43 protein-coding genes, 2 tRNA genes and 1 pseudogene are annotated in these 47,953 nt (G+C 48.0%); 30 read left to right on the top strand and 16 right to left on the bottom strand.

Annotated features, from left to right (window positions below):
* Positions 1-8 precede the first annotated feature (8 nt).
* Positions 9-266, bottom strand: a complete 258-nt coding sequence (locus B3K42_RS10225; RefSeq protein ID WP_292598611.1) for a hypothetical protein — start codon at positions 264-266, stop codon at positions 9-11.
* 348 nt (positions 267-614) lie between these two features.
* Between B3K42_RS10225 and B3K42_RS10230 the strand changes: the two genes are divergently transcribed.
* Positions 615-2,099 (top strand): formylglycine-generating enzyme family protein, encoded by a 1,485-nt coding sequence (locus tag B3K42_RS10230; RefSeq protein ID WP_292598613.1) that lies wholly within the window; start codon positions 615-617, stop codon positions 2,097-2,099.
* Positions 2,100-2,598: 499 nt separating this feature from the next.
* Here the strand turns inward: B3K42_RS10230 and B3K42_RS10235 are convergent.
* Together B3K42_RS10235 and mnmA are read right to left on the bottom strand one after the other, a co-directional pair.
* Positions 2,599-2,674 (bottom strand) — tRNA-Pro (locus B3K42_RS10235).
* 14 nt (positions 2,675-2,688) lie between these two features.
* Entirely contained in the window at positions 2,689-3,810 is a 1,122-nt protein-coding gene (gene mnmA, locus B3K42_RS10240) for a tRNA 2-thiouridine(34) synthase MnmA (RefSeq protein WP_292598615.1), read from the bottom strand.
* Between the two features lie 156 nt (positions 3,811-3,966).
* Between mnmA and B3K42_RS10245 the strand changes: the two genes are divergently transcribed.
* The 5 genes from B3K42_RS10245 to hutH all read left to right on the top strand — a co-directional run bounded on the left by B3K42_RS10245 (position 3,967) and on the right by hutH (position 8,404).
* Positions 3,967-4,689, top strand: coding sequence for a basic amino acid ABC transporter substrate-binding protein (locus B3K42_RS10245; protein ID WP_110990257.1), 723 nt, complete (start codon positions 3,967-3,969; stop codon positions 4,687-4,689).
* Positions 4,690-4,738: 49 nt separating this feature from the next.
* Positions 4,739-5,386, top strand: a complete 648-nt coding sequence (locus B3K42_RS10250) for an amino acid ABC transporter permease (RefSeq protein WP_110990256.1) — start codon at positions 4,739-4,741, stop codon at positions 5,384-5,386.
* Positions 5,383-6,135 (top strand): amino acid ABC transporter ATP-binding protein, encoded by a 753-nt coding sequence (locus B3K42_RS10255; protein ID WP_292598617.1) that lies wholly within the window; start codon positions 5,383-5,385, stop codon positions 6,133-6,135. The genes B3K42_RS10250 and B3K42_RS10255 overlap by 4 nt, the downstream gene beginning before the upstream one ends.
* A gap of 14 nt (positions 6,136-6,149) precedes the next feature.
* On the top strand, positions 6,150-6,812 hold the full coding sequence (locus B3K42_RS10260; protein WP_110990255.1) for an amino acid ABC transporter permease: 663 nt from the start codon (positions 6,150-6,152) through the stop codon (positions 6,810-6,812).
* A 98-nt stretch (positions 6,813-6,910) separates the two neighbouring features.
* Complete coding sequence (gene hutH, locus B3K42_RS10265; RefSeq protein WP_292598619.1) at positions 6,911-8,404, top strand: histidine ammonia-lyase; 1,494 nt, start codon at positions 6,911-6,913, stop codon at positions 8,402-8,404.
* A 131-nt stretch (positions 8,405-8,535) separates the two neighbouring features.
* Here hutH and B3K42_RS10270 read toward each other — a convergent pair.
* Positions 8,536-8,623 (bottom strand) — tRNA-Leu (locus B3K42_RS10270).
* Between the two features lie 49 nt (positions 8,624-8,672).
* Here B3K42_RS10270 and B3K42_RS10275 point away from each other — a divergent pair.
* Both B3K42_RS10275 and B3K42_RS10280 read left to right on the top strand, forming a co-directional pair.
* Positions 8,673-9,416: a type 1 glutamine amidotransferase gene (locus B3K42_RS10275; protein WP_292598621.1), complete on the top strand. Its 744-nt coding sequence runs from the start codon at positions 8,673-8,675 to the stop codon at positions 9,414-9,416.
* Positions 9,417-9,629: 213 nt separating this feature from the next.
* Positions 9,630-10,031: a GNAT family N-acetyltransferase gene (locus B3K42_RS10280; RefSeq protein WP_292598623.1), complete on the top strand. Its 402-nt coding sequence runs from the start codon at positions 9,630-9,632 to the stop codon at positions 10,029-10,031.
* 115 nt (positions 10,032-10,146) lie between these two features.
* On the opposite strand, the gene B3K42_RS10285 is transcribed toward B3K42_RS10280, so the two are convergent.
* The 3 genes from B3K42_RS10285 to tdh all read right to left on the bottom strand — a co-directional run bounded on the left by B3K42_RS10285 (position 10,147) and on the right by tdh (position 13,427).
* Positions 10,147-11,106 carry a calcium/sodium antiporter gene (locus tag B3K42_RS10285; protein ID WP_292598624.1) on the bottom strand — a complete coding sequence of 320 codons (960 nt, stop codon included), beginning with the start codon at positions 11,104-11,106 and terminating at the stop codon, positions 10,147-10,149.
* A gap of 81 nt (positions 11,107-11,187) precedes the next feature.
* Entirely contained in the window at positions 11,188-12,372 is a 1,185-nt protein-coding gene (locus B3K42_RS10290; protein WP_292598626.1) for a glycine C-acetyltransferase, read from the bottom strand.
* A 23-nt stretch (positions 12,373-12,395) separates the two neighbouring features.
* On the bottom strand, positions 12,396-13,427 hold the full coding sequence (gene tdh / locus B3K42_RS10295) for an L-threonine 3-dehydrogenase (protein ID WP_349680972.1): 1,032 nt from the start codon (positions 13,425-13,427) through the stop codon (positions 12,396-12,398).
* A 731-nt stretch (positions 13,428-14,158) separates the two neighbouring features.
* Between tdh and B3K42_RS10300 the strand changes: the two genes are divergently transcribed.
* The 5 genes from B3K42_RS10300 (at position 14,159) to B3K42_RS10320 (ending at position 18,784) form a co-directional block, all read left to right on the top strand.
* Positions 14,159-15,286 carry an ABC transporter substrate-binding protein gene (locus B3K42_RS10300; RefSeq protein ID WP_292598630.1) on the top strand — a complete coding sequence of 376 codons (1,128 nt, stop codon included), beginning with the start codon at positions 14,159-14,161 and terminating at the stop codon, positions 15,284-15,286.
* A gap of 101 nt (positions 15,287-15,387) precedes the next feature.
* A complete protein-coding gene (locus tag B3K42_RS10305) occupies positions 15,388-16,275 on the top strand; it encodes a branched-chain amino acid ABC transporter permease (protein ID WP_110990253.1) in 888 nt (295 codons plus the stop codon).
* Between the two features lie 5 nt (positions 16,276-16,280).
* Positions 16,281-17,327: a branched-chain amino acid ABC transporter permease gene (locus B3K42_RS10310; RefSeq protein WP_110990252.1), complete on the top strand. Its 1,047-nt coding sequence runs from the start codon at positions 16,281-16,283 to the stop codon at positions 17,325-17,327.
* The gene (locus tag B3K42_RS10315; RefSeq protein ID WP_110990251.1) at positions 17,314-18,087 is read left to right on the top strand and encodes an ABC transporter ATP-binding protein; all 774 of its coding nucleotides are present in this window, start codon (positions 17,314-17,316) and stop codon (positions 18,085-18,087) included. The genes B3K42_RS10310 and B3K42_RS10315 overlap by 14 nt, the downstream gene beginning before the upstream one ends.
* Entirely contained in the window at positions 18,080-18,784 is a 705-nt protein-coding gene (locus B3K42_RS10320; protein ID WP_110990250.1) for an ABC transporter ATP-binding protein, read from the top strand. Before B3K42_RS10315 ends, B3K42_RS10320 begins: the two co-directional genes overlap by 8 nt.
* Positions 18,785-19,241: 457 nt before the next feature.
* Here B3K42_RS10320 and B3K42_RS10325 read toward each other — a convergent pair whose 3' ends face one another.
* Genes B3K42_RS10325 through obgE form a run of 3 tightly spaced genes read right to left on the bottom strand, consistent with a single transcriptional unit; the run spans position 19,242 to position 22,048 of the window.
* Positions 19,242-20,180, bottom strand: a complete 939-nt coding sequence (locus B3K42_RS10325; RefSeq protein WP_110990249.1) for a tRNA dihydrouridine synthase — start codon at positions 20,178-20,180, stop codon at positions 19,242-19,244.
* The gene (gene nadD / locus B3K42_RS10330; RefSeq protein ID WP_181419042.1) at positions 20,173-20,745 is read right to left on the bottom strand and encodes a nicotinate (nicotinamide) nucleotide adenylyltransferase; all 573 of its coding nucleotides are present in this window, start codon (positions 20,743-20,745) and stop codon (positions 20,173-20,175) included. The genes B3K42_RS10325 and nadD overlap by 8 nt, the downstream gene beginning before the upstream one ends.
* Positions 20,729-22,048, bottom strand: coding sequence for a GTPase ObgE (obgE, locus tag B3K42_RS10335; RefSeq protein WP_110990247.1), 1,320 nt, complete (start codon positions 22,046-22,048; stop codon positions 20,729-20,731). Before obgE ends, nadD begins: the two co-directional genes overlap by 17 nt.
* A 66-nt stretch (positions 22,049-22,114) precedes the next feature.
* Here obgE and B3K42_RS10340 point away from each other — a divergent pair, with 66 nt between their 5' ends.
* From B3K42_RS10340 to B3K42_RS10415, 16 genes are all read left to right on the top strand, one after another.
* Positions 22,115-22,354, top strand: coding sequence for a DUF370 domain-containing protein (locus B3K42_RS10340; RefSeq protein ID WP_110990246.1), 240 nt, complete (start codon positions 22,115-22,117; stop codon positions 22,352-22,354).
* Positions 22,355-22,362: 8 nt separating this feature from the next.
* The gene (gene clpP, locus B3K42_RS10345) at positions 22,363-22,980 is read left to right on the top strand and encodes an ATP-dependent Clp endopeptidase proteolytic subunit ClpP (RefSeq protein WP_110990245.1); all 618 of its coding nucleotides are present in this window, start codon (positions 22,363-22,365) and stop codon (positions 22,978-22,980) included.
* A gap of 70 nt (positions 22,981-23,050) precedes the next feature.
* Complete coding sequence (mutS, locus tag B3K42_RS10350; RefSeq protein ID WP_110990254.1) at positions 23,051-25,504, top strand: DNA mismatch repair protein MutS; 2,454 nt, start codon at positions 23,051-23,053, stop codon at positions 25,502-25,504.
* Positions 25,505-25,539: 35 nt separating this feature from the next.
* Entirely contained in the window at positions 25,540-26,616 is a 1,077-nt protein-coding gene (locus B3K42_RS10355) for a M24 family metallopeptidase (RefSeq protein ID WP_110990244.1), read from the top strand.
* A 21-nt stretch (positions 26,617-26,637) separates the two neighbouring features.
* Positions 26,638-27,195 carry an elongation factor P gene (gene efp, locus B3K42_RS10360; RefSeq protein ID WP_110990243.1) on the top strand — a complete coding sequence of 186 codons (558 nt, stop codon included), beginning with the start codon at positions 26,638-26,640 and terminating at the stop codon, positions 27,193-27,195.
* 19 nt (positions 27,196-27,214) lie between these two features.
* Positions 27,215-27,679, top strand: a complete 465-nt coding sequence (locus B3K42_RS10365) for an Asp23/Gls24 family envelope stress response protein (RefSeq protein WP_110990242.1) — start codon at positions 27,215-27,217, stop codon at positions 27,677-27,679.
* A 4-nt stretch (positions 27,680-27,683) separates the two neighbouring features.
* Positions 27,684-28,130, top strand: a complete 447-nt coding sequence (gene nusB / locus B3K42_RS10370) for a transcription antitermination factor NusB (RefSeq protein ID WP_110990241.1) — start codon at positions 27,684-27,686, stop codon at positions 28,128-28,130.
* A 12-nt stretch (positions 28,131-28,142) separates the two neighbouring features.
* On the top strand, positions 28,143-29,810 hold the full coding sequence (locus B3K42_RS10375; RefSeq protein ID WP_110990240.1) for a formate--tetrahydrofolate ligase: 1,668 nt from the start codon (positions 28,143-28,145) through the stop codon (positions 29,808-29,810).
* 10 nt (positions 29,811-29,820) lie between these two features.
* Positions 29,821-30,642 (top strand): bifunctional 5,10-methylenetetrahydrofolate dehydrogenase/5,10-methenyltetrahydrofolate cyclohydrolase, encoded by an 822-nt coding sequence (locus B3K42_RS10380; protein ID WP_110990239.1) that lies wholly within the window; start codon positions 29,821-29,823, stop codon positions 30,640-30,642.
* A 3-nt stretch (positions 30,643-30,645) separates the two neighbouring features.
* Positions 30,646-32,526, top strand: coding sequence for a 1-deoxy-D-xylulose-5-phosphate synthase (gene dxs / locus B3K42_RS10385; protein WP_110990238.1), 1,881 nt, complete (start codon positions 30,646-30,648; stop codon positions 32,524-32,526).
* The gene (locus tag B3K42_RS10390) at positions 32,501-32,848 is read left to right on the top strand and encodes an Asp23/Gls24 family envelope stress response protein (RefSeq protein WP_110990237.1); all 348 of its coding nucleotides are present in this window, start codon (positions 32,501-32,503) and stop codon (positions 32,846-32,848) included. Before dxs ends, B3K42_RS10390 begins: the two co-directional genes overlap by 26 nt.
* 15 nt (positions 32,849-32,863) lie before the next feature.
* Positions 32,864-34,528, top strand: a complete 1,665-nt coding sequence (locus B3K42_RS10395) for a DAK2 domain-containing protein (protein ID WP_110990236.1) — start codon at positions 32,864-32,866, stop codon at positions 34,526-34,528.
* A 22-nt stretch (positions 34,529-34,550) separates the two neighbouring features.
* Positions 34,551-35,405, top strand: a complete 855-nt coding sequence (locus B3K42_RS10400) for a glycine--tRNA ligase subunit alpha (RefSeq protein WP_110990235.1) — start codon at positions 34,551-34,553, stop codon at positions 35,403-35,405.
* Complete coding sequence (glyS, locus tag B3K42_RS10405; RefSeq protein WP_110990234.1) at positions 35,398-37,434, top strand: glycine--tRNA ligase subunit beta; 2,037 nt, start codon at positions 35,398-35,400, stop codon at positions 37,432-37,434. Before B3K42_RS10400 ends, glyS begins: the two co-directional genes overlap by 8 nt.
* A 7-nt stretch (positions 37,435-37,441) precedes the next feature.
* On the top strand, positions 37,442-38,338 hold the full coding sequence (gene era, locus B3K42_RS10410) for a GTPase Era (protein WP_181419041.1): 897 nt from the start codon (positions 37,442-37,444) through the stop codon (positions 38,336-38,338).
* Between the two features lie 17 nt (positions 38,339-38,355).
* A complete protein-coding gene (locus B3K42_RS10415) occupies positions 38,356-39,663 on the top strand; it encodes an MFS transporter (RefSeq protein WP_110990232.1) in 1,308 nt (435 codons plus the stop codon).
* 203 nt (positions 39,664-39,866) lie between these two features.
* Here B3K42_RS10415 and B3K42_RS10420 read toward each other — a convergent pair whose 3' ends face one another.
* Positions 39,867-40,559 (bottom strand): N-acetylmuramoyl-L-alanine amidase, encoded by a 693-nt coding sequence (locus B3K42_RS10420; protein WP_110990231.1) that lies wholly within the window; start codon positions 40,557-40,559, stop codon positions 39,867-39,869.
* Between the two features lie 821 nt (positions 40,560-41,380).
* On the opposite strand from B3K42_RS10420, the gene B3K42_RS10425 reads away from it, so the two are divergent.
* A complete protein-coding gene (locus tag B3K42_RS10425; RefSeq protein WP_258367207.1) occupies positions 41,381-42,133 on the top strand; it encodes an ABC transporter substrate-binding protein in 753 nt (250 codons plus the stop codon).
* Between the two features lie 201 nt (positions 42,134-42,334).
* Here the strand turns inward: B3K42_RS10425 and B3K42_RS10430 are convergent, their stop codons facing one another.
* The 5 genes and pseudogenes from B3K42_RS10430 to B3K42_RS10450 all read right to left on the bottom strand — a co-directional run.
* The gene (locus B3K42_RS10430; protein WP_110990230.1) at positions 42,335-42,667 is read right to left on the bottom strand and encodes a DUF2188 domain-containing protein; all 333 of its coding nucleotides are present in this window, start codon (positions 42,665-42,667) and stop codon (positions 42,335-42,337) included.
* Positions 42,668-42,722: 55 nt separating this feature from the next.
* The gene (locus B3K42_RS10435) at positions 42,723-44,453 is read right to left on the bottom strand and encodes an acyl-CoA dehydratase activase (RefSeq protein ID WP_110990229.1); all 1,731 of its coding nucleotides are present in this window, start codon (positions 44,451-44,453) and stop codon (positions 42,723-42,725) included.
* Positions 44,450-45,709: a 2-hydroxyacyl-CoA dehydratase subunit D gene (locus B3K42_RS10440; RefSeq protein ID WP_110990228.1), complete on the bottom strand. Its 1,260-nt coding sequence runs from the start codon at positions 45,707-45,709 to the stop codon at positions 44,450-44,452. Before B3K42_RS10440 ends, B3K42_RS10435 begins: the two co-directional genes overlap by 4 nt.
* A gap of 153 nt (positions 45,710-45,862) precedes the next feature.
* A complete protein-coding gene (locus tag B3K42_RS10445) occupies positions 45,863-47,395 on the bottom strand; it encodes a B12-binding domain-containing radical SAM protein (RefSeq protein ID WP_110990227.1) in 1,533 nt (510 codons plus the stop codon).
* 365 nt (positions 47,396-47,760) lie between these two features.
* Positions 47,761-47,953, bottom strand: a pseudogene (locus B3K42_RS10450) (group II intron reverse transcriptase/maturase); the annotation flags it as partial.

Here is a 47,953-nt window from a genome sequence, read left to right on the forward strand (position 1 = left end):
TTCCTTATTTACATGATAAGGTCACCAATCTCGTCCAATACTTTGCTGAAAGTGTAGAACTTCTCACTGTAACTTGTTTTCTCGAGAGCCACTTTCCATTCGAAAATTTTCTCCTTGTCTGCGGATTTGAACACTGCGAGTTCTTTAGAATCAAGCCACTCGTTGATCGCCTGAATCATGATCTCATACTTATTTACTTCAGTTGCACCTGACGAGAAAAGAAGAGCTGTTGTAAGTAAGCACAGAAGAAGCGTAAACCTTCTCATTATTTCTCCCCCTCATTCTCGTTTCTTTCCCAGAAATATCAATATGATACCGCATGTTACAATTCAGACAAAACTCAGACAGCTATTCGCGCTTCATATGTATGATTTGCCTCGGAGCGATGTGACGTTGATGAATTTGCATTTTCTGGCGAAATACGTGCAATCATATTGCTGGAAACCGCCTTACCACAAGACTCGATTATGCGTGAGCGTCTCTATTCCTTGTTTTGATGTCAATGTAACAAGTGGTATATTGATCGTTTGAGCGCATTGTACAGCTTGCCGTATATTGCCTGAGTCTTCACGTGCTTACTCTGAGTGCGAGGCCTCGCTTATGGAGGTGTGGGAATGAACAAATCGGTATGGCTTATACTCTGCGTTATATTGCTGGCAACGCTGGGACTGGCAAACACAGAACCGGTTATGCCCGCGATAGAGACTGTTCTGGACACAGAAAGACCGAAAGACGTGGACATACTGTTGCTGAGAAACGGAGACAAACTGACGGGCACTGTCGTTAACGAGAACTTCTCTATAAGAACCTTCTATGCCCATATAGTCATAGAGAGCAAATACATAGCCGGGATAAACCTCGAAGGCGGGGCGAACAACATAGAATCCATAATCACTGTGAACAACAACCGCTTCTCAGGGTTCATAGACGACGCTTTCATAAGCTTCAAGCTGACAAACGGGCCTCAGCTGGAGATAAGGCGAGAGAAGATACTGAAGATGGTCTTCAGGCAGAGGCCTCAGGAGACGGGGGGAATGAAGTGGAGGCAGTTTATGCAGCTTAAGAATGGAGACTACTTCCACGGGCAGATACTGACGAAGGACATAACGATCTCCACAACTTACGCAAAGATACCGCTCGATTTTGCTACAACCGAATCAATAACTCTCATAGGGGACGCCAATCCGCTCACCACGGTAAAGATGACGAACGGGGACACAGTGCAGGGGATACTCGAAACGGAAGACATAGAAATCGAGCTTGACGTTGGATCGGTGATAGAGGTTTATCAGGATAGGATAGACAGGATATTCTTCAAGGAGGGCTACGTACCAGATAACATACCCTCGATAGTAATGAGCAGTGCGGCGGCGAAGGGAAATTTCATACTTGTTGAGAAGGGCAGTTTCACTATGGGAGACACGTGGGGTGGAGGAGACAGTGATGAAAAACCGACCCACAAGGTGACGTTCACCTACAACTTTTACATAGGCAAGTATGAGGTAACGTTTGATCAATACGATGCTTTCTGTGAGGCCACCGGCAAGAGTAAACCCAGCGATAGCGGGTGGGGAAGAGAAAATAGGTCAGTTATAAATGTGACCTGGTGGGACGCCATTGACTACTGCAACTGGCTGAGTGACAAGGAAAAACTCCCCAAAGCCTATGACAGCAACGGGAATCTGCTGGATAAAGACGGAAGGATAACAACCGACCTATCTAAGGTGGTCGGATACAGACTGCCGACGGAAGCAGAGTGGGAATACGCAGCGAGAGGAGGAAACAAGAGTAAGGGGTATAAGTATTCTGGGAGTAACAGTGTGGATGATGTGGCCTGGTATGATCCTAATTCTGGAGGAATGACACAAGAAGTTGGTTGGAAGGCTTCTAACGAGCTGGGAATCTACGATATGTCTGGAAATTACTCCAGTTCTGCACAGACGGATCCGTATGATAACAGTGATTCCTTCCCAATGGTACGTGGCGGCAGCTGGCAAAGCGATGCGAAGTTCACGCGGGTAGCGTTTCGCTTCTACTTATACCCGCCGGGTTACTCGTCCAGCGGCCTCGGTTTCCGTATTGCAAGGATGGTGCCCTGATTACACTTTAGCCTTTTTACGTTTTTATCCTGCGCTGCGGCTTCGAGCGCCGGGCACGAAGTAGCCCGCAAGCGCGAGGAGACGCAGGAGGTACCGGAGGTTATATGGCCTTCAGGATAATAACGGTTCCATTCGACAACAAAACGGGATTGCTTCTGGATAATCATCTCAGCAAGCTTCGCAGAATTCGACCTGGAAAAAGAAATCGTTTAAGACGTATCCGACATTCTGAAAAAATACTAGACAAACTTACCTCAAAGATCGAAGAAAAATCTTCGGATGTGAAACAAAAATAATCCGCCTATCACTCTGCTCACAATTGCCCTAATCGAGACTTCTTATATCAGAACACAAACACGTACCCCACAAGAAAACTTTCAACTAAGGCCCGAAATTCGGGCAAATTCGGGTTCAAGTCCGGCTGTTAACATAAAAACTAACCCGATTCCAAGATTACCTTGAAATCGGGCTTAGATATATGTGTCAGTGGATAAACAGGTGGTCAGGAAGCGGGGACTTGAACCCCGGACCTCTGGTTCCCGAAACCAGCGTTCTACCAACTGAACTACTTCCTGTCCCGAAAATTCTATCACGTGTCGTCTCCACTTTCAAGAACGGAATTCCCTTCTATGAAGGCACTGCCAACCACGCGATCCTCCATATAGAACACGGCCAGCTGGCCGGCGGTTACTGCCCACACTTTTTCCGGGAAGTGCACTCTAAGCCTGTTGCCGGCCAGAACGCTGACGCTGGCAGGAACAGCTCTCATCGAGCTTCTTATCATACAAAGGCATTCAAATCCGTCACCTGGATCAATGTACCAGTTTGGATCCTTCGCTGTCAGCGAATCCGATGTCAGACTCTCTCTCAGCGCCAGAACAAGCCTGTTCCTTTCGAGATCGAGTCTCTTGACGTAATAACGTTCCCCGCCGGAAACTCCGAGGCCCTTTCGCTGACCGATGGTGTATCCCGACAGTCCGGTATGTCTTCCCAATAGATTTCCGCTTTCATCCGTTATAGGTCCCGGCTTACCCTCAACTCCCCGCGACTTCAAAAAGCTTCTGTAGTCTCCGTCGTGAATGAAACAGATCTCCTGAGAGTCCTTCTTCGAATGCACGGGAAGATCAATCGCCAAAGCCTCTTGCCGGACTTCATCTTTCGTCATTTCACTCAGAGGAAAGAGAATGTTTTGTAGTTTGTGCTTACCGATTCTCGAAAGGAAGTACGACTGATCCTTCGCTCTGTCAAGTGCCCTTGCCAAAAAAATCTTTTCATCCAGGGAGACAAGTCTTGCGTAATGGCCTGTTGCTATCTTCTCAGCGCCGAAAGAGAACATCCGCTCGAGCAGCAGTCCAAATTTTATCGAATCGTTACATACGACGCATGGATTTGGCGTCTCCCCATTCATGTAGGAAGTGGCGAAGTAATAGAGTATCTTTCTAAACTCCTCGCACAAATCTACAATCTTCAGCTCTATGCGCAGATGGTCGGCAACAGCTTTTGCATCATCGACAGCCGCATTCGCGAACGGGTTGCCCTCAAGAACTATCATGTGATAACCAATTACGTCGTTTCCCTGTCTAATCAATCGAGCGGCCGCGACTGCGCTGTCGACACCACCGCTCAACGCAATACCTATTTTCATCTCCATCACCATCACTATCTTAACAGTTGTTTTTGGCTCAAGCGTTTCTAAAGGGTATAATGTCATTGGGAAATATCTCTTCGAGTCGCTGAATCGCATGGTCTGTTGGGCACCGGTAGCATTAACAGATGGATTGCTGCGGCCGGGTTTTGAAGAGAGGTTCTGGTAATGAAAGCATGTTGATATACAATTACTTCATCTTCAATCATAAGGAGGGGTATTATGAAGAAAACTTTGCTAGTGTTGCTCGCGCTGCTGATTTTCGTTGGCTCTGCATTTGGAGTTAAGTATGTGGTCGGCACAAGCGCAGATTTTCCACCATTTGAATATGTAGAGAACGGAGAGTTCGTGGGGTTCGACATTGATCTCATCAAAGCAATCGCCGAGGAGATGGGATTTGAGATCGAAATAAGAGATATGAGCTTCGATTCACTTATTGCGGCTCTGGTATCTGGTAATCTCGATCTCGTCGTCTCGGGAATGACGATTACTTCTGAAAGAGAAGAAGTGGTTTCTTTCTCGAAACCTTATTGGACAGCCGATCAGAGCGTAGTTGTGAGGGAAGACAGCGAAATGACCGTAACTGTTCTCTTCGGAAAGCATAACGTCGGTGTCCAGACGGGCACAACCGGAGATCTCTGGGTCGAGGAAAATCTTGTCGAGACAAAGATCCTTACGGGTAATTTCAAGAGATACGACACATACGTTCTTGCAATGACCGACCTGATCAACAAGAACATCGATGCGATTGTTCTCGACGCACCGGTAGCAGAGAGCTTTGCAAAGGTCAGACCGGTAAAGATCGTTGGAGTCATCAAGACTTACGAAGACTATGGTATTGCAGTAAACAAGGCGAATAAGGATCTACTCAATCTCATAAACGAAGGCATTTCGAGACTTGAAGAGTCCGGAAAGCTCAATGAACTGAACCTCAAGTACTTCTGATTGAAGGGCGGAGGTAGCCATAGATAAACTCGCATTAGTAGTTGATTCTTTGCCTGCTCTTCTGAAAGGAATGTGGGTAACACTTCAAATCACTTTTTTGACTCTGGGGTTGGGCCTTGTTCTGGCCCTCCCCATTTCTTTTGGCCAGGTCTACGGAAACAAGTGGATCAAGGCCTTCATTGCAGGCTATGAAAAGATCCTCAGAAGTATTCCGGAACTGGTAATTCTCTTTCTAATATTCTATGGGTTTCCTAAAATCGGAGTCAGATTCTCTCCATTTGTCGCGGTAGTACTGGGACTGGGCTTCAGATCCTCCGCCTATCAATCGCAGATCTTCAGGGGAGCCATAAACTCCGTCAGCTCGGCTCAAATGAGAGCTGCCAGATCACTGGGAATGACCAATCTGAAGGGGTTTATAAATGTAGTTCTTCCCCAGGCGGTAAGGATCGCCCTGCCGCCATGGACAAACGAGTTCACGATAGTCCTTAAAGACTCGTCACTGGCTTATGCGCTTGGAGTTACAGAGCTTCTTCGACAGGGTGGCTACATTATCGCCACCAAATATGAACCGATGCTTATCTATCTCACGGTAGCTGCCATGTACTTCATAGTGACAATTATTATAAACAAGGGTCTTGGAAGCGTTGAGAAGCGGCTTGCTATACCTGGATTCGACGTAAGGGAGACGGTAAGATGAGCGAAAACAGAGTCGTACTAAGAGTTGAGAACCTTAAGAAATCTTTCGGAGACAAAGAAGTTCTCAAAGGCGTTTCCTTCGATATGAATGAAGGCGAGACCAAAGTGATAATCGGTCCTAGCGGAACCGGCAAGAGCACTTTGCTCTCCTGCATAAACATGCTTGTGACTCCAGATGAAGGCAAGATCTGGTTAGAAAAGGAAGAAGTGACTTCGGCAAAGAACATAAACAGGATTCGCCAGGAGATAGGTTTTGTCTTCCAGGACTTCGGTCTCTTCAATCATCTTACAGCTCTCAGGAACGTCATGGTCGGCTTGACCAAGGTCAAGAAGGTGGAGAAAGAAAAAGCAAGAGAACTGGCGATGAAGGAACTCAAGAGAGTCGGGCTGGAGCGAGAAGCGAAGATGTATCCCGCACAGCTCTCGGGCGGCCAGAAGCAAAGAGTGGGTATCGCGCGTGCGCTCGCAATGCAGCCTAAGATAATCCTTTTTGACGAGCCTACGTCGGCACTCGACCCGGAACTGATCGGGGAAGTTCTCTCAGTTATGAAGAATCTTGCCGAAAGCGGGATGACGATGCTCGTTGTAACTCATGAAATGGGCTTCGCCAGAACCGTATCAGATGAGATCATCTTCATGGAGCACGGCCATATAGTTGAACAGAGCTCTCCTGAAGAGATGTTCAAGAATCCCAAGAATCCCAGAACCAAGGAATTTCTCTTCAAGCTCAACGAGCTCTACGGGGAGTGAATGAATTGGAGAGAATGTGGAAGATAGTTGCCGACAACTGGCCGAAACTACTTGAGGGCCTCGGCGTTACTCTTGAGATGACAATGATCTCCGTGGTGATTGGATTTGTGATCGGCGTGATTTTAGCCATTGCAAGAGTATATGGAAACAAGTTTTTCTACGGAATTTCGACCGCAGTCATTGAGGTGATAAGGGGTACGCCGCTCCTCGTTCAGCTCTTCATTCTGTACTATGGCCTTCCGTCGCTTGGAGTGAACCTGTCGCCCTTCACGGCCGCGATTATCGGCTTTGCTATTAACAGCGGCTGTTACCAGGCGGAGTACCTCAGGGGCTCAATACAGTCGATTGCCAGCAATCAGATGAAGGCCGCAAGATCTCTTGGAATGACGAAGAGACAGGCGATACTGCAGGTGATAATGCCTCAGGCCTTCAGAAGAGTCATCCCGGCATGGACAAATGAATTCATCTACCTGCTGAAATACACTTCATTGGCGTATATAGTCGGTGCGCCTGAACTGATGGCACAGGCGAAGTTCATCGCTTCGAGAAACTTCCAGTTCTTCGAAGTGTATCTCGTTGTTGCTATCATATATCTCGTAGTGGTTCTCTTCTTCACAAAGCTTTTCAGCATACTGGAGAAAAAAGTAGAGATTCCTGGTCTTGAATGGGTTAGATAGGCACGTTCTGCCGTCCATCGAGAGTCGCAGACTTGCCAGCTTAAGGTTTATACAATATAATCTTTACCGATAAAACGGACTCTCCCGGAGGTGGGTCAGTGCAAATCGACGGAGAACATTTGAGGCTATCGGATATCTTCGGTGTCGCGTTCGACAATGAGCCCTGTACTATTGAAGAAGGCGCGGCCAGGCTTCTAGACGAGAGGCGAAAATCCCTTGAGATCATCAGCAAAGAGAAAACGATATACGGAGTGAACACTGGATTCGGAATTCTTGCCGATCATCGAATCTCTCCCGACGATGTCGACGCCCTTCAGAAAAACATAGTGCTCTCTCACGCGGCGGGTGTAGGGGAGCCCGTCCAAAAAGAACTCGTCAGGGCCATAATGCTGGTCAGGGCTAATTCTCTCCTGAAAGGCTATTCAGGAGTGAGAAAGTGCGTCGTTCAGAGGATTCTCGACCTTCTCAACAATGGAATCACCCCTCTGGTCCCCGAGAAAGGCTCCGTCGGAGCCAGTGGAGACCTCGCTCCTCTGGCACACATCGCTATGACGTTGATAGGTGAAGGAGAGTGCTTTCTCGACGGAAAAGTCGTTTCCTCCTCTCAGGCTATGGAGAGAAAGAAACTTCAGCCTCTCGTACTGAAATCAAAGGAGGGCCTAAGCCTTCTCAACGGCACCGCGTTCATGGCCGGAATCGGCGCCTGTGCCACACACACTGTGACACAGCTCTTTGAACAGGCGATTCTCGTTGCGGCGATGTCTGTCGATGCCCTTATGGGAAGCACTTCGCCCTTCGATGCGAGAGTTCAGGAGGCAAGAAGACATCCCGGGCAGAATTACGTGGCCAGAAGACTTCGAGAGACGCTCAAAGGAAGCGAAATCAGGACCTCCCATCTGGACTGCGACCGCGTTCAGGACGCCTACACGCTCAGAACGATTCCCCAAGTGTACGGGGCGGTGAAAGACACAATCGATTATGTTAGGTCGGTCCTGAAAATAGAAGTTAATTCCGCAACGGACAATCCGCTGATATTCGAGAACGGAGACGCTATTTCCGGAGGCAACTTTCACGGAGAACCGGTCGCGTTGGCCGTGGATTTTCTCTCGATCGCCCTGACAGACATGGGCAACATGATCGAGAGGCGGATAGATAGACTTGTCAATCCGAAACTCAACGACCTTCCCGCCTTCCTGACCAACGGAGAAGAGGGTCTTAATTCCGGCTACATGCTATGGCAGTACACTGCGGCTGCACTCGCTTCCGAAAACAAGACTCTTGCACATCCCGCATCCGCAGACTCGATTCCCACTTCAGGCTTTCAGGAGGACCACGTGAGCATGGGAGCCTGGGGAGCAAGAAAGCTCTGGAAAATAGTAGACAACGTTGCGACTCTGATCTCCATAGAGGCGCTTCTTGCCTTCAGAGCGCTTTCTTTCAGACGCCCAAAAAGGTCCAGTGCGGTAATTGAAGGTTTGTTCAAAGATATCGAGGAGATCGTTCCCGATCATAAGGAAGATCGTTATTTCGGAAAGGAGTTTTCCGACGTAAGAAAACTTCTCTTCAGGAGAGCGGAACTGTCGAACCTCTAGAACATATTGTTTACTACACAGATCATCTGAAAGGCCGTAATTGGAGGAAGTACGATTTGACAAGCGAGTTTCTTGGTTCGAGTCGGGAGAAAGATAAAAAAGAGGACGTCGTTCGTCCTCTCTTGAATATCTGGTGCCGGGGGCGGGACTTGAACCCGCACAGGCGGTATGCCCACATGAACCTGAATCATGCGTGTCTGCCAATTTCACCACCCCGGCATCGCACAAATAGTAGTTTATCATTCGCTGTGAGAGGTGTCAAGAGTCGATGAAAGATAAAGCTGTAGTTTTGGCTGTTCGTGCGATACTTACTATTGTTGTAACCGTCTGCGTTGCAGGGCTGCTTATGGGTTCTGACGGGAAGGCTGGGACCATCGCGCTTTTCTTGAACGATCCCGCATACGAATTCAAGCTCTCGCCAATTGAACGTTCTCTGGCCGAACAGGGTATTAAATACACTATTTTCAACATTTTCAATGATGAACTCCCGGAAGACGAGACCGAATTCTCGGCAGTGATAATTGCCGGCGGCGATTCTATGCGGAACTATATAGACTGGAACGACAACGTGTACCGGGGTGGAGAGATAATTCTCAGAGGCGAGGTCCCAATACTGGGTATTTGTCTCGGTCATCAGATAATTTCCAGGGTATTCGGCTCAGTTCTCTACTACAGCGATGAACGCCGCTGGCACGAGGTGACTTTTCTGAAAGACGATGAAATCCTCTACGGTTTCGACAACGGCCTTCTTGTATGGGAGAACCATGCCTATGCAGTCGCCTCCATTCCCGATCAATTTGAACTCTTTGCCAGAGGAAATGTCACACCTATCCAGATGATGAAGCACAAAGATAAGCCAATTTACGGGGTTCAGTTTCATCCAGAAACACAGGGTGGCTTTCTCCGGAATCCGCCAGGCTGGCAGCTCATCAAGAATTTCGCGAAACTTGCCGGCGCCAGTGTCGTGGATCCCCCTTTGCCCGAAGATGGGCGCAAGGTCTTCCCTTACTGATCCGACTAGATTGCAGCAGTGATTAGAATTGGGCCATTCTGTTTTTCGCCTTTGCGAGAAGTAAGGGACTAACGATCAGAGGAAAACTTGGGGATAATCGAGCTTGATGCCGAATCGCTTTCCAAAAGGACCATAAAATAAACCTATTCGAGCGAGAATTACTACGATCTAGTTACTAAAAGGGATTCAAACCGATGGACAGTTGATCTCTTCTTGAAAGAATTCGCGGCCGCATTCGTCAAAGAGGGATCCTACAGTCTCCTCGGTCCTTTCAAAGATCATCCGATAACGTACGGAGCCTTCGAGAACTGCAAGGAACTGGGGCTGATTCTCTTCGAAAGAGAGTGGAACAACTCGCTTCGCATCTGGGATATTTTGGTCTGGGAGGAGTACCGGCAAATGGAAGTAGGAAAGAAATTGATGGATGCAGCAAGAGACTACGCAATCAGTGCTAACATGAGACGTCTCGTTCTCGAGAGTCAAAGCTGCAACTATCCGGCCATCTCCTTCTGCCTGAAATACGGATTTGAATTGCTCGGTTTCGATACGGCCTGTTATTCGAAAAGAGATATCGAAAAACATGAGCTCCGCCTTGAATTTCACTATTTTCTCTAGGCCAAATGCAGGCATTCAGGAAGTTTCTATTCTCCACATGCGCAGTTTGCAAAAGGACATCTCAACGGCTATTCACACACATAAAATGACCTTGATTCTATTTGCGCCAGAATTCCTAACCTCTAAGTATGCTTGAAACTAAGAAGGAGGCGTAGATTATCAGGAGCAGAGCACCCCTTGGCCTGTCCAGCTTCTTCTTTCTAAAGAGGAGCAACGGCAGGACTATCGCGAGAAGCAATGCAAAGATGATTTCCGCGGCAAGCGATCTCTGAGCCATGATAGGCGAGATGGTGGACGAAACTCCTAGAACCAGGAGCAGATTGAAGATGTTCGACCCTACCACATTCCCTATGGCAAGATCGCTGCGGTTCTTTCTTCCTGCCGAAATGGTAGTCACTAACTCCGGAAGAGACGTCCCGATCGCCACGATAGTTGTCCCAATCAGCATATCGCTCACGCCGAATATCCGGGCAATCGAAGAACCTCCGTCGACCACGAAATTTCCTCCGAGAATGACGGCTGCGGTCCCTCCGATTGTGGCTACCCAGGCAAGCACAGGACTCTTTTCGAGAATCTCGATATCTCGCTTTCCTTCTACCTCGACGATGTCCGAAATGTTCCTGTCCCTCTTAGCCATTGTGAACACGTACATCATGAAGATTACGAAGAAAGTAATCAGGACTATGCCGTCACTCCTGTTAAGGCCGTTGCCGTTTCCCAGTATCAACGCTCCACTGGCGAAGGTGATAAGAATAACGAAAGGTATTTCATAACTCATGGTAGTCTTGTTCACTCCAAGGGGAGTAAGCAAAGCGGTCGCACCGAGAATCAAACCAATATTCGCGATGTTTGACCCCAGAACATTTCCCAGAGCGATGTCAGAACCTTTGATCGCCGCCTGGATACTCACTGCGAGTTCCGGCGACGACGTGCCCAGAGCAACTATTGTGAGGCCAATGAGTAGTTCGGAGATCCCCAGATTCTTGGCTATCGCGACAGATCCCTCTATCAGATAATCGGCACCCTTTATGAGCAAAGCAAATCCAGCGGCCAGCATCAGCAACGAAACAAACAAGCGCTTCACCTCCACGAAAAGCAGCGGCCATTGCCGCTGCAACAACAAAGATTATATTCAATTGAAGTTAAAGCCGTGTTTTTACTTTATGACGCCAAGTTCCTTCCCGATCAATTCGAACTTGGAGACTGCAAAATCCAGATCCTTCCTCGAGTGAGAAGCGCATATCATGACTCTTATTCTGGCCTTTCCCTTGGGAACGGTTGGGAAGCCGATCGAGCTTGCAAATATGGACTCTTCAAAGAGCCTTTTTGAGAACGTCGAGGAAAGCTTCGCATCGTAAAGCATCACAGGAGTTATCGGAGTCTCTGTATGTCCCGTATCGAAACCGAGCGCCGTGAGCTGATCCTTAAAATAGCCTGCGTTGCTCCACAGCGTCTTGACCAGTTCGTCGGATGAAGAAAGCTTCCTTACGGCCGCGATAGCGGCTGCGGTTTCGGCCGGAGAGAGGGACGAACTGAAGAGGAATGGACGCGCCTTCTGCTTCAGATAATCGATAAGAGTCTTCTTGCCGGCGACAAAGCCTCCCACTATTCCAAAGGCCTTCGAAAGAGTTCCGACTTCGATATCTACGCTTCCATGCAATCCGAAGTGGTCGACTATTCCTCTCCCATGGTTTCCGAGAACACCTTCGCCATGAGCATCGTCCACCATCAGAATCGCGCCGTATTTGTTCGTCTTTTCGACAATCTCAGGCAGCGGAGCAAGATCACCGTCCATCGAAAAAACGCCGTCCGTTATTACCAGCTTTCTCCTGGCCCCATCGGACTCGGCCTTTCTCAGCTGAGTCTCCAGGTCGTTCACATCCTTATGCTTCCAGACATATCTCATGGCTTTTGTCAGCCTGACTCCATCAATTATGCTTGCATGGTTCAGTTCATCGGAGAGAATAGCATCCTCTTCAGTAACGATCGGAGCAATTACCGACTGGTTTGCATTGAAGCCCGACTGAACAACCAGCGTAGATTCGACTCTCTTGAACTTTGCCAGTTCCCTTTCGAGCTCGTTGTGCAATTCAAGCGTTCCCGCTATCGACCTAACGGCTCCAGGTCCAACCCCCCACTTTCTTATGCCGTCGATCGCCGCCTCCTTGAGCTCTTCGTCGAAACACAGCCCAAGGTAATTGTTTGAGCACATGTTAAGAACTTTCTTCCCCTCGATGTTCAGCCAGGCGCCCTGAGGCGATTCAAGTGTCCTTATCTTGACAAGCAGACCCTTCTCCTCGAGCTCCTCCATTTCCCGTTTAAGAACATCAAAATCAAACATCCAAACACCTCCGACAAGTCAATTCAGAATTCAAGGATTACCTTTCCGGAAATACCTCTCTTCATGACATCAAAACCCTCTTCGAATCTATCTGCGGGAAGAATGTGCGTGACTACAGGTGAAAGGTCGATTCTACTGTTCTTAAGCAACTGAGTCGCGACCTGCCAGGTCTCGAACATCTTTCTCCCCGTTATACCGTACATCGTTAGACCCTTGAAAGTGAACAGTCCGTTTATATCAAATGATAACTCACCGGGAAAGACTCCAAGAAGAGAAACGACGGCCCCGTTAGTAAGACTCTGAAGACCCTGACAGAAGGCGGTAGAGTTTCCCGACATCTCGAGAAGTACATCGGCTCCGTTGTCTTCCGTAAAGGCTCTCACTCTGGAAGGAAGATCCTCTTCGGTCGGATCGATCACTACATCGGCTCCCATCTTTCTTGCAAGATCCTTTCTGAACTCCTTGATCTCAGACACGATTACTTGCGCTGCTCCTGCAACTTTCGCTACCGCAACGGCCATCACACCAATCGGTCCAGCACCGGTGATCAACACGTTCTTTCCGGTAAGATCCGTAACAAGTGCCGTATGAATTGCATTTCCAAAAGGCTCCATTATCGAAGCATATTCCAGAGGTATCGAAGGGTCAACTTTCCACAAAACAACTTCGGGAACTCTCACATACTCTGCAAACACTCCGTCTCTGTGAACTCCGAGAATTTGCATGTTCTTGCATATGTGCATCTTGCCGGTCCTGCACTGAAGACATTTCTGGCACGGTATATGGGTCTCGGAAACCACCGAGTCTCCAATCGAAACCGAGGTGACTTCCTTTCCTGTCCTAACAACCTCTCCGGTGAATTCATGACCGCCTATCTGAGGCGGTCTAATTCTCTCCTGTGACCACCTGTCCCAATCGTAAATATGAATATCGGTCCCGCATATCGAAGCTCGTTTGACTTTGACCAGCACGTCATGGGGACCGAGCTCCCCTGGAACAGGAACTCTTTTTAGAGTCAAGCCCGGCGCGGGTCTTTCCTTAACTATTGCAACCATAGTTTCTGATTCCAATCAAATTCCCTCCTTCCATTTTATAACTCCACATTATAATTGTAAGTTGATCGTATTGTTTCACAAAACACACAGCCACCTGTCTATGGACAATTGTTGTTGATAGCGGCTCTCGAATTGACTGATACTTCTTATAGCGTACCGAACGGCTAGGTCCGACAAGAAGCACTTTCCACTGAAATGATCTGACGAGTCTCGGAGGATTTTGAAAACAGACGAGTATTCAAACGAACTCTTGCCGAAACCCCTTGAGATCATATGTCAACAATCTGCTAAAGAGATACTTAACACACTCTCTCAACTCTCCATCTTACCCGATCGATAGCAAAAACGTCAGTGATCTTTGACCGCCCGTCTTTGGTTTCCAGATAGATAGAAAGCGATTATCAGCTTTCTTTGCTCAAATCTCCTCATGAAGGCGTTTTTTGGGAAGAGGTTGTTGTTGATTCACATGGTATTATCATTTTGAGTAATGCGTTGTTTTGGTGTCTTTCAATCTTAATGAGTACTACAAGACTTTTCGCGTTCCTGAGAGGCTATTGGGTCTCAGTTGTTGATGAAGTCCATGCTGCAGTTCTGATTCTCACCCGTTTGATGTTCTCATTCTGCACAGTTGTCGCGGTGCTTTCGGTAAAGTCATTACTGTGCTTCGAGTATTTTTGCACATTCTGGGGTCACTTCGGTCGTGAACAATCACAATTGTGGAGGTGAGGGAAGTGAAAAGGATTCTAGGTCTAGCTTCTGTTCTGCTAATGGGATTTATACTGTTTGCAGTTGAACCGATCGTTATTGGAGTCTTTGAACCAATGACCGGACCCTACGCGGCCGGTGGTCAGCTTACCATGGAAGGTGTTAAGCTCGCAGCTGAACAAGTGACAGAGGTTCTTGGCCGACCGATAGAGTTGGTTCTCGTCGACAATAAGAGTGAAAAGGTAGAAGCTTCAAATGCCGTCTCCAGGTTGATTCAGTTCAACAAAGCATCTGTAATAATCGGCAGCTATGGAAGTGCTGTAGCCATACCTGGCAGCGAAGTTGCAAATGCTGCAGGAGTACCGATGATCGGATGTTCGCCTACCAACCCGCTGGTCACATTGGGAAAGCCCTATGCTTTCAGAGTTTGTTTCATCGACCCATTCCAGGGAAGCGTGATGGCTAAATTTGCTGTTGAAGAGCTCGGAGCAAAGACAGCTGTGATTATTCAAGATATCGCTTCAGACTATTCGGTAGGGCTCTCACATTACTTCCAGAATTCGTTCAAAGCATTTACCGGGGATAACAAATCGATAAGCGGTGTCATTTCTTATCAGACGGGGGACCAAGACTTCACCGCGCAGCTTGCATATGCTCAGGGGAAGAATCCCGATGTAATATTCATCCCTGCTGCTTCATATGGAGAGGCGGCACTAATCATTAAGCAAGCACGCGAACTTGGAATTGAATCTCAGTTCCTTGGCGGAGATACATGGGAAGTTCCTGAGTTTTTGCAGGTCGGTGGTGCCGCCGTTGAAGGCAGCTACTTCAGCACTCACTTCGACGTGTCGGTAGCCCCAACTCCGAAAGCAGCAGAATTCATAGAAGCATTCAAGGCAAAATATGGCGTCGAACCGAGCGCATTTTCGGCATTGGGGTACGATGCGTTTATGCTGGCTGTAGACGCGATTTCAAGGGCTGGTTCAGCCGTTCCTGAGGACATTAAGAACGCTTTGAGTGCGACCGTAGCTTTCGAAGGGGTTACAGGATACATAACAATTGACGAAAACGGAGATGCCGTTAAGGATGCGATTGTCAGAAAAGTGGAGAACGGAGCTTTCAAGTTTGTAAGTGTTGTAAAACCTGCCGAATAAACAAGAAAAGGGGCGTCGATCCGCAAAATCGTAGGTGCCGGACGCAGGCGAACGCCTGCGTCCTTATTAAGAACGATAGCTAAGATAAAGGTGGTGGCAGGATGAGCTCTAGCGTTTTTTTGCAGCACCTTGTTAACGGAATTTCGTTGGGTTTCATATTCGGGCTGATTGCGATAGGCTATACTCTCGTTTATGGAGTAGTCAAACTTGTGAACTTTGCTCATGGCGACGTATTCATGATGGCTACTTTCTTTGTCTACTACGGATTCAGTCTGTTTATGATGCCCTGGTGGCTAGCCGTTTTGTTCGGAATCGTAGTAACTATATTACTTGGAGTTGGCATCGAGCGCGTTGCATATAGACCTCTGAGAGATGCGCCGAGAATTTCTTCGCTCTGTGCAGCAATTGGCATGTCCTTCCTTCTCCAGAACATAGCGACGGTTGTTTTCGGAGGAAGGCAGAAATCATTCTATGTACCCCCATCGCTGACCAGGACATTTATCGTAGGAGGGGTCAGAATTCAGGCGATAACAATAACCACTATTGTGGTTTCAATAGTCGTGCTCCTTCTGCTCACCTTTTTGGTTAAGCGTACGAAAATGGGATTGGCGATGCGCGCCCTTTCTGTCGACTTCGATACGGCAAAACTAATGGGAATAAACGTTAATAGGACTATTGCATTCACATTTGCTATAGGCTCAGCACTCGCAGCGCTAAGTGCAATTCTCTGGGCGCTCAGATATCCACAAATATGGCCTTTCATGGGAGTTTTCCCTGGCTGGAGGGCCTTTACTGCGGCTATAATCGGAGGAATTGGAAGTATTGTGGGAGCTCTGGTCGGTGGATTCATGCTTGGTATGGTTACGATTATGCTTGTCGCCTTTTTTCCTGAGGCCGCAGGTTACAGAGACGCATTAATCTTTGTTCTTCTCGTCGTGATTCTTCTAGTAAAGCCAACAGGTCTATTCGGCGAGAAGACAAGTAGGTGAGTGTAATGGATCGCAAATTGAAGTTGGTCATGACCATTATTGGACTTCTTGTCTTCATCGTGTTGCTCTGGCTAGCCGAGAATTACATTGACGCATTTATCAAAAGAATTCTGAATGTTGCTGCCATCTACGTTATACTTGGAGTCAGTCTCAACCTGATAAACGGTTTTACTGGTCAGTTTTCTTTAGGTCACGCTGGTTTCATGGCGCTTGGTGCATACGCATCGGCTTTGCTGTACATGTCTCCATCTCTTAAAGCAATGAATTTCTTTATTCAACCGATAATATGGCCACTAAGTGAAATAGAGATTCCCTTCTTCTTCGCGTTGCTCATAGGGGGTGCTGTTGCTGCAATTGCGGGGTTTGCTGTCGGAGCCCCTTGTCTTCGGGTAGGGGGAGACTATCTCGCTATCGTAACTTACGGATTCGCGGAGATAATTCGCGTGATACTCAACAACCTTCAAGGTATCACCAATGGGCCTCTTGGATTGAAAGGACTTCCCACATATACAAACCTCTACTGGAGCTGGGGCTGGGCATTGTTCACCATCTTCTTCATAAAGAAACTAGTAGACAGCAGCTATGGACGTGCGCTGAAGTCAATAAGAGAGGACGAAGTTGCGGCTGAAGCTATGGGAGTCAATCTCTTCAAACACAAAACCCTGGCATTTGTAATAGGGGCTTTCTTCGCCGGCATTGGTGGTGGCCTGCTTGGTAGTCTACTCATGACAATCGATCCGAATTCATTCAACATCGCTTTAACCTTTCAAATTGTCATGATTGTCCTTCTTGGAGGACTCGGAAGCATAACTGGAAGTGTCGTTATGGGCATTTCGGTTGCCTTCTTGATGGAACTGCTCAGGTTCGTGGAATCACCTATGACGATCTTTGGTTTCACTATACCCGGTATCCCCGGCATGAGGATGCTAATCTTTGCGCTTATCCTCGTTATTACAGTAATCTTCTTCAGGAGAGGCCTTTTTGGCCACAAAGAGTTCTCATGGACATGGATATTCAGATCTAAGGGGAGGAATGCAAATGAGTCTGCTTAAGCTTGAGCAAGTAACTAAGAGATTCGGCGGACTTACTGCGGTTTCGGATTTCAATCTTGATCTTCAGGAAGGAGAGCTGGTAGGACTCATAGGGCCTAATGGAGCAGGAAAAACAACTGTGTTCAATCTTATTACGAATACGTATTATCTAAGCGAAGGAAAAATCCTTTTTGAAGGCAAAGACATAACGGGTTTGAAGACAGACAGAATCGCCGCAGAGGGTATTGTAAGAACATTTCAAAACATCCGGCTTTTCGGAGAGCTAACAGTCTTGGAAAATGTTCTTACGGCTTGCCACTTGCGACTGAGATCCTCGGTTTTCTCCGCGGTCTTCGGATTCCCGGGATATATGAGAGAAGAACTGGCGATGCACGAAAAGGCTAGATCTTTGCTCAAGACGCTTGGTCTGGAGAAGTATGAGAGAGATCAGGCTGGATCGCTTCCTTACGGGCTGCAGAGAAAACTCGAGATTGCAAGAGCTCTGGCAACTCAACCAAAAGTGTTGTTGCTGGACGAGCCTGCTGCAGGGATGAACCCAGAAGAAACACTTGCTCTGGGGGCACTGATTCTTAGAATTCGGAAGGAGTTCCAGCTGACGATACTGCTTATTGAACACGACATGAGCTTGGTTATGACGATATGCGAGCGTATCATTGTTCTAGATCACGGTGTTACAATTGCAAAGGGTCTTCCAGAGGAGATTCAGAACAATCCCGATGTAATAACTGCCTACCTTGGAACGGGTGATTTGTATGCTTAAGGTGGAAAAATTGAACGTCTTTTACGGTGGTATACATGCTCTGAAGGGAATCTCCTTCAGCGTTGAAGAAGGGAAGATAGTTGCGCTTATTGGGGCAAATGGAGCCGGAAAATCAACAACTCTTAGAAGCATTTGTGGTCTTAAAAAAGTGAAGGAAGGAGAGATACTTTTCAAATCGAAGAACATCACAAACAAGCCAACAAATGATATCGTGAAGGCTGGAATGACTCTGGTTCCTGAGGGCAGAAGAATCTTTCCTAACCTTACAGTAACTGAAAATCTTATGCTAGGGGCATTCCTGAGAAGAGACTCAGAAGAAATCGAGAAGGATCTTGACTGGGTTAACACCCTGTTTCCAAGATTGAAAGAGAGAAAAGACCAAAAGGGCGGAACTCTCTCAGGTGGAGAGCAGCAGATGCTTGCAATAGGAAGGGCACTGATGTCTAGACCGGATCTTCTTATGCTGGACGAACCATCATTGGGACTTGCTCCAGTAATTGTGGGTGAAGTGTTCAGGGTTATTCGAAAGGTTCATGAGGAGGGTAAGACGATTCTGTTGATAGAGCAGAATGCTCTCGCTGCGCTGAAACTGGCCGACTATGCTTATGTACTTGAAACAGGCCGAATAGTTATTCAGGGAAAAGGAGAAGACTTGCTTAGCGACGACCTGGTGAAAAAATCGTATCTTGGAGGATAGTTTTTAGATATGAACCATACGCTGCTTTCGCGGCCTGATTGATTGGATGATCCAAGAAATCAACGTGCGTTAACAACGGTGGAATTCCATATGCATAAGTATTCTTGGAACACCTCACTCGAATAATCTTCTCTAGAAAATCATCATGAAGTGTGAAACGACATGGTAACGATCAAGTAGCCCTTTATATCGATGTACTTCCTCGATAACTTTTCACAACCCAAGGTTCTCGCTGACTGCGATACATAGAGGACGCCCAAATTTGACCTTTCCAAGCTTGTGGCTGTGCAAGAGACGATAAGTTAAGTACCTTCGGTCTCCTTCTTCTGAAGATTAGCCTGAATTATTTGGGACAGGCAGCCCTATCCATTTCTTTGACTTAGTTATGGAGAGGGCAACAGAGTATAGAGAGCTTAGAAATTGTAATTCATATTCAGGTTTCTTCAACAAGAGTTCGTTATACCCAAGTCTTGTAATCTGGAATGAGATCTTCCAACAGCTCCTTTACTTCACAAAAAGAGTTACACTTCATGTATTCGTTTCTAAGCCTTGCGGCATGCCTGATGTTTCTCGTGTAACCCGCAAAAGATTTCCGGAGATCTCTAACTGCCTGGTCTTCACCCACCGCTTCGGAAAGTCTTGTAAAGTGCCTGAGAAAGTGACCAAGTCTTTCTTGAAGAGTGAGCTCGTCATACGAACCAAACTTGATGAGGTCTTTCGCCTGTCTGAAGATCCAGGGATTGCCGATGGCACCCCTGGCGACCACCACGCCATCGACAGAGTAGCGTCTTAACGCGTTCACGATCGCCTCTGGGCTGAACATATCTCCCGAACCGTAGGATAGTATGCCTTCCCCGTGAAGTAAACGCGCTATCCTGTCTATCTCCTCCCAGTTTGCAGATCCCGAATACGCTTGCGCGACTGTCCTGCCGTGCACAAAAACCGCCTCCGGCTTTGCCTTCATAATCGGATAGATAATCTTTTCTCTCTCGATGCAGTCAAAGCCCAGTCTGATCTTCACTGAGACAGGCACTTCAACGGTATTTTTCAAAGCGATGATCATTTCCGCAATCTTTTCCGGGGTTTTCAACAAGGCGCTTCCGGCGCCTCTTCGAGTTACTTTTCTCACGGGGCATCCGGCGTTTATGTCAATCCAGGTTGCCACATTCGAAAGTTTCGCCGCAGCTTTGGCCATCCTCGATACGTTCGAACCGAAAAGCTGAATCCTGGTCGGAGTCGACGGAACAATTTCATCGGTCTTTCCCGAAGACCTCAACGCGCCCTCGGCGCTGATCATTTCGCTGAAAACGAAATCGGCCCCCCATTCGACCGAAAGCTCCCTCATTGTCGCGTCTGTGTAACCGGCCATCGGCGAAAGCCCGATCTGCTTATCCATAGAAAGACGTGACCTCGCCGAGTATTGAATCCGGGACCAGCCCGACAACCGATTTCCCTTCCTTAATTCTCTTGCGAATTTCAGTCGAAGATATGTCGAATCGCGGTGCGTCAAGCCAGATTACACGCCCGTCGAAGGAATGGTCTCTCTCGGTTATGTTTCTTGGATACACCGCGATCGTTGCTTCATCGAGAAGAGCCTCGTATTCAAACCAGGTGTCAAGAGAGGCAAAGCTGTCTTCACCAACGATCAGAAAGGGTCTGCAATTGTGAAGTTTCGAGAAGTGCCTCACCGTGAAGAGAGAATAGGAGATCCCCCCTCTTTCCCTTTCATAGTCCGACACGCAAGCTTTATCAATTCCTTCGAAAGCCATTTCGAGCCATCTCATTCTGATCTCATACGGAGAGGTCGTACTGGAGACCTTGTGAGGAGGCCTGTACGCAGGAATAACGTAAAGCCTATCCAGTTCCAGTTGTTCGATTGCCCTTACGGCAACGGCAAGATGGCCCGTATGTACGGGATCGAAGGAACCGCCAAAGATTCCGATTCTACTCTTTGAACACATACTCTCTGTCATCTATTACTACGGTATCTCCTTCCATTATGCCGGCATTTCTAAGCTTTGAAGAAAGACCGCCCTTTTCCAGTTTATCCATTATGAAACGGTCTCTGTACTTGAAGGCTCTGATCTTTCTCACATAGAAATCGACGGCCGGCCCCAGAACCACATACCTTCCGGAAGAGTCCTTCTCTACTCTGAAATCCTCGGGGTAGGGTGCCGTCAGGACGACGGGTTCGACCTGCGGCAGAGGGGTGTCCTCATCGGCCTTCATGGATGAAAAGTACGAGGAATCTCTTTCGATATACTTCCAGATCGCCTCTTTCAGAGGCTGAATTCCCTCGTGAGTCGCCGCCGAAATAGGAATTATCTCTTTGCCGGTGCTTTCTTTGAATAGTTGAAGCCTCTTCTGCCTCTCCCCTTCTGTAATGAGATCGCATTTGTTTGCCACCACAATCTCGGGCTTATCTGCAAGCTCTCTCTTGTAGAATTCGAGTTCGTAACGTATATCTCTGTAATCCTGAATGAAATCTCTTTCCTCACTCTCTGAGATGTCCAGAAGATGAACGATTGTTTTACACCGTTCGATGTGCCTGAGAAATTTGTGCCCCAGTCCAATACCCTCATGTGCCCCTTTGATTAACCCGGGCACATCGGCCACTATATATCCCTGTTCGTCATTCGCCATAACAACTCCGAGATTGGGCGAGAGGGTAGTGAAGTGATAATTTGCTATCTTCGGTCTCGCATTAGATATTACGGATATGAGCGTCGATTTTCCGACGTTCGGAAACCCGACCAGTGCGACATCGGCCAGAATCTTCAGCTCAAGTCGAACGAAGAGTTCCTCGCCGGGCTCCCCGTTTTCTGCGGCCTTGGGCGCCTGATTCGTTGAAGAGACGAACCGCGCGTTGCCCCTTCCTCCCTTTCCGCCTCTGGCAATCGCAACGATTTGACCGGGATTGCAGAGGTCGGCTATGATCTCTCCACTCTCGGCGTCATATGCAATCGTCCCAACGGGCACTCTTATAACCAGATCCTTTCCCTTCTTTCCGGCCATATTCGAACCGTGACCGCTCTCCCCGCTTTGAGCGATGAATTTCCTCTTGTGCTTGAATTCATAGAGCGTGTTTATTGAATTGGTCGATCTGAGAAAGACGTGACCTCCTCTGCCGCCATCACCACCATCCGGGCCTCCAAATGGTATGTACTTCTCTCTCCTGAAGGAGACGGAACCGTTACCTCCGTCTCCCGCCTTGACATAAATCCTCCCCGTGTCAACGAGGCTTTCCTGATCGTTACCTAGCATTGGAACACCTCCGCCGTATCTCCATTATGTTATAATAACATTGTTATTGGAAGGGGGAAAGTAGAAGTGGATCACGTTGTCAACGTTGGTTTTGAGTCCTTTGTGGTAAGGGATAGGATTCTGGCCGTTCTTCCTATTGAAAGCTCGGCTGTCCGAAGGCTCAAACAGCTCGGTATGGAGACTGGAAAGATCGTAAACCTTACTTTCGGAAAGAGGACGAAAGCCATACTGATAACGGACAGCGGTCATGTAATTTTCTCCTTTCTTCCTCCAAAGAGAATCATAGAAAAACTCTTCATGAATTAGGAGGTTTTATGGACACAAACATGGCACCTTTCGTCCCCTACGTAGTGGAAGACAGAGGAAGGGGGGAAAGGATTTTTGATATTTACACCAAACTGCTTTCGGAAAGAATAGTCTTTCTCGGCTGGCCAATCGACGATGAAGTCTCTAATATTGTGGTCGCACAGCTGCTCTTTCTCGAGTCCCAGGACCCCGAGAAGGATATAAACCTTTATATCAACAGCCCGGGCGGCTCGATCACTTCCGGTCTGGCGATCTATGACACAATGCAGTACATCAAGCCCGACATCTCTACAATCTGCATCGGAATGGCCGCTTCAATGGGCGCGATACTTCTTGCCGGCGGCACAAAGGGAAAGAGGTTCGCTCTTCCAAACTCGAGGGTAATGATTCACCAGCCCTTCGGTGGAGCTGAGGGAGTAGCCAAGGATATCGAAATCAGGGCCAAGGAGATTCTCTATCTTCGGGACGAACTGAACAAGATCCTTGCCAAGCACACGGGTCAGTCGATAAAGAAAATCGAAAAGGACGCCGATAGAGACTTCTTTATGAGTTCTATTGAAGCTGTCAAATACGGAATGATAGACAAAGTTATCGAACAGAAGCCAAAAGAAAAAGGCAAGGAATAAGAGAGAAGTATTAACCGGCCGGCGCTGAGCGCCGGCTTTTGATGTATCCGGAGTGAATGACGTGGCTGAAATGACACCGATGATGAAACAGTACCTTGAAGTCAAGAACAGCTACAAGGACTGCCTGGTTCTCTTCAGGCTGGGAGATTTCTACGAGACCTTCCTCGACGACGCGAAGCTGGTTTCGAAAGAGCTGCAGATCGTGCTTACTTCGAGAAACGGGGTCCCGATGGCCGGCGTGCCTTATCACTCGATAAACGGCTATCTCAAAAAGCTTGTGACTGCGGGTTACAAGGTTGCAATCTGCGAACAGACTGAAGATCCGGCTCTCGCCAGGGGCCTTGTGAAACGAGAGGTCACAAGAGTAGTCACTCCAGGAACGATCGTTGAAGACGAGTTGCTTCCTGAATCCGAGAACAACTACATCATCGCCGTAGGAGAAGCGGACGGACTCTTCATAATGGCTACTGCAGATGTTTCAACGGGCGAAGTAGCCCTGTCTACCGCCGAAGATCTCGAGTCGATGAAAGACTTCATCGTAGCAACTGGACCCTCACAGATCCTTTTGCGGGAGAGCTTGAAAGCACTGAAGCGGGAGATTTCGGGGATCACTTTCGCCATGATTGAAATAGTCGAGGACTGGCATTTTGCTCTTTCATCGGGCATCAACTACGTGAAGGAGTTCTATTCGATAGTCTCTATAGATCATCTTGAGCTGAACAACAGAGAGATTGAAGTTCTCGGAGCGCTGTTCAAGTATTTGGAGACGATTAATTTCGGTCCGATGAAACATCTTTCCCTTCCGAGAGTGATCAGAAAATCCGATTCGATGCAGCTCGACGCCTCTACAATCGAAAATCTCAATCTCTTTCGCCTTGAGAGAAAGGGCTCTCTCTTCGAAATCCTCGACGAGACGATTACTGGAATGGGAAGAAGACGGCTGAGGCAGTGGCTTCTCTCGCCACTGACCGACAGAGAGAAGATAGAGGAGAGGCTCGATGCGGTTCAGACTTTCTATTCTGACCGTCACCTTCTCGACGAGCTGAGAGAGTATTTTCAAAATGTATTCGATATAGAAAGGATCACAACACGGCTTTCGACGGACAAGACTACCCCCAGAGATCTCCAGTCGTTAAGAACCTCTCTGGCAGCACTTCCTCTGATCAAAGATCTGATCTCTATGGAAGCGTCCTTTGAAAGGTTGAACGATCGGCTCGAGCTTTTCCCCGAAGAACTCGCTCTTCTTCAGCGCAGCATCATGGATGAGCCGTCTGCCGTAGTTGGCGACGGAAAGGTCATCAGGGAAGGGTTCGATCGGGAGCTGGATTCTCTTCGCGACCTTCTCGAACATTCCGTCGAGAAGATGAAGGCGATCGAAGCGGCCGAAAAGAAGTCTACGGGGATAAGCTCTTTGAAGGTCAAGTTCAACAAAGTCTTCGGATACTTCCTGGAGGTCCCTAAGAGTCAGACAAGCAAGGTGCCCCAGAACTACACGAGAAAGCAGACCCTTGTCAACTCGGAACGATACATCACCCAGGAACTCAAAGAATTCGAAGATAGAATCCTGAACGCAAACGACAAGATCCAGACGCTGGAGAGGGCGCTTTTCCTGGATGTTTGCTCGCAGCTTCTGAACTCTCTGCAGAGACTGAAGGATGTTTCGAAGGTCCTTTCGGAGATCGATTCTCTCCAGTCGCTTGCAGCAGTGGCGAGAAAGAACAACTACTCCCGGCCCCGGTTTTCGGATGACGGAAGGGTGAAGATCTCGAATTCCAGACATCCAATAGTGGAGAGATTTGTTTCGGATTTCACTCCGAATGACGTATCCCTTAGCAGAAGTGAGAACTTTTTCATAGTGACCGGGCCAAATATGAGCGGGAAGTCGACTTTCATTCGACAGGTCGCCTTGCTCTCGATCATGGCTCAGGTCGGCTCTTTCGTGCCTGCGGATGAAGCTCTCCTTTCGATCCATGACAGGGTCTTCACAAGAATCGGCGCCAGAGATGAGCTGGCTAGCGGCAAATCGACATTTCTGGTGGAAATGATGGAGACGGCGACGATCCTCTCGAAGGCAACCGAAGACAGTCTCGTCATCCTTGATGAAGTGGGTAGGGGAACCAGTACCTTTGACGGCATTTCTATCGCTTGGGCCGTTTCGGAATTCATATACGAGGCAGTCGGGTGCCACACGATATTTGCCACTCATTTCACCGAGCTGACCGAGCTTTCCAATATGTACCCGGGCATAAAGAACAAGACTGCAAGAATAATAGAAACGGAGAGCGGGATCGTCTTTCTCCACAAAGTGATCGACGGCGTAGCGAATAGCTCGCATGGAATAGAGGTGGCAAAGCTTGCCGGAGTTCCCGAGACCGTACTCTCGAGAGCAAAGGAAATACTGAAGGTGATTACCAAGCAGTCTGCACTTGACAAGACAGTCAGGGTTCTGACCGCAGACGATCTGAAGGAGATCAGGCAATCGAAAAAGGGAAAGATGAACAGAAATCAGATTACTCTATTCTGATGTATCAAATATCATTCTGAATTCCGGAGGTGGGTATGTCGAGAATCGAAAGATTTAGAGAGAAGCTGAAAGAATGCAATCTTGAGGGGTTTGTACTCTATAACATGGAGGCAAGCAACCGCTCCAGCTCCTGGTATCTGTCTGGCTTTTCGGGCTCCTTCTCAGTTCTGATCGTAACTCCAAAGGACGAGTACATAGTGACTGATTCGAGATACTTCACACAGGCCGAGATGGAGACGAAGTTCAAACTCATCCCTTACAAGAACGGCGACGAACTCAAGGATATAATTAAGACGACTTTGGCCAGAGACGGAGCAAGTCGGGTAGGATTTGAAGAAGAAACGATCAGTTTGGGGTTCTACAACAGGGTCTTTTCTCAGCTTGGAGTTGAATTGAAACCTGTCGACAGTCTTCTCAAAGATATGCGGATGGTCAAAACGCCGGAAGAAGTGGAAAAGATCAAACTCGCGGTAAAGATCGCAGAAGATGCGCTCACAGAGACTCTTAATTTCGTTAAGCCGGGCAGGTCTGAAGAGGAGATTTGTGCGGCGCTCGAATACGAAATAAGAAAACGGGGAGGCGACCTCGCCTTCGAAACGATAGTCGGCAGCGGGCCGAGAAGCGCGATCGTTCACGGCAGACCGTCTGAAAGAAAACTGCAGGAAGGCGATTTTCTCTTGATTGATTACGGAGCGAGGGTGAACGGCTACAATTCCGACATAACCAGGACCTTCTGTATTGGCGATCCGACAGAAGAGATGGCGAGAGTGTACGAAACCGTTCTTAAAGCGCAGACTGAAGCCAAGAACGCTGCAAAGGCAGGGGTTGTCGGAAGCAGCCTGCACGAAGTGGCGGCAAGTATAATTGGAGAGGCGGGCTACGGCGAATTCTTTGGTCACGGTCTTGGCCATAGTCTGGGAATGGATACTCACGACGGTCCGGGTCTGTCTCCGAAGAACAACGATCCGATCCCCGCAGGAGCGGTCATCACAATTGAGCCGGGTATCTATCTTCCCGGTAAATTTGGGGTTAGAATAGAAGACGATTGTTATTTTTGTGAAAATGGAATTGAGGTTCTAACTAATCTAGATAGAGAGTTGAAGATTCTTTAGCGATCCGGAGGTGGCTTCTAGATGATAGAAGTTGGAAAAATCAGAAAGGGAAACCCCCTGATAATTGAAGGTGAGATCTACATTGTTATCGAGGCAAACAAGCATTCAATGGGAAGAGGGGACGGCATAATCAGGACGAGGATGAAGAACTTGAAGACCGGCCTTGTAAGGCAGTTTACGTTTCAGGCAAGCGAGAAGGTAGAAGAAGCGGCGCTTTCATTCAGGCATGTCCAGTATCTTTACTCTGAGGACGAGCTCTTCCACTTCATGGACCTCGAGACGTACGAGCAGTATACAATTGGAGTAGACGAGATGGGAGATGCTCTGGACTACATAAAGGAGAACGAAGAAGTCGACCTTCAGTTCCACGAAGAGAGGCCTATTGGGGTGGTTCTTCCAAACACCGTGGTCCTTGAAGTAACCGATACTGCGCCAGCATACAAGGGCGATACGGTCTCGGGAAGCGGCAAGCCTGCCGTTCTTGAAACAGGGTTGAAGGTAACGGTTCCATTCTTCGTAGAGAATGGAGAACTGATTCGTGTGGACACAAGAACAGGCGAATATATCGAGAGAGCATAGGGAGAAAGGAGGGAGAATTATGGATTTTGAAGAGACTGATCTCGGCAGAATCGAGATCTCGGAGGCTGTAATCCGGGATATCGCTATTCACTCCTACATAGAATTTCTGAAATTCGATCCTAAGGAAGTAAAAGCGCGGAAAGAGGCCAGGTCGATCGTAGATATCGATCTCGATGAGAAGGTCGATGGAACCAAAACAGTCAAGATAACTGTAAATACTAAGATCAAATACGGCGTCTCGATACCCTCTTATGCCAGGAAGATGCAGGAGAAATTGAAGAACGACGTGGAAAGCTTCAGCGGCATTAAGGTTGAAGACGTTTCCATAACGATTGAAGACGTATATGAAGAGCCTCAGAAACCTGCCGTGTTCGAAGAGGAAGAGGAGTCTGAGAACTCCGAAATGAAGCTCGAGCTTGAAGAAAGTAAGTCCGAGGAAACTGTCGAAGAGGCCGAAGACGAAGACAGAGAGAAAGAGGTTTGAAGAGGTGAAGGCAGGTCCAAGCAAAAGCAGACGAAAGATGAGAGAAATTGTTTTCAGCGCGATCTATCAGTTCGACTTCAATGATGATTTGGAGACTTCATCGGATTATCTCGAACAGGAGCTCAGCTTCTTTTCGATGGAGATGGAGATGAAATTGAGAACACGAAAGTACTTCGACACAATTTTGAAGAATCGTGATGAGATAGACGACATAATAAGAAAACACCTCACCAACTGGACTTTCGAGAGACTTGCCTCTATCGACAAGAACGTCCTGAGGCTTGGAGCATACGAGATAATCTATGAGCCGGACATACCTATCGAAGTTACACTGAACGAATCAATAGACATCGCGAAAAAGTATGGTTCGGAACAGGGCGGCAAATTCGTAAATGGCGTTCTCGACAAAATCGCTCGAGAGTGCGCATCAACAGAGAAAAAGCATTTATAGGAGGATGTTTACATGCTGACTGATCTGGAGATAGCACAGAAAGCAGAATTGAAAGAAATTGACGAAATCGCCTCATCCGTCTCGATCCCTGACAAACATCTTAGAAGATATGGAAAACATGTCGCAAAGATCTCGCACCAATATCTGAATGAGCTGCAGGACAAACCCGACGGAAAACTGGTTCTTGTGACAGCTATAAGCCCTACAAGCGCCGGCGAAGGGAAGACCACTACTTCTGTTGGTCTGGCGATGGCCCTGAACAAGATAGGGAAGAAATCCTTTGTTACCCTTAGGGAGCCGTCTGTCGGTCCGATCATGGGAATCAAGGGGGGAGCCGCCGGCGGCGGTTACTCTCAGGTGCTTCCGATGGAAGAGATAAACCTACACTTCACTGGCGATTTTCACGCGATCTCGCTGGCACACAATCTTCTTTCTGCAGTTATCGATGCGCACATAAAGTTCGACAACGAACTGAGAATCGACCCGGCACAGTTATACTGGCCGAGAACCATGGATATGAATGACAGGGCTCTCAGACAGATAATCGTTGGCCTTGGAGGGTCGGCGAACGGCTATCCAAGAGAAGACTCCTTCGTTATAACTGCCGCCTCCGAAATTATGGCGATCATCTGTCTTTCGAAGAACCTGGTTGAACTGAAGGAACGGCTGGCCAGAATAATCGTTGGGAGAAGTTATGATGGCGACTTCATAACCGTCAAGGATTTGAACGTTCAGGGAGCGATGGCCACGCTTCTGAAAGATGTCCTCGATCCGAATCTCGTCCAGACTATTGAAGGCACTCCTGCCTTTGTTCACGGAGGGCCTTTTGCGAACATAGCTCATGGAACAAACAGCCTGACTGCGACAAAGATGGCTCTGAAGCTTTCCGATTATGTAATAACCGAGGCGGGCTTCGGGGCAGACCTGGGAGCACAGAAATTTCTCGATTTCGTCTGCCCTGTCGGAGGCTTGAACCCAAGCGCAGTTGTGCTGGTTGCCTCGATAAGAGCCCTGAAGCTGAACGGTGGAGCTTCAAAAAATGATATCCGGGAAGAAGATCTATCGGCACTTGAACAGGGATTCGACAACTTGAAGGTGCATTTTGAAAACATTCACAAGTACGGTATTCCCGTAGTAGTCGCCCTTAATGAATTCCCGACAGACACGGAGAAGGAAAGAGAGAAATTCGACACCCTCTGCACGTCGAACTCGATACCTTACGAGCGGTCGAGAGTGTGGGCCGAAGGCGGCGCCGGCGGAGTCGACCTCGCCAGAAAGCTAGTAGAGCTTGTCGACGGTCCGAGCGATTACAAACCCTTGATTCCGATGGACCTTTCCTTCGAAGAGAAGCTGGACAAGCTGACAAAAGAGATATATAGAGCCGGTAGAGTCGATCTTGAGCCGGCGGCAAAGAGCAAGTTAAGACTCTTCAAGAAGCAGGGAGTAGATCGTCTACCTATAATCGTTGCCAAGACTCAGTATTCCATCTCCGACGACGACAAGAAACTGGGGGCTCCGCAGGGTTACACTTTCAAGGTGAGAGATCTAAATCTCTCTGCCGGCGCCGGGTTTATCGTTGTTGTCGCCGGAAAGATTATGCTGATGCCAGGACTGGGTAGAGATCCCAACGCCAAGCAGATAGATGTGGATGCAGACGGAAAGATAAGCGGACTCTTTTGAGGTGGTGCATATGATACTTGATGGAAAGATCGTTTCAGAGAGCATATATGCCGATATAAAGGAGAAGATCAGCAATAGAACTGGAGAGCTTCCTTCACTCGTTCTCTTCTGCGACGAACCGGACGCATCCAACAAGACGTATATGAAATCGATAAGGAGGCAGGGGGAGAAACTCGGCATTGAAGTGATAGTGAGAGATAGCGGTAGCAATCCCGTCGAGGAGATCTCTGAACTGAACAAAGACAAGAACGTTGCGGGAATAATGGTAATGCATCCGCTGAAAACCGCCGACGAAAAGGCCGTGCTGGCTGCGCTCGATCCCGGGAAAGATCTTGAGGGCCGAACCGTATCGAATCTCGGCGGAATAATCAACGACGAAGAGTTCTTCGCTCCCCCCACTGCCGAAGCCGTCATGGAGATTCTGAACTACTACGGGATCGAAGTGAAGGGTCGAGACATAACCATTGTCGGCAGATCAAATACAGTCGGGAAACCTCTCGCGCTGCTCTTGCTGAAGAAAGGTGTGGACGGCACCGTGACCGTCTGCCATTCTAGGAGCAGAGACATATCCGAGAAGACATTCAACGCCGATATAGTTGTCAGTGCCGTTGGAATTGCCGGGTTTATAGAGCGCGAGATGATCAGGCCCGGTGCGGTTGTGATTGATGTAGGAATAAACTTCGTGGATGGGAAACTAGTCGGCGATGTAGACTTTGATGAGGTAAGCCAGATAGCGGCTGCTATTACTCCCGTACCTGGGGGAGTCGGCAGTGTGACTACGGCGCTTCTTTTCAGGCATTATTATAGATCTATTGAAAGAATGGGGTCGTAATCGATGAACGAACAGCCACTCTTCAGACGATTGAAAGACTACTCTTATACCCAGCTGGAGGTTCTGGCCGGAGAGATAAGAGATACGATAACGAGAGTCGTGTCCTCGAATACGGGACATCTCGCTTCGAACCTGGGGACCGTAGAGTTGACGATTGCTCTCTACAGAGTATTCGACCCTGACGAAGACATAATCATCTGGGATACCGGGCATCAGGCTTACACTCACAAACTGCTCACAGGTCGTTATGGTTCCTTCGGATCTCTCAGGAAGAAGGGCGGAATCAGCGGCTTCCTGAACAGAAAGGAAAGCCCTTATGATTTCTTTGGGGCGGGACATGTTGGGACGGGACTTCCTGCCGCAATGGGCATAGAGCAGGCACAAAAAATATTCCGCAACGCAAATAACATTGTGGTTGTCACAGGCGACGGAGCTTTGACTTCCGGTCTGGCTCTTGAAGCTCTTAATCAAATGAAGGACATCGGCTCCAAGATAAAAGTGATAGTAAACGACAACGGAATGAGCATCGGAAAGAATGTGGGAAGCCTCTCTTCCTCTCTTGCCGAACTAAGGCTGAACCCTGTCTACAGAGAAATGAAAGGTGACTTGAAGAACGCCCTGGAGGCGATGAAGCTAGGAAGCCTCGAGCAGTTCCTTTCGAAGATAAAGAGCGGACTGAAAGCCTCGATTCTCGGCGGCAATATTTTTGAAGATATGGGGTTGAACTACGTGGGTCCTGTGAAGGGCCACGATTTTCAGGAGCTGGAAGCGGTTTTTTCGGCCGTCAAGCAGTTGCCTGAACCTTTCCTTGTCCATATAGTCACGAAGAAGGGAAAGGGCCTCGAATACGCCGAGAGCAATCCCACGAGATTTCACAGTGTCAGCAGAATCGATTTTGAAAACGGCGAGAGGATCTCCCTCGGCGGGGAGCTTACTTACAGCGAAGTCTTCGGAAAGGTTCTGACGGAACTGGCAAAGAAAGACCCATCAATTTCCGCTATTACCGCGGCGATGCCTGACGGAACGGGTCTGGCAGAGTTTGCCGAGAAACATCCCGCAAGGTTTTTCGATCTTGGAATAACCGAACAGCTCTGCACAACCTTTGCGTCTGGAATGGCTGCGGCCGGAACGAAACCCGTCTTCGCGGTGTACTCGACCTTCCTGCAGAGAGCGGTGGATCAGCTGATCCACGACGTTGCCCTCCAGGATCTTCCGGTTCTCTTCGCGATAGATAGGGCTGGCATAGTCGGTCAGGACGGCGCGACCCATAACGGAATCTTCGATATTTCTTTCCTTTCGATGATTCCGAATATGCAGATTCTCGCTCCTTCGAGCCTGAAGGAACTGGCGAACATGATCTTCACTCTCTTCACTGAGAAATGGATGGACCATCCCACTGCGATAAGGTATCCGAGAGAGACGGAGCTCCAGAGCATTGACGATATTGTCTCGAACCTGAGGAAGGTGGAGCTGTTCAAGTGGGAAAAGGTGATCGACGGAAAGGAAACAGCCATCCTTGCAACGGGATCGATGGTTTCCAGGAGCAGGGAGACCGCTCTCTTGAACGGATATGCTCTCTATAACTGCCGATCGATAAAACCGCTCGACAAAGCGGCTCTAGGACAAATCTTCGCCGATTACGACCTGATAGTGACGGTTGAAGAGGGAATAAAGAGCGGAGGCTTCGGCTCCAATGTGACGCTTGAGGCTTCAAGGCAGAACTACAATGGTAGAATCGATATTATTGCAATTGAGGACTGTTTTTCTTCTCACGGCACGAGGGAAGAGGTATTGAATGAGCTGGGGTTGGATGCCAGGGGAATAGAGAATAGAATCTCTAAACTGAGAGGTGAAAAGAATGCAAGTAACTACAGAATTCGGTAAGATCGATATTTCTCTTCAGGCGATATCTTCGATAGTCAAGAAGGTTGTATCCGAGTCTTACGGACCGGTAAACGTCGGATCGCCCCAAACGGGATTTCTGACAAAACTATTCGGCACGGGAGAGGATTCTAGAAAGGGAATCAAAGTAACCGAGGAGATCGACGGCACGCTTGAGATCGATATCGATTTGATTCTCGAGCACGGCGTTAGAATCCCCACCGTCGTTGAGAATATCCAGGAAAACGTATTTCACAAGTTGAAGGAGCTTACTGAAGCGACCAATATCAAGGTGAATATTCACGTTGTCGGCTTGCAAGATTGATGGGAGGCTAATTAGATGAAACGTATCAACGGCAAGTTCTATGTCGCAGCCTTCCGGAAAGCCGCTGAACGACTTCTTGTAAATAAAGATGAGATCAACGCGCTTAATGTCTTTCCCGTTCCAGACGGAGATACTGGATCGAATATGGCGGCCGCGATGATGGAGGCCTGCGAGTATCTCGATAGGTTGAAGAAAGATGATTTGGTGAACGTTCTGGAAGCGGTAAAGACTGGAATGCTAATGGGCGCCAGGGGAAACTCCGGCGTAATCCTCTCTCAAATATTTAGAGGATTTGCCGAGGGGATAGGAAACAGAAAATTCGTCAACACCAAGGCCTTTACCGAGGGCCTGACAAAAGCCAAAGAAATCGCTTACAGATCCGTAATGAAACCGGTTGAAGGTACAATGTTGACCGTCATGAAGGTCTGTGCAGATACTGCCGGCGATGAATTCGGAGACATAGAGGACTTCGACGAGTACTTCGAGAAGCTCGTAGAAGTCGCTTTCAATACTGTTGAGAAGACCCCAACCCTCTTGCCGAAACTGAAAGAGGCCGGAGTGGTCGATTCCGGTGCAAAGGGCCTGGCTTACATATTTGAAGGCTTCCTGCTGGCGACGAAAGGCGATATAGAGCTTGAAGGACCGCTTCAGCAGATGCCGCAGGCTATGGGATCTTCAACGGAGCGCATAGTGGAGATCGTAAGGCAAGAGCTCAAATACACATACTGCACCGAGTTGATCGTGAACCTCAATGGGTCGGAAAACCCGGAAGAGACCTCTGAACTGCTGAAAGCCTACCTGGAAGAGATGGGAGATTCTATTGTCATGGTTCATCAGGATGAGATCATAAAGATTCACGTCCACACAGACCATCCTGGAGATGTTATTGAGAAATTCCTCGGTGTCGGATTCCTTCAGAAAGTGAAGATAGACAACATGAAGGTCCAGCATGAGCACATAGTGGATATCCAGTCGAAAGGACCTGAGATGTACGGAAAGGACAAGCACCACGGAGTAATCGTGGTCTCACCTGGAGAGGGGCTGGCCGATGTATTGAAGAGTCTTGGCGTAGACCACGCCGTTAAGGGCGGTCAGACGATGAATCCTAGTCTGAAAGACCTTTACGAAGCAATCAGCAGAATTGCCGCAGATAAAGTCATTGTTCTTCCCAACAACCCGAACATAATTTTAACTGCCAAAGAAGCGGCTAACGCCATTCACGACGACAATCCCGAAAAAGAAGTCTACATAATTCCTACGCGTACGGTTCAGGAAGGGATAGCCGCGATGACCGTATATAACGACGAGATGGATAGCGAGTCTCTAATAAGAGAAATGGAAGAAGCGGCTGAAGCTGTTTCTCCGATCTCAATCACATACGCCGTTCGCGATTCCAGCATGAAGGGAAAGAAGATAAGGAAAGGCGAGTATATAGCAATCGGTAGAGACGGTCTGATAACCTCGGGCAGAAAGCTCGAGAAGCTCGTTCACGACTCGATCAAGACCGTTCTTGGAAAAGATGCCGACAGAGAGGTCGTCACGATATTCTATGGATCGGAAGTGTCGGAGGAAGCCGCAGGAAAACTGCTTGAATCTCTTTCGGAAAGTTTCTCCGATTTCGAATTCGAAATCCACAGCGGCGGACAGCCCTACTATTACTACCTGATTTCCATTGAATAGACAAGAAGCTCAGGAGGGAACGATGTACTTACAAGACGTAGTAGAAAAACTCAACTCATACTGGTCTATGCAGGGGTGTATCATAGACCAGCCTTATGACCTCGAAATGGGGGCCGGAACATTCCACCCTTCAACCTTTCTTAGGTCGCTTGGAAAGAAGCCCTGGAAAGTTGCCTTCATTCAGCCGAGCAGGAGACCGACCGACGGTCGATACGGCGAAAACCCAATGAGAGTTCAAAGATACTTCCAGTATCAGGTGATAATCAAACCCAACCCGGAGAACTCTCAGGAGCTATACCTCGGTTCTCTGGAAGCTCTGGGAATAAACCCCGTGGAGCACGACATTCGTTTTGTCGAAGACAACTGGGAATCTCCGACTCTGGGAGCCTGGGGTGTGGGCTGGGAAGTCTGGCTCGATGGAATGGAGGTCAGTCAGTTCACATATTTCCAGCAGGTCGGCGGAATCGATGTCGACCTCGTTTCGCTCGAGATCACCTATGGGCTTGAAAGAATAACGATGTACCTTCAGAAGAAAGCCAATATATTCGATATAGACTGGAATGAAGAGTTCAAATATGGCGATGTCTTCCTCGAGAACGAGAAGGAATTCTCCGCTTACAATTTCGATGTTGCAGATACCTCAAGGCTCTTCGAGCTTTACAGACTCTACAGGGAGGAGTTCGACCTGTGTATGGAGCATGGCCTCGTAAGACCCTCATACGACTACATGATCAAATGTTCTCACGCCTTCAATTTGCTCGACGCCAGAAACGCCATAAGCGTATCTCAGCGTCAAAGCTACATCAAATCGATTAGAGAGATGGCGAAGGCAGTGGCCGAAGCATACGTAGCTAAGGAGCGCGATACAGATGAGTGATCACAAAGCTCTGCTGGAAGTTGGAATTGAGGAGCTTCCCTCAAGTGAAGTTCAGGGCATAAGAAATCAGCTTAAGGAGAGAATAGAGAGATCCCTTGACAATAATCGTCTTGGCTACGGAGAGCTCGAGGTCTTCGTGGCGAGCAGGAGATTCGGAGTGCTAATTCATGGCATTGAGCCGAAACAATCAGACTTTGTGGAGAAGAAGAAGGGCCCATCCGAGAAAATCGCCTACAAAGAATGTGAACCAACCAAAGCTCTGCTGGGTTTCCTCAGGGGAAGCAACGCTCAGATTGAAGACGTCAGCATAGAGGACCGATACGTCTATGTGCAGAGAGGAATAATCGGGAAGAAGGCGGAAGAACTGCTGCCTCAAATCTTCTCGGAATCGCTGAGGTCTCTCGAGTTCAAGAAGCCGATGCGCTGGGGGGACGGCACCTACAGATTCGTGAGGCCCGTGAAGTGGATAGTCGCAATGCTTGACGGTAAAACGATCGAAATGGAGCTTTTCGGCAAGAGGTCGTTGAATAAATCGATGGGACACAGGTTCTTCTATGACGAGGTTCAAGTCTCGCCAAAGAAGTATTTCTCAGAACTGGAAGAGGCCCTCGTTATCGCGCGAGAAGGGGACAGAAAAGAAAGGACACTCTCAGAAATAAAGAAAGTGGAATCGAATCTCGAAGGCCAGATCCCCGTAGATGAGGAGCTGCTCGAGGAAGTTGTATCTCTCACCGAATACCCTACCGCGGTTGTCGGAAGCTTTTTCGAGAAGTATCTGTCTCTTCCGCCCGAAGTGATAATTGTTACGATCAAGCACCACCAGCGCACCTTCCCTGTGTACAGAGAGGGTAAGCTGACAAACAACTTCGTTGCCTTTCAAGACGGGCCGGCCGACCCTCTGGGAAATATCAGACTGGGGTATGAAGAGGTCATAAACGCAAGGCTCGAAGATGCCTTCTTTTACTTCGAGAAGGACAAAGAGAGACCTTTCGAGCAGTACGTGGTCGGGCTCCAGGGTATCTTGTTCCAGCGAGGTCTCGGCACATTGAGGGACAAGACGGAAAGGACTACAGCGCTCTCCTCAGAGATCTCGAGAAGGCTGAAGGCCAAGAGCGATGAACTCTTCGAGGTCGAAAGGACCGCTCTTCTCGCAAAAGCCGACCAGATCACCAGAGTAGTGCAGGAATTCCCCGAGCTTCAGGGCATCATGGGAAGAATCTATGCGGAAGCATCGGGAGAGAAGTCCAGTGTCGCGCTTGGCATAGAAGAGCACTATCGTGACAACCTCGTGCCCACAACGCTAACCGGAGCGGTAGTGGGGGTCTCAGACAGAATAGACACGCTTGCAGGAAACTTCGCCATAGGAAACATCCCGTCTGCATCGAAAGATCCTTACGCTCTGAGAAGAAAAGCCTCTTTCATATTCAGGACTATGCATCATCTTGGATGGAAACTCGATCTTCTTGAGCTGCTGGAAAGGGCCTTGAGCAGTCTGGACAAGATTTCCGAAGAGACTCTAGATTCGTTGAAAGACTTCTTCTCCAGCAGGTATGAAGCCTTTCTTCTCGAAAGAGGTTTCTCCATGAATATTGCTCGATCGGTGAAGATGTGGTGGAGATTCCCTTATCTTGGAGTGAGAGCTGCAGAAGCCATCTCCGAATACGTGAAGAAAGAGGATTTCAATGACCTTCTGATTGCTTATCAGAGGGTCCACAATATAAGCAGAGCTCATTCGGGAAACAGTTTCGACGGGTCTAAATTTATTGAGCAGGCTGAACGCGATCTGCTGAACAATTATCTGAAGTGCTTCGACGATGTAATGGAAGCGCTCGAGCGCGACGATTTCGAGAAATCGCTCCAGTTGCTGACATCTCTTAAGCCTCAAATAGACAGATACTTCGACGATGTCTTTGTCATGGCCGAACAGGAAGATGTCCGCCTCAACAGACTCGGCTTCCTCAAATCGGTAGATCAGCTCTTCTTGAAAATAGGCGACCTCTCGCTGCTTCTCGAAGAAGAGAGAGCGTGAAGTGTCAGTGAAGTCCGGGACCGTAGCTTTAGTGGGAAAGCCCAATGTGGGAAAATCCACATTGATAAACACCATCATTGGCGAGAAGATCGCTATCGTCTCGGACAAACCGCAGACCACTAGAAACCGCATAGGCGGAATACTGACAACGGAGAAGGGGCAGATCGTCTTCTACGATACCCCCGGGATTCACAAGCCTCTTCACAGGCTAGGGCAATACATTCTCAAGGTCGCGACTTCATCGCTTGCCGGTTCGGACCTGCTGCTGGTAATCGTCGATCCAACCGATGGGCTCCGCGAATCGGACAGACTCGTTGCCAATCACGTCAATCAAAGCCGAATTCCCGTCTTTCTTGCCATCAATAAGGTTGATGAATACAAAAGCGAAAGGCTTCTTCAGGATTTCCAGGCAAAGGCCGAAGAGCTTTTCAACGACATTCGCCGCACCTTCCTGATATCTGCCAAGAAGGCAGACGGTGTTGAAGAACTGCTGGAGACCATCTTCGATTTTCTTCCGGAGGGAAAAATGCTTTTCCCCGAAGACCTTATAACCGATCGTTCATCGAGATTTATGGCGTCGGAGGTTATTCGCGAGAAGGTTCTGCAGAACACCAGACAGGAGATTCCCCACTCGGTGGGAGTCGTTGTTCAGGAGTTCAGCGACGAGGGTAACATACTGAAGATAAGGGCCGATGTAATCGTTGAGAGAAACAGCCAGAAGCCGATCATTCTCGGCAAGGGCGGTTCAATGATCAAGACCATCGGCACTGAAGCAAGGAAGGATCTTGAGTATATATTCGATCAGAAGATCTTCCTCGATCTGTTCGTCAAAGTGAGAGAAAAGTGGAGAGATAAGGATACCTTAATACAGGAGTTCACTAATCTAAGAGACGAACTTCAGTAGACCGGGGGGTTTTTTAGATGAAAAAGGGAAAGGCGACTTTCGTTCTCTTTCTTTTGCTCTTCATGATGGTCTTCCTGAATGCAGACCAGATGGTCATGTCTCCGAACATGGGAGAAATCGAGGCCGAATTCGGGATAACAAAGGCAGACATCGGGCTGATTCAGGCTTCATTCACTATCGTGGGGGCCTTGATTTCACTTCTCTGGGGCTTCTTTGCCGACAAGTACAACCGAAAGCTCCTGCTTCTCTTAAGCGTTCTGGTGGGCGAGATTCCTTGTTTTCTTTCTGCCTTCGTGCAGACCTTTCCCCAGCTTTTCGTTGCCAGAGCCTTAACGGGAATTGGTGTCGGAGCCCTCTTTCCGGTAGTCTTCTCTTATGCCGGCGACGCCTTCAAAGAGTCGCAGAGAGCTAAAGTAAATTCCTTTCTTTCGACCGCGATCTCTCTGGGAGCCATAATGGGCATGGTGATAGCCGGCTTCACCGGTGCATCGCTCGGCTGGAGAATCCCGTTCATAATTGTATCGCTTCCCAACATACTCCTCGCTCTCCTCTTCTTCCTTTTTGCGGAAGAGCCAAAGAGGGGAGCCGCCGAAGTGGCCGTGGGCGATCTCGTCGACAAGGGAATAAGCTACATCGGAAAAGTGAGATTCTCGGACTACAAGAATCTCTTCAAAGTTAAAACCAATCTAATCCTCTTCATACAGGGGATCCTCGGCACGATTCCCTGGGGTGCGATTCCATACTATCTGGTGAACTTCTTCGAAACCTCGAAGAACCTGTCGAAGGAATCTGCAACGATGATATTCATCTTCTTTGGAGCCGGAAACGTTCTCGGAATATTCTTCGGAGGACTAATCGGCGGCCTGCTCTACAAGAAGAAGCCGTCCTACATGCCTCTTTTCAGCGGAATAATGACTGTCATAGGGACGTTCGTCGCTCTTCTTGCCCTGAACTTCCCGCCAGTTGAAGGAGCGGGCGGCTTCGTAATGCTTGGCGCGCTGGGAATGGTTGCTGCCGCTTCCGCTTCTATGACCGGACCCAACATGAAGACAATGCTTATGAATGTCAATGCACCGGAAAACAGGGGAAGAATCTTTTCCATCTTCAATTTAACCGATTCTCTCGGGACTGGATTCGGGCAGTTCTTTGCCGGGACGCTTGCAACTGCGGTTGGATCTCTAGGCGTGGCAATGAATGTCTCTGCATTGTTCTGGCTCCCATGCGGACTGGTTTTGCTAACAGCGGCGCTGGTATTTCCAAAGGACATTGCCTCCCTAAACAAGAAGATGAAAGAAGCCGCTCTCACAATGGAGAAGGAAAAATAGAGGCTTGTCAAGAGGTCGAAATCGCTTCCATGAGTGACTTTGACTTGGAATATTGAAAACAAAGTTGTATAATCTAATTGCTGAAGTAACCCTCAGACCGCTTCGCTGCCCTCGAAAAGGGCAGCAATTTTTATTATAATGAGTGCATCGGCAGAGAGCGTGAATTGCAGATTGTTCTGAGTTCTGCTTTTGATAGGCAATACCTACTTCGTAAGAAAGTAATCCGCGATTCCAGTAACCAGAGCCTCGACAAGCTTTCCCCTGTAATCCTGGGTGGAAAGAAGGACATCTTCTTCAGGATTAGACATATACCCTGCTTCGAAGATTATTACAGGGACTTTCGACCAGTTGAACCCCGTCATGTCATCACGAACTCTGATTCCGAGAGACTTTATTCCGCTTATCTGGATCAAGCTCGCATGGATCTTCTCGGCAGCCTTCCTGCTCTCTTCGTAGATCGGAGCAGTGTGAACGGACGACGCGGAAGGAACAAGCAACATGAATCCCTTCAGGCTGCTGTCAGAGCTGTAATTGGCGTGTATCCGAACACAAAGATCTGCCTTTGCCTCGTTTGCGATCTCTGCCCTCTCTATGTTGCTCACGTTGACTTCGTGACTCTCTCTAGTCATCACGACGTCGTACCCCTCTTCGAGAAGCCTATCCCTCAACATGAAAGAGAACTCCAAATTGAAGACGTATTCAGGAATCCCGGTAGAGGATCCGCGCGTTCCGGTAGAAACCCTCGCCTTGGTCGTTTCAGAACCCGGAGCGATCTGCTCGTGAGTGAAGTCGGCTTCCTTCTGATGACCGGGATCGATGCAGATAGTAAGTGAAAGGCCTAGGGTGGCAAACAACATTACAATTGTTGAAAGGACTATTCTTTTCTTTGAATCCATTGAACCACTCCTTACTCTTAATCAATATAGATTATAACTTCTTTACGAATGCGCGGGGTCAAGCAGCGCGAAATGAGATTGTGTTTTTCCTTCACTGAAAAGTCCCAACAGATGTCCGCAAATTTGCATTCAAGACTGGAACTTTTCATTTGACAGAACCTTAATAGAAAGTCATTCGCTTTGAAGAGAAGATTCCTCTCGAACTGCCTGAATGTTCATGCGACAGATCACTCAGACCCAATAAAGACCTTCATTTGAACATAATCAACCTTGAAGGGCAAGAACTGACTTCCATCATACACTAGAGTGATTTTAGGTGTAGATAAAATTTCGTTTGCTCTTATTTTTATTTGAGTGCCGTCGTTCTTTTACAGAGAATTCTGCTCTGCATTTCGATCAGTTGTTTAATTGAGAGGCTTCATGCAACATAATCTACGTGTAACTGAAACGATGTTCTGCTTCATTTGCCGTGTCGCTTCATTAAGTTTTCACTTGTGTCCCTCTATCTGGATGGAGGGAAAGGGATGACGAAGCTTGATACTTGCTCTTTTACTACTCCTCTTTCACACTTTGTTCTTCCATCTAACAACGAGCGTGCCTTGTTCTGAAACCTACTGCTGAACTGAGGCGTTTTCAGCGTGCAGGAAGAAGGGAGAAGAGTCCATCAGTTCCACATATTGAGAGGACAATTGTTGGAGGGGAGATGGGATTATGAAAAGAGCACTAATCCTCGTTTCTATGCTTACTCTGTTATTTGCCGCAGGACTGGCCTCTGAACCAGAGTATTTCATTGTCAGTGTAACGACAAGCCAGGAGGAACATTGAGTGTTGACGGAATTGATCCTAGATCTCTTAATCCCGCTTTTGGAAATGACGGTGCTTCTCTAAACATACTTAAATTCATTCTAGAGTCGCTTCTGGATGAAAACGAATTTGGATTCCCGGAACATCCCGCTCTATGCAAGGATTGGTGGATCTCAGAAGACGGGTTTACATTGAGTTTTGTTATTCGTGAAGGCCTTCAGTGGTCAGATGGACAACCATTCACTATTGAGGACGTGAGATGGACTTTCGAAGAGATATATCTAGTCGCGGAGATGACTCTGTTCGGAAACAGTGATTTCATGAGTTCTACAGGTGATCTTCCATTGGTAGAAGTGGAGGGCGACATGATGTCATTCACATGGAGCGAGCCAAGTGCCCTTGCGCCAAGAACGATCGGCCTAACTCCCATACTACCGAAGCACTCTCTCGAAGAGTATGTCGCAGATGGGACTTTTTCGTCTGCCTGGAATATTGGAGAAACCGAGAAAAAGGCGAATCTGATCAGAACGAACTTATTTTGTCATCCTGAAGTGCTCCTGTTCAGGATCTGGGTTTTCGAGAAACCGTGCTTGGGTGTAGCAGGGTCTTGTAGGAAAGTGCAAAACAGACTGGTTCGCCGAGGAGAACCCGTTATTCTTTCCAGAGCGAAGATCTGTTCTTCGTTCTTGGTCAGACCATTTGTTCAGAGAGTAGAGAGAAGGGAAAAGCAAAGAGGACAAGTAAGGATCTGGGATCTTGAAAAGCCTTGAAAAGCTCTTTAATCCCCTCTCGAGAGGGGTATCGACGGTTCCATCATCGACGGGGTGTGTGAACGTCAAGAACGGACCTCATGTTCAGAACGAGGTATCTGACGTTTCTTTACTCTAGGGCTTTCAACTTGGCACAGCCAACTCGCAATTGCTCTTTCGGAGGACGGGTCCTTGCTCTTGGACGGTCAACGATTCTTCACTTCAATGTCTGGTGAGTCTGGTGTGATAAGCTACCGGTACAAAAACCCTGGCACCGCCAGTTTTTTCCCGAAGAGACTTCCCAACTGTTATGGTCTCGTCTTTGTCGACGTTTCCCTCGGAATCATGAATTACGAGCTTCCCTTCAGGACTGCTGCTCGCTAATTCCGAAGCGGCAGTAATTGCATCTACCTTATCGTCAAACCGGTGAATGATTCTCTCTTCACTTTCGTGATCTACTATCCGGGACCCTTCGTGAGGTTTGACATGGTAGATGTCTTCAATAACGTTTTCACTTATACTCGGAATCTTGTGTAGTTCTTCATGGTGCTCCATGAAATGCACCTCCTACACATTTATGACAAATCGAAGGGCGCACAAGTTCAAAGGCTCATCGAATGTCGTTCTCGGAACTTGACTCTCTTGCAAACAAAGCTGCGCCGTAAGCTCCCATAATGTCGGGCACGTCGGGAATGAGGATCTCCGTTTTGAACAACATCTTCATAGCCTCAACTACTCCGGCATTTCTCGCAACTCCCCCTGTGAAGACAAGAGGTGTTGGTGATTCTAGTCTTGAGTACATCGCACCCACTCTTTTTGCTATCGCCTTGAACAGACCGGCCGATATATCTTCGATTCTTTCTCCCATTCCAATTAGCGAGACGACTTCAGACTCAGCAAATACAGTGCAAACTGAACTTATCGAAATGTTCTTCTTTGATTTTCGGGCAAGTGAAGACATCTTTTCGGTGTCCAATTCAAGAGCAGAAGCCATCACCTCAAGAAATCTTCCTGTTCCGGCGGCACATTTATCATTCATTGCAAAGTCTTCAACATTCCCCTCGGAATTCAAGCGAATAACTTTGCTATCCTGCCCGCCGATGTCAATAATCCCGCGCGCTTCAGGAAAGAGTTCGAAAACACCTCTCGCGTGACATGAGATTTCTGTGATCTTATCGCTTGCAGACGAGACAAGCAGTCTTCCATAACCCGTCGAAATGCACTTTCCTATCTGATTTCCATTCTTGCGGGAGAATTCGTTCATCTCCTGCATAAGAGCCTCTGCGGTACTTGAGGCCCTAATTCCCGTCCTCACGGTCTTCGAAAATATTATCCTGCCTTTTCCATCAATCAGGACGCCGTTGGTTGTAGTAGAGCCGGAATCAACTCCTGCGTAAATCACCTTAGTTTCCACCTCTGAATGCAGTACCGATCTAGAGTCGTTCTTTTCCATCAATGCCCCGATTCTAGTGGTCAGCTGTCCATCGGAATTCAGAGGGAAATCGAGTTCAACTCTGTATGTCTTTTCGTCGTCACGGGGACGAACAAAATCAAAGAAGTCGCAAAATTTGGGAACCACAAAGACAGTCGCGTCTGCACTCTCATTTGAAGCTGAAATTGTTTCGGAGAAACGAGCACAAGGAGATCTCCACTTCAGCAGACGTTCGGCAATCGCCGTTAGCGGTTCGATGTTATCGGCAGTCTTACTCGAAAACGGTCTTCTTCCAAGGCAAGTGTCATTGGATACTGTTATACCGCCGGCCTTCTCTACTGCATTGTCGAAGGCTCCAATATCAGTTACTCCCCCACTCAGAGCAATTCGCTTTCTCGGTCCGCCACTCACTAGATTGGAGGAGTCGATTTCGGCTTTATTCCCATCTAGCGCCGAAAGATATAGCCTTGACAAGTCGGCTCCCTCTACCCTAATCTCATTCGCCAGTACGTAGTCCACGAGATCGTTGAATCGACCAATGCCTGTATGCATGTTAACAGCAATACCAGAGTTTTCGAGGAAAGTCGTCAGATCACCGATCTCTCCGGAAAGGAATTCTATTGCATCAGCATCTCTCTTCCATGGGAGTCTTAGGATGAAAACCCTGGCCGACGAAAGCTCAGTGAGAAGATCTCCGATTCTACGCATCGCGTCACAGGAGTCGGCTATCAAGAGATAATCGCCTGAACTCAATTCCATTCCTTTTTCGTAAACCGTCTTTGCATAACCACATAAATTGCATCCTAATTCGTGGCAAGAGACAGGAGCAATGGAGGTTATTCTATGGAATTCACTGTCACTTCCTAACAAAACTTCCATCGGTATGTAACTGCACGAGTAGTAGATCATTTTCTGTTCTCCATTATTTCCAGGAATGCTTCTGTCCTTGTTCGCAGCTGCCCGGCACCCTGAGATGCATGGTCGACGCAATCACCCGTGAGCTCGAGAAAGGGAATACTCTCCTCTTCGAAGACTTTCTTCAAATAACTCACTCCTCCTGCCGACTGTCTGCATCCCCAATGAGAAAAGTGGATCACTCCATCAACCGTGAAGTTTCGTGCAAGATCCAGGCAGAAATCCCCACGATCGACCACGCTTCCGCAAAGAGGGTTATATACCAGTTTCTCCGCAAGACTCTCAAGCGGTCGTTGCGGGTCGACCGGATACATCCAGTCCCACATCAGCTCGTTCGAAACCACAAGGTTTTTCGATCCCGGAAGGAAGAGATTGAAAAGCTCGTTGTCGTAATAAGGGGGGATGTGAAGCCACAGGATCTTCCTCGCGTTTTCGGGAATCGCTTCAAGCCCCTCGCCGATACTTCTAGAGGCCGCCGCGATTCTCCGATCGCCCGCCAGAGTATGCAGTACATACAGCGAGTTCATGTGTTCGTAGAGATGCTGAGGCAAATACGCGTTTTTCGCTCTGGATTTAACCTCCTCGAGGTTTTCCATGAGTTCTCTTTCATATGATAATCTCATTGACAACTCTTCCATTTTGAAAGCTTTCCCGGTGATTTCCTCGATCGTGCCAATAACTGCCTTCAGTTGCGAGAGAACGTAACCTACTGACTCGCGCTTTCGACCTCTGGGTACATCGATCAAAATGAAAGGAACATCGTACTCTCTGGCTATCCTCTTGAAGGTCGGAAGATTTCCGTCACAGAGAATGCTTGTCGTCATCACCAACTTAGGCGGAGGCAGAAGCTTTCTCAGAGATACTCCAAGAGAAGCTCTATGAAACGTACACAGGGAGTCGCTGATTCCTGCCTGTGAAGAATATGCAATCGCCGTGTCCTCAAGATGCATCGACGAAAGCGCCCCGGAAATGCCTTCGGCCGAAACGGGGTTAAGACCCGCCGAAAGAAGAAGTTCAGAAGGAGCCATTAAATTCACCCACACGGTACTCGAACCCTTTATCGCAAGATACACTTCCTCCAGCGCCAGGTGATTGACCGTGTTGACAAATCGTGGCCGATCCCTATCTGGAAAATGCCCTCTTCTGAAATTCTCAAATCCCATACCAAGCTGAAGCCATCTCTTGAACCTATCGGTATCATCTATGTAATTTCTCAGAAAGCTGCCGAATTTCACACTCTTTCTTGACATCTACTATGTTCTCACTCCCGTCATCAAGAATCGCTGACATCAATCCGCACTTCCTTTGGGTTGAGATGTCGGAATGACCTCAATTATAACCTCTTGCGAGAAAAGAGCCAGGACTTCACCGGTCGGCTACTTTCAGTTTGCAGACATACGCGCTTACTTTGAATCTCTTTCTGCATGACTCGGCAGCTGTGCTTTGCTTTCTCCCTCTAACCCAAAAGAAAGCGACTTTCGGAAGTGATAGCCGTATATCGCAAATTCAACAGACAATGGGAAAAGCGATGGCCTAAAGATGGCTGTCCAGAGGAGCAACAACCAATAGTTCATTCGACCTTTTTCCCTTATTCCAATTACCCACAACGACTTCAGAAAAGCCTTCAGACTATCGGAAAGGGGCCTGACATGTCTAGACGAATTGGGTTTGTAGTTCTTGAGAAAGGTTATTACTCTCTGGCGGTATGGTTTCGGAGAGTAAATGTTGCTGAGTATTTTATAGTAACCGTCTACAAGGTTATTGAGACCCATCTTGGGAACTATGTTAGTCAGAATGCTAGTGTTGTTTCCGGAAAACTCCGATGCGATTCTGTTCTCTTCTTTCAACCTCTGGAAGAGTCTTGTGCCCGTAGGCGCTGTGAGGACACCGACCATTGCCGTCACTATGCCGCTCTTCTGGATGAAATCGATCATATTCTGAAATACCGAAGGCTTGTCGTGATCAAAGCCCACAATGAATCCGCCCTGAACCTGCAGTCCGAACTCCTGCATCTTCCTAACAGATGAGAGTAGGTCCCTGTTTCGGTTCTGGTACTTACCGCATTCAACGAGGCTTTCCTCTTCGGTAGTCTCGATGCCTACGAAGACGGTTCCGAAACCCGCATCGACCATGAGTCTCATGAGTTCATCGTCATCCGAAAGATCAATCGAGGCTTCTGTATTAAACACAAACGGATAATTCCTGTCTTTCATCCATTCGGCAATTGCCGGAAGAATCTCTCTCTTCAGTTTCGTCTTATTACCGATAAAGTTATCGTCAACTATGAATACTCCTCCACGCCAGCCGGCTCTATACAGCGCTTCCATTTCCGCAATGAGTTTTTCAGCGCTCTTTGTCCTGGGAATGCGTCCGTTTAACAGAATAATGTCACAGAACTCGCAGTTGTAAGGACAGCCTCTAGAATACTGGATGTTCATAGAAGAGTATTTTCTCATGTCAAGAAGCTCCCAGTCTGGAATGGAACTATCTGCAATATCTGGAAAGCCATCGGATTTGTAAATGTGCTTAGCCTGGCCGTTTTCTAAATCATGAAGAAACGGTGCCAGAGTCATTTCTGCTTCGCCGAGAACAAGATGATCGACTTCACTGAACTCCTCGGGTCTGGTTGTGAAAAGCGGCCCGCCTGCTATAGTCTTGACGCCCAACTTCTTGCACCTTTCAATAACCTTCTTTGCCGAGTCAAGTTGAATATCCATTGAGCTAATCATCACGTAATCGGACTTTAAGATGTCTTCATCGCGTAGACTATCCGTATTCATATCTATGAGTTTCTTCTCCCAATCTTCAGGCAACATAGCAGAAACAGTCATGAGGCCTAGAGGCGGGTACACCGCCTTTTTTGAGACAAATCTTAATGCATGTTTGAAACTCCAAAATGTTTCTGGATATTCTGGATAGACCATCAAAACTCTCATATCTCCACTTCCCTTTTCATAATAGCACTCAAACCTTTGCTAGAAACTCATGCTCTGCAAGTTGATGAATTGTGCGGGATCAGTAATTGCTGACGCTCCTGCTTGTTTGATTCAGGTTGGACCACCTGGTTTTGATCTACAAGAATTCCGAAGTATCTACAGTTTCCACATTGTCGGAAAGCGTCGTAATTTGTTGAAGACCAAAACACATCACTCATCCCGCAGTGCCATCTAATCAATATTATCACAACGGACCGATCGAAAGAGCTAATCAGTATATCACTGCCTGGTGAGTAGCCCAGGGGGGTTTCACCCCCAGGCTCTCTCAGAACCGGACTTGAACCTCTCGATTCATCCGGCTCCCATTATCCAGCCATATAGAATATCCCCATTGTCCAGTGTACAAATAGATGAGGCTCCCTGCGAGCAAGAGCTTCTAGCCATTTACCCGCTTTTGTGAGACCTCCCCTTTTCTTGTACTTGTTTCTTACCCATTGGACTAAGGCTTTGTTGACATGACTCAGTACTGTATGCATCTCAAATCTGCGAAAGTGTCCA

It is taken from the genome of Mesotoga sp. UBA6090 (assembly GCF_002435945.1).
Taxonomy (GTDB): Bacteria; Thermotogota; Thermotogae; order Petrotogales; family Kosmotogaceae; genus Mesotoga.

Bases quoted from the DNA above. Each gene is read 5' to 3' on its own strand.
- efp (WP_110990243.1), top strand. From the start codon at position 26,638: ATGATAGAAGTTGGAAAAATCAGAAAGGGAAACCCCCTGATAATTGAA.
- B3K42_RS10430 (WP_110990230.1), bottom strand. From the start codon at position 42,667: ATGGAGCACCATGAAGAACTACACAAGATTCCGAGTATAAGTGAAAAC.
- B3K42_RS10275 (WP_292598621.1), top strand. From the start codon at position 8,673: ATGAAAGATAAAGCTGTAGTTTTGGCTGTTCGTGCGATACTTACTATT.
- dxs (WP_110990238.1), top strand. From the start codon at position 30,646: ATGAACGAACAGCCACTCTTCAGACGATTGAAAGACTACTCTTATACC.
- B3K42_RS10395 (WP_110990236.1), top strand. From the start codon at position 32,864: ATGAAACGTATCAACGGCAAGTTCTATGTCGCAGCCTTCCGGAAAGCC.
- B3K42_RS10260 (WP_110990255.1), top strand. From the start codon at position 6,150: ATGTGGAAGATAGTTGCCGACAACTGGCCGAAACTACTTGAGGGCCTC.
- obgE (WP_110990247.1), bottom strand. From the start codon at position 22,048: ATGCTAGGTAACGATCAGGAAAGCCTCGTTGACACGGGGAGGATTTAT.
- B3K42_RS10435 (WP_110990229.1), bottom strand. From the start codon at position 44,453: ATGATCTACTACTCGTGCAGTTACATACCGATGGAAGTTTTGTTAGGA.
- B3K42_RS10315 (WP_110990251.1), top strand. From the start codon at position 17,314: ATGAGTCTGCTTAAGCTTGAGCAAGTAACTAAGAGATTCGGCGGACTT.
- B3K42_RS10390 (WP_110990237.1), top strand. From the start codon at position 32,501: ATGCAAGTAACTACAGAATTCGGTAAGATCGATATTTCTCTTCAGGCG.
- B3K42_RS10420 (WP_110990231.1), bottom strand. From the start codon at position 40,559: ATGGATTCAAAGAAAAGAATAGTCCTTTCAACAATTGTAATGTTGTTT.
- B3K42_RS10230 (WP_292598613.1), top strand. From the start codon at position 615: ATGAACAAATCGGTATGGCTTATACTCTGCGTTATATTGCTGGCAACG.
- B3K42_RS10400 (WP_110990235.1), top strand. From the start codon at position 34,551: ATGTACTTACAAGACGTAGTAGAAAAACTCAACTCATACTGGTCTATG.
- glyS (WP_110990234.1), top strand. From the start codon at position 35,398: ATGAGTGATCACAAAGCTCTGCTGGAAGTTGGAATTGAGGAGCTTCCC.
- B3K42_RS10415 (WP_110990232.1), top strand. From the start codon at position 38,356: ATGAAAAAGGGAAAGGCGACTTTCGTTCTCTTTCTTTTGCTCTTCATG.
- B3K42_RS10245 (WP_110990257.1), top strand. From the start codon at position 3,967: ATGAAGAAAACTTTGCTAGTGTTGCTCGCGCTGCTGATTTTCGTTGGC.
- B3K42_RS10380 (WP_110990239.1), top strand. From the start codon at position 29,821: ATGATACTTGATGGAAAGATCGTTTCAGAGAGCATATATGCCGATATA.
- tdh (WP_349680972.1), bottom strand. From the start codon at position 13,427: ATGGTTGCAATAGTTAAGGAAAGACCCGCGCCGGGCTTGACTCTAAAA.
- B3K42_RS10375 (WP_110990240.1), top strand. From the start codon at position 28,143: ATGCTGACTGATCTGGAGATAGCACAGAAAGCAGAATTGAAAGAAATT.
- nadD (WP_181419042.1), bottom strand. From the start codon at position 20,745: ATGTGTTCAAAGAGTAGAATCGGAATCTTTGGCGGTTCCTTCGATCCC.
- B3K42_RS10310 (WP_110990252.1), top strand. From the start codon at position 16,281: ATGGATCGCAAATTGAAGTTGGTCATGACCATTATTGGACTTCTTGTC.
- B3K42_RS10355 (WP_110990244.1), top strand. From the start codon at position 25,540: ATGTCGAGAATCGAAAGATTTAGAGAGAAGCTGAAAGAATGCAATCTT.
- B3K42_RS10225 (WP_292598611.1), bottom strand. From the start codon at position 266: ATGAGAAGGTTTACGCTTCTTCTGTGCTTACTTACAACAGCTCTTCTT.
- B3K42_RS10290 (WP_292598626.1), bottom strand. From the start codon at position 12,372: ATGTTTGATTTTGATGTTCTTAAACGGGAAATGGAGGAGCTCGAGGAG.
- B3K42_RS10325 (WP_110990249.1), bottom strand. From the start codon at position 20,180: ATGGATAAGCAGATCGGGCTTTCGCCGATGGCCGGTTACACAGACGCG.
- B3K42_RS10445 (WP_110990227.1), bottom strand. From the start codon at position 47,395: ATGAGAGTTTTGATGGTCTATCCAGAATATCCAGAAACATTTTGGAGT.
- B3K42_RS10255 (WP_292598617.1), top strand. From the start codon at position 5,383: ATGAGCGAAAACAGAGTCGTACTAAGAGTTGAGAACCTTAAGAAATCT.
- B3K42_RS10440 (WP_110990228.1), bottom strand. From the start codon at position 45,709: ATGTCAAGAAAGAGTGTGAAATTCGGCAGCTTTCTGAGAAATTACATA.
- B3K42_RS10305 (WP_110990253.1), top strand. From the start codon at position 15,388: ATGAGCTCTAGCGTTTTTTTGCAGCACCTTGTTAACGGAATTTCGTTG.
- clpP (WP_110990245.1), top strand. From the start codon at position 22,363: ATGGACACAAACATGGCACCTTTCGTCCCCTACGTAGTGGAAGACAGA.
- B3K42_RS10320 (WP_110990250.1), top strand. From the start codon at position 18,080: ATGCTTAAGGTGGAAAAATTGAACGTCTTTTACGGTGGTATACATGCT.
- mutS (WP_110990254.1), top strand. From the start codon at position 23,051: ATGACACCGATGATGAAACAGTACCTTGAAGTCAAGAACAGCTACAAG.
- mnmA (WP_292598615.1), bottom strand. From the start codon at position 3,810: ATGACATTATACCCTTTAGAAACGCTTGAGCCAAAAACAACTGTTAAG.
- B3K42_RS10365 (WP_110990242.1), top strand. From the start codon at position 27,215: ATGGATTTTGAAGAGACTGATCTCGGCAGAATCGAGATCTCGGAGGCT.